Genomic DNA, 56,112 nt, shown 5'->3' with positions numbered 1-56,112 from the left:
TCGTCATACAGATGTGATATTGATCCTAACAATGGAACGATCAAGAAAAGGGAATTCTTAAAGTAGATTAGATGCGGCAAAGATAGCAGTGGTGGATGGTCGGTTCTATAGCGTCGCATTCGAAACCAGGCTCAACGCTGACTCTTATCCTGGCGTTAATCGATACATGCTTTTCAACGATGCGAATATAGCCGTTGAGGAGGCGCTGGCGGCGAATCTCGCTTGGCGGAAAGCTGGACATCAGTGTTCCGAAATCAGCAACGGGTTCGATCATTGGCAAGTCGCCTGGGTATAGCATCATGACAAGGCACCCGGTGTCATGCAACTTATCCCTAAGAGCCAGCATCCAAATGCTCCTGGCGGCACGTTTTGGGAGACAATGCATCCTGAGGGGTGATGGTGGGTTTTCAATCTGGGGAAGATAAATCATGAAATTAACTGATCTGGTTTCTTATTTCCGTCGTGGTGGAACATTTGAAGAATTTTGCAAGGTGCAAGTTATTAATGTCGATAAGGATACCTAGTCGCATGCAGCGGATTCAGACACAGATCTCTTCTGTAGCGCTATGAACGACCTACCTATATCCTAGGAATTGAAACAGTTTTCAATCGACCTGATTGTGAAGGTAAATTGGATTAATTCTAACCAATTGTTGTACAGCAGTTTAAAAAATTATTCAAACTAAAGAATCATGATACTCTGCATTGACGGTTCATGAAATGTAATAAATATGGCTTTGCTGCGAGTGTTCCGTTTTCACGGGATACTGCAGCCTTAAGCTCCCTTGGGCTGCGGCGAGCGTTATGATATTGGATATATTCCCCTTTCTGCGGTTCCATTTCCTTCGCCTGTTTGCCGCTCAGCCACTTGCGCTGCTTGCGCTGTCATTAGCAGCGTTTGCGGTAATTGTGACTTCGATCGTCTATTGGCACGAGGCCAGCCTGATCGCAGCGGAGAATGATGGTTTGGCAGAACTGAGGGGGCAGGCTAAACTCAATGGCGCCAACCGTAATCGGATTGCGTCGATAGCGTTCGTCGCGCCCTCTCTGCCTTGGTTCCAAGGCACGGATCTGGCCGCGCAACTGAGCCGTATTGCTGACAACGCATCGTTGCCTGTTGACGAGGTGAGTTATTCACTCGATGAGGGCGCTAATCAGCCTTATATGCGCTACCACGTAACGATGACGGTTACGGCGACTTATCCGGCAGTGCGGCGCTTCGTGCGGGATGTCACGGCGATTCTGCATAACGTCGATCTGGATGCGATCAGTTGCAAGCGCAGTGACATCAATATCGCTCCACTCAGTTGCGATTTGGCCTTCTCCGCATTCTTCCGGAAAGAGGCGCATGGATAAGGCTGCACGCTTACGCTGGGTGATTCTGTTGAGCGCGCTTGTGGCAACCGTCGTAGCCATTCTTCTCCCGGAGCAAGAAGAAGCCGAGGTGGCGGTCCGACCTGGGCATCGGTTTGCCGCAGCCGGCAACAGTCCGTTGATAACAGCTTCCGTTGCTCAGGACGATGCCGACACGCGCGATGATGGGAGTGATGCCGATCCGTTTGCACCGCGCGGCTGGCAGCCGCCTCCACCGCTTGTTGCCGCACTAGCATCCACGGCGCCGTTATCGGTCGCTCCGGTTGATATCGCACCACCCGGTCCGCCGCCGTTGCCGTTCCGCTTTGTTGGAAGCTTTGCCGATGGTAGTGAACAACTGGTATATCTGGCGCGCGGCGAGCAAGCACTGGTGGCGCATAGCGGTGACGTGCTAGACAGTATTTATAAAGTCATGAGCATCGGCCCGACCAAGATTGAATTTGAACATATCCCGACCAGCACCAAGCAAACGCTGGCCATTCCTGCGCGTGACAATTGATGACGATCCTCATTTCTCTCTCTTTTTTCTGGCGTAGAGTCAGCGCTTTGTTCTTACTCTCGCTGCTGGCCGGCTGCGCTGCAGAAATGCATCACAGCGATGGTATGCTTGCCATGGAACAGCAGGACTACTCCAAGGCGATTGCTGAGCTTGCGCAGGCTTCACAACTCAAGCCCCGTGATTTGACCTACCGCAGCGATTGGTTGCGCGCAAGGGAGACGGCCACGGGCAAGCTGCTGGCGGCCGCATCGGCCGCTGTGGCGGACGGCAAGCCGACCTTGGCCGAGCAAGCCTACCGTAAAATTCTCAAGTACGAGCACGACAATGCGCGGGCGCTGGCGGGACTGGAGACCTTGGTGCTTGTCGCACGTGCCGACGCAGATGCAACCCAAGCGCGCAAAGCATTCAAGCAGGGGGACTTGTCGCTGGCAGCGAACTTGGCCACGCGCGCGCGCGTCAACGCTCCAGATCAAGCCGAAGCCAAGGCGGTGATGCGTGATATCGAAGCGGTGAAGTCACAGGAAATGCTGGTCATGCCGAGCTTGGGCAACGTCTATAGGAAGCCGATCAACCTGGAGTTCCGTGATGCCACCATCAAGATGGTATTCGATGCGTTATCACGCACGACCGGCATCAACTTTATCTTTGACCGTGACGTAAAGGGGGATCAGCGAACCACGGTCTTTCTCAAACAGACCACGTTGGACGATGCCATCGATGTGATTCTGTCCACCGGCCAGTTGGAAAAAAAGGTGCTCAATGGCAGCAGCGTCCTGATTTATCCGAATACGCCGGCCAAACTGCGCGAGTACCAGGATCTGATTGTGAAGGCATTTTATCTTTCCAATGTCGAAGCCAAGCAGACTGCAAGCATGCTGAAGACTGTCCTGAAGATCAAGGATGTCTATGTCGACGACAAATACAATATGCTGGTGCTGCGCGAAGGCCCTGAAACCATCGGCTTGGCCGAGAAGTTGATTGCGCTGCAGGATCTGGAAGAGCCGGAGGTGATGTTAGAGGTTGAGGTACTAGAAATCAATCGGACACGTCTGCTGAACTTGGGTATTCAGTGGACTGATCAAATCAGCATTACACCACTGGGTGGCACAACGACCAGCACAGGCGGAGGCGGCAGTGGTTCAGTAGCAACCGGTACCTCGACGATGAAGTTAAGCGACCTGAAGTCGTTGAATTCATCCTCTCTTGGTATTACCGTGCCCAGTGCAACCATTAATCTGAGCAAAACGGATGGCGATGCCAACCTGCTGGCCAATCCGCGTATCCGCGTGCGCGATCACGAGAAGGCCAAGATCCTCATTGGAGACAAAGTGCCTGTGGTGACGACAACGAGTACCAATACCTTCGTGACGGAAAACATCCAGTATCTGGACGTGGGCCTGAAACTGGAGGTCGAGCCGGATATTCATTTACGCGATGAAGTGGGCTTGAAGCTGAGTATGGAAGTGAGCTCGCTCGTTTCATCGGTGAAGACCAATAACGGCTCACAAGCGTATCAGATTGGCACGCGCAATTTCAGCACTGCGCTACGCTTGAAAGACGGCGAGACCCAGGTGTTGGCCGGCCTGATCAATGACAACGAGCGTTCTTCGGGAAGCCGGATTCCGCTGCTGGGCGATGTGCCGATACTGGGGCGTTTGTTTGGCAGCCAGAGCGACAATAACCAGAAGACAGAGATTGTGTTGTCGATCACGCCGCACCTTATCCGCAATATTCAGCGTAAGGGGGCGCTGGCCGAATCGTTCTGGTCTGGTACGGAAGCACGGCTGTACAACAAGCCACTGATGCTGCGTAATTTCGACGCCGTTACGGCAGCCGCAGGTGCCCCCGGTACCGCAGGCAAGCCAGCCGTAGCGAACTCTTCCGGGGGGCTGACCCCGCCTGACACGCCCATGTCACCGCCAAGCGCTGCCAATGCGCCGAAGCTGAGTTGGGAGGGGCCTGAGCACGCTAAAGTAGGGGAGGTTATCACCTTCAATTTGAATATGAATAGTCCCGATCTGCTGCGTGCTGCTTCGCTGCAATTGGCGTTTAATCCGGCCGAGCTGGAGATTCAGTCCGTGAAAGAAGGCGATTATTTCAGCCATGCAGGCAAGAGCAATTTTAGTCACGCCATTGACAATGTGAGCGGCCGGGTATCGCTTGGTGTGGGTGGCAGCGATGACAATGGTGCCAAGGGGGCTGGGCGGTTGCTAGTGGTGACGGCGCAGATACGATCGGCCGCCAATCCGCTTGCTATTGGCCTTGTCGCGATGACGCCGATTGGGGCCGAGACCGCTGTCGGGCGACCGGGCTTGCCGCTGGTGTACAAAATGGTGGGCGAGTAATGAGAATGCCAAGCCTCCAGCGTCGTGCTGTCAAGGGTTTCAGTTTATTGGAGTTGCTGGCCTCCGCAGTCATCCTTGGCTTGCTGGCCACGGTGGCCGTGCCGTTCGTTGAAACAGCGGTCAGGCGCGAAAAAGAGCATGATCTGCGCGTTGCGTTGCGTAGCCTGCGGCAGGCGATTGACGCTTATAAAGAGGCGTCTGCCTCTGGCCGCATCCCGCTGGGAGAAGGGCAGAGTGGCTATCCGCCAGAACTGACGGCGCTGACAGAGGGCGTTACGGATCTGGCACATCCTGGTGGCCCACCGTTGTATTTTCTGAGGCGCATACCACGCGACCCGTTTTCGCCGGATAGCACGATAGCGGCGATCGACACATGGCGCAAGCGTAGCTTTGCTTCCGATGCCGAGCATCCGAAGGAAGGCGACGATGTGTTTGATGTCTACTCAGGCTCAACGCAGATGGGCTTGAACGGCGTGAGGTATAACGAATGGTAGGCAAACGTCACATGGGATTTACCCTAATTGAGCTGCTGGTGGCGCTGGCAATCGTCTCGCTTATCGTCGCGGTGGCTGCGCCGCGCTATTTCGGTAATATCGACCGTGCCCGGGAAGATGTTTTGCGCGAGGATTTGTACGTGCTGCGTAATGCGATCGATCACTATTATTCGGATAAAAATCTGTATCCAAACGCATTGGCAGATTTGGTGAAGGAAAGGTATCTGCGCAAGATTCCGGTCGACCCATTTACCCAAAGCGCCAACAGTTGGATTGTCGTACCGCCAGCCGATACCTCGCTGGCCGGTGTGGCGGACGTGAAAAGCGGTGCGCCGAACACAGCCCGTGACGGCACTTGGCTGAAAGATTGGTAATGCAGACGCAAGGTGGCTTCAGCTATGCGATCGTGATGTTTCTCGTGGCTGTGCTGAGCCTGGTGTCGACGCGCGCCTTGGAGAATAGTTTGACAAGTGCGCGGCGTGACAAGGAGGCGGAGTTGTTATGGGTCGGACAGGCGTATCGCCGCGCTATACAGGAGTATTACCAAAACACACAAGGCTCGGACAAGCTCTACCCGGCCGCGCTCAAGGATCTCTTGGAGGACACCCGGCCCATTCTTCTTCACAGGCCATTGCGTCGTCTGTATCGCGATCCCATCACGGGCGGTGACATGGTTCCGATACGGCAGGGCGGTGGGGAATCCGGACCGATTATCGGCGTGCGCTCGGCATCAGCGCAAACACCGCTGAAGACTGATGGCTTCCCAACCGAGTTGGCGAACTTTACCAACGCGGCTAGTTATCAGGGATGGCAGTTTATTTATGAACCCAGTACAGGGAAATAAGGCATGAACAAGACATGGACGAAAAACCGGCAAGTGCGACAGGCGCGCGGCTTCACATTGCTGGAACTTCTTGTGGTGATTGTGATTATCGGTTTGCTGGCAGCTTTTGTGGCGCCAAGGTATTTCGGTCAGATCGGGCGTTCCAAAATTCAAATAACGCGCGCCCAGATCGAGTCGCTCGATAAGGCGCTGGACCAGTATCGGATCGATACCGGCCATTATCCTTCGACCGAAGCGGGATTGGTGGCCCTGACTGCGGCGCCTCCCAACGAACCTATGTGGCATGGCTCGTATCTGAAGAAAGGTGTTCCGCTCGATCCTTGGGGAAATCCATATAGCTATAAGATGCCGGGTTCAAACGATCGCGAGTATGAGGTCGTCTCGTTGGGGGCCGATGGCAAGCAGGGCGGCGCTGGTGACGATGCCGACATCGTCAGCTGGCAATAGGAGATTCATCCATGCGTTTTCGCGCCAAATTACTTAACAGCCAGATGGTTGTCGAGTACGCCGATATCGAGGCCTCCAGCGAGGAGGAAGCGCGACATATACTGGTCACCTCCGGTGGCCGGCTGCTGGAGCTGCGTGCCGTTGGCGCCGGCTGGAAGAGGTCTGGCGCTCAGAAGGCGTTCAATCTGTTGGTGTTTAACCAGCAGCTGCATTCACTGCTGGACGCAGGTCAGACGGTCGTAGATGCGGTCGACGTGTTGGGGCGTAATGATCGCCGCGGACGTCATCGCGGCATCTATGACACTCTGCTGTTGGGGCTCAAGCAGGGTAATCAGCTATCGGATGCTATGGCAGGCCTGCCTTCGGTTTTTCCGCCGTTGTACGTCGCCATGGTGCGCTCCAGCGAGACGACTGGCACTGTGCGGGCTGCCGTCCGTCGTTACATGCAATATCAGCGGCAGGTCGAAGAAATCCGTGGCAAGCTGAAAGCGGCAGCTACCTATCCGGCCATTCTATTGAGTGTAGGCAGTTTGGTGATCGTTTTTTTGATGCTGTATGTGCTGCCTCGCTTTAGCGAGGTGTATGACGACGCTGGGACGGCGCGCAACGCTACGGCTGGGTTCGTGCAGCTGTGGGGGAGCTTTGTTCGCCATAACACGCTGTTGGCATGGGGAGTTGTGCTTGCCGCAGCTGCTACATTGGCCGGATTGGCCGTGCATCCGGCCATGCGTGCCGTCGCGTACCGCAAATTGCTGGACATGCCTTGGGTTGGCGAAAAAATCTGGACATTGCAGTTGGCGCGGTTGTACCGTACTTTGGGGATGTTGCTGCACAGTGGAGTGAGTATTCTGACCGCGATGCGTATGACACAAGTGTCGCTGCCACAAGCCATGCAGCCCCATATGATGGCTGCGGTCAAAGCCGTCAGCGAAGGCAGGTCGATATCGACAGTGATGGTCGAGAACGAGTTGAGTACAGAAGTGGCGCAACGCCTGCTTCTGGCTGGTGAGTCTTCGGGCAACCTGGACGAAATGATGGAGCGGATTGCGGATTTCTATGACCAGGAAACCGCTATCTGGATTGATACGGCCGGCCGTTTGATTGAACCGGCACTAATGCTGGGAATCGGCCTTGTGGTGGGAGCCATTGTGTTAATGCTATATAGCCCGATTTTTGATTTGGCAAACATCGTCTAATGCCTATGGATAAATTGAACTCGTCTTTGCTAACTGACGTGACGCAGCGAGCCACGCCCCCCATTCAGTGGCTGTCGATGCTTGCCGACAGTTTGGGCGGGACGCGCGACGATGTGATGGTAGCGGTAGCGGATCTGTTGGCGATCCCGCTTGTGAGTGCGCAGACCGTGCAGGCGCTTGTACCTGCATTTGAACGCGCCGGGTATGCCGATATGGTGGCGCGCGTGCTGATAGTGGGACCGGATGAGCAGGGACGCCTGATCGCTATCATGGGACTGCCGCTCAATGCGCAAACTGGCGCATGGCTGGCGCAATTTTCTCTGCATGAGATTTATGTCGCAGATCCAGTGGCCATTCAGCTCAAACTGGAGTCGCACGAATCGATGTTCAGTGCCGTGGCGGATGCAGTAGGAGAGGAGACAATTAGCGAGTTGGAGCGTGATGGCAGCAGCGATCTGACCCTGAGCTCCATTCAGGGCGAAGCCAGCCCGGCAGTACGGCTGATCGATTCGACCATCTTTGACGCCTTGCGATTGGAGGCCAGCGACATTCACCTGGAGTCGCTGCCGCAAGGGATGGCGATCAAATTCCGCATTGATGGCGTGCTAAACCATATCGCTGCCGTAAACAATACGGGTTTAGCTGAGCAGGCTATCGCTCGCGTTAAGGTGCTTGCAGAGCTGAATATTGGCGAGAAGCGTATTCCCCAAGATGGGCGGTTCCGCGTCTCGGCCAAGCGGCGTGACATCGACATTCGTGTTTCAATCATGCCGAGCATTCACGGCGAAGATGCGGTGCTTCGGGTGCTCGACAAAAAGGCGCTGACTGACAGTGTGCAGCGCCTGACCCTTGATTCACTTGGATTTGACAGCCGGACCATTCAGTTGTTACGTAGGTTGGCGGCGGAACCGTACGGAATGATGCTGGTTACGGGGCCGACCGGGAGCGGTAAAACAACGACGCTGTATGCTGCGTTGACGGAAATTAATCATGGTGAGGACAAGTTCATCACCATTGAGGATCCGGTCGAATACCAACTGCCGGGAGTGCTGCAGATTCCTGTCAATGAAAAAAAAGGACTAACTTTTGCGGTTGGTTTGCGTTCAATCTTGCGTCATGACCCGGACAAAATCCTGGTGGGCGAGATTCGCGACCCCGAGACAGCGCAGATTGCGGTGCAGTCAGCGTTGACTGGGCACATGGTCTTTACTTCAGTCCACGCCAACAATACCTTTGATGTAATTGGGCGCTTCATGCATATGGGGGTTGACCCCTACAACTTTGTGTCCTCGCTGACTGGCGTCGTTGCGCAGCGCTTGCTGCGGCAGAATTGTATGAACTGTAATGAACCGGTCATTGTGGAGGCGCAACTGCTGGCCGAGTCCGGTATCCATGATCCTGAAAATTACCGCTTCCATGCAGGGCGTGGTTGCTCCATCTGCCGTAATACCGGATACAAGGGACGGCGTGCGATCGCGGAGGTGTTACGACTGACGGACGAGATCCGTGAAATGATTATTGCGCGGGCCTCTATCCGTGCGCTGAAAGAACAGGCCCGGCGCGAGGGCACGCGGTTCTTGCGTGATGTCGCACTGGAGTTGGTGCGTGAAGGTCAAACCACATTGCAGGAGGTAAACCGTGTCACTTTTGTGGCCTGAAACAATTACTGTTGGCCTGTTTGGCGATCGGTGCTGGCTGCGGCGTGATGGGGGCGAGGTAGGCCAGGCCGATGCGGGCAGCTCGGACCCTGCAGCGTGGTTGTGCGCGCTTGAAACCATGCTGAACGGACAGCGCCGACCGGTCAAGAAATTCAGTAGCTTGCATATGGTAGTTTCAGATAGCGCTTGCATGTTGACGCATCTGCCATGGCAGGATGAGCTGCATGGCCGCAATGAGATCCAGGCCTATGCACAGGCGTGCTTTGCGCACCAGGGGGGCGAGCCTGTTGCCGGTTGGGTGGTGAAAGCGGGGTTCCGCAAATTCCGGGCCGCTGGGCTTGCCTATGCGGTGCAGCAAGACTGGCTATCTTCCTTATTGGCGTTGACTCAAAGGCATGGATTGAGATTGCGTTCTGTACTGCCTGCATCAGCGGCGGCTTATTGGTATAGCCGTACGCCGCGCAAGGCCGTCAGCCTCGTGTTGCTGGCCGAACCGACTCGGATGACGGCTCACCTCTACGACGGTGGATGCTTGCTAGGGCTGGACGTGCAGCCCGTCACGACAGACTTGGCAACGGCTGGAACGCGTTTGCTCAGGCGTGTTGCCCTTGTTAGCCCTCGCATTGTACAAGTTCAGTATTGGCAGGCCACGCGGATGGCAACTGCCGATGACATTGGATTCATTGCCGCTTGCCTGCCCGAGGCTGAAGTGCTTTACCTCGATTTTGCATGGAGAATCCGATGAGCGACTTAGTGCGTTATCTACAACCCATATGGCCCAGCCGCGTGCCTTTTCTGATTGGGAGCGTCTTGCTGGTGGCACTGGCCTTCTGGATCGCTGAGCGTGCAATGTCGAATCACGACGAGCTGCAGGCTCTTCGGATGCAGAGCGAACAGCTCCGGCGTGCGCTAGCCGTCAAGCCGGTGCCTAAAATTGGCCGTGCTGAGCAAGAAGAGCAGAAGCGTTGGTCGGCGCTCAAGGCCGAGCGCAATTTTTTATGGACGCCAGTTTTCACTGCGCTGGAACGGGCAGGCAACCCCAGCGTCGAATTGTTGGAATTTCGGCCAGATAAACGCGGACACTACTTGACGCTGCAAGGTGAAGCGAAGGATGAAGCAAGCCTGATGGCGTTTATCGAGTCGCTGTCCGCGCAGCCCATACTGCAACACGTGCATTTGACTCATCGGAAAATCCGCCACCGTGATCGGCTTACGACGCTTGCTTTTGAAATAAAGGCTAACATGCAGCCACGCTGATTCTGGCGTGATCTCGGAGTGGCCACGGTATTTTTAATCGCGCAATTTGGATTTTGAATGTGAAAACAAGAAACGCCTACGTTGCCGCTGGCGTTTCGAGGTTCAGCTCTCGCATGCGGCTTACTGTACTGTGAGTATCACCTTCACGCTATCATCCACCGCCGACTTCTCGATGTAGCCGATGGCGCTGACATCGGCCGCCACAGCCTTCTTCACGTCAGCACTGGACCCCATCTCCTTGGGCGCCGAGGCCTTGCCGGTAAACACCAGCTTGGACCAGATGGCCTTGACCTGCGTGGCGTCCTTGTCCAGCACCTTCTTGTAAAACTCGTTGCGCAATGGCCCGTCGGTGTGTTCGATAGGCGTGAATAGTGTCGATTTCCCAAGGAAGAACTGGCCTGCCTGTTCGCTGAACATGCGCGTGGCCGGATTCTTCGGATTGACGATGACGACGATTTCCGCCGCAAAGACAGGGGCCGCGGCCAGCCAGACGCCAGCCGCCAGCAGCAGCTTGCCGATAGTCGTATTCATGGCGTTCTCCTTAGAAGACGAAATCGATGCCAGCGGCATACACGTTGACCGTACTACCGGCAAAGCCAGGCTTGGCGTTGATGAAGTAGCCTACGCCGTCCTTGGTTTTGATCCGGTCCATCTGGATCTTGAAGGCGGCCGATTTGTAGAAGTCCCAGCGCAGGCCAATGCCGTTGGTGGTCTGCAGGCCGGACTTGATCGCGCCGTTGGCGCCGGCCGTCAGCGCGGCCAGCGGGCCGGTGGTCGGCATCCCGGTGAAGTTGCGGATGCTGTCTTGCTTGACGTCGCCGTGCACATAGAACGGCACGAACTTGCCCCAGCGGTAGCCGGCCATGACGTACCACGAGCTGGTGTCCGGCACCAGGCGCGTGTCGGTCTTGCGCTTGGCGTATTCGGCCATGCCGACGATGTTGTTGTAGTCCATCGAGATGCCGACCGAGGTGAAGGTGCCCTTGACATCCTCGGTCGGCACCTGCGCCACGATGCTGGCCAGGCCGACCGCCTTCAGCGTGCCCACCAGCGAATTGATGCTGGCGTTGTCGCGCAGGCTGAATTTGGCCTGCGAACGTCCCAGGCGATAGACGAACGGGCCGTTTTCCAGCAGGACCTGGGTCGACACCACCGGCTTGAACTCGACCTGGTAATTGCCGGGCGACCGTACCGTGGCGTGGCCCACCGCCGCCTGCGCCGTGACGGTGCTGTCGCCGAAACTGTGCTGGTAGATCACGTCGCCGCCGTCGGCGCTGTCCACGGTGACCTGGCGATACACTTCGTTCGGCGGCCGCAGCATGGTGTTGGCGTAGCCGACGTTGCGCACGTCGGAGATCATGTACACCGGCAGCCCGACGCGGCCGACGCGGACCGAGAAATCATCATTCAGCTTGAACTTGGCGAAGGCCCATGCCAGCTCGGCGCCGAACTGGTCGTTGTTGCCGTTCTTGCGCACCAGGCCTTGGGCGGTAAAGGATATCGTGTCGCTCCACTTGGCCGTGGCCTGGATGCCCAGATTCGAATCCACGCCGGGGCGCGCATCCTTGCCGACGCCGGCCGCCTGGTTGACGCGGTTGAATTCCGCCTGGTCGGAGTTGGTCATCGTGAGGGCGCCGGTGCCAAAGCCGCTGACGGTGATCGGCATGCTGTCCTGGGCGTGGGTGCTGGCGGCAAAGGTGCTGAGTATCGCTAAGGTGCTAAGTGCAAGCTTGGGTTGTTTCATCGTGTACCCCTCCGGTGGTTGTAGTGGCGGCGTGTTCTAGCTGTTGTGTGCCTGTTTTCAGTGTGTACCGGAGGTGTGTGCTTGGGGAGTGTTTTGTATGGTTATGTCACAATTGCGTTGTGAGTCGGCAACGAATGACGGCTTGAAAACGCTATCACGTGATGGAAACGGCAAGCTTGCCTAAAGGATGTCTGCGATTTTCTCGCTCAGGCATGGCTGGCCGTTCTGGGCTTGCATGACACAATTCCGTCCACGTTCCTTGGCTTGGTATAGCGCCTGGTCGGCGGCGCGCACCAGCAGTTCTGCGCTCTGCCGCTCGGTCGGTGTGATCGAGGCGACACCGATGCTGACGGTGACGCAGCCGGCCGGTGACGACTCATGTGGCAGCGCCAGCGCCTGCAGGCCGGAACGGATAGTCTCCGCCAGTAGCGCCGCCTGGGCGCTGCTGTTAAGCGGCGCGATGAAGGCGAATTCCTCGCCGCCATAGCGCGCCGCCAAGTCGGTGGCGCGGTGCACGGCGGCCTGGATCACCCGCGCCACTTCGCGCAGGCAGGCGTCGCCGGCCTGGTGGCCATAGTTGTCGTTGTATAGCTTGAAGCAGTCGACATCGATCATGGCCAGCGCCAGAGGCTCGCCCGAGCGCTGCGCGCGGCCCCATTCGCGCGCCAGCGTATCGTCGAACTGGCGGCGGTTGGCGACGCCGGTCAGGGCATCGGTCGTCGAGAGAGCCGTCAGCTTGCGGTTGGACTCCAGCAGTTCCCGCGTGCGTCGCGCCACCAGCAATTCGAGCCGGTGGGCGCGCTGCGTCAGCGATCGCACGCGCAACCGGTATGCAGTCACGACGCTCAGCATCACCAGCAGCACGACGCTGGTGCGGAACCACCAGGTTTCCCAGATCGGCGGCGTCACCGTGATCGGCAGCACCACCTCTTCGCTGATCAATCCCTTGTTGGTGGTGGCGCGCAGGCGGAAGCGGTACTCTCCGGGGTACAGGTTGGTATAGGTGGCGATGGGCTGGCTGGCGTCGGCCTGCATCCATTGCCGGTCGAAGCCCTGCAGCTGGTAGGTGTAGGTGTTGCGCTTCGGCGCCGCGTAGTGCAGAGCGGCGAATTCCAGCGTCAGCACGGCAGCGTTCCATGGCATGATCAACGCGCGCGGCGCCGTTACCGCGCCGTCCAGCCGCACGCCTTCCGGCAGCTGGCCGAGGCTGAGCGAACGGTCGTAGATGCGAATGTCGCTGATGGTCGCGCGCGGTGCGGTCGGCGTGTGCAGCGGCAGCTCGGGATACACGGCGGTGATGCCGGTGGTGCCGCCGAAATACAGCCTGCCATCGGTGGCGCGCGCGGATGACGCCTGATACAGGCCGTCGGTCAGGCCGTCGTCGGCGGAGTAGTGGGTGAACTGGCTGCCACTCGGGTCGAGCCGCGACAGGCCGCGCACGGTGCTGATCCACAGGATACCGGCGCTGTCGCTCTCGATCGATTCGATCAGTATCGGGCCGGGATCGCCGGGCGCCGTGTAGCGGTGGAACTCGGGCTTGCCGTCGCGGCCCGGCACCATGCGGTTCAAGCCGCGCGCGGTGCCGATCCAGATGGTGCCGTACATGTCTTCGTAGAGGCAGGTGATCTTGTCGCTGCTGATGCTGCGCGGCCGCTGGTCGTCATGGCGGAAGTGCTGGAAGCGGCCGTCGTTGCCCGTCATCAGATCGAGGCCGCCGCCGCGGAAGAAGTCGCCGACCCACACGCGGCCCTGCGCGTCCTCCAGCACCGCGCTGGCTTCGCTGACGCTGCGGCTGGCGGGATTGGCGTCGTCGTGCACGTAGCGCTGTATGGTGCCGCTGGCGGTGTCGTAGCGTATCAGGCTGGCGCCGGTGCCCAGCCACAGCACGCCACCGCGTCCCGGCGCGATGGCGTTGACGAAGTTGTCGGCCGGCGTTTCGAAACGCACCGAGGCGAACGGGCCATCGCGCCGGTCCAGCCGGTTCAAGCCCTTCGAGGTGCCGACCCACAGCGGCCCTTCGAACTGCTGGTGCAAGCTGTAGACTGAATTGTGATTGATCGATCCCGGCTTGCCGGCGTTGGCGGTATAGCGTTCGACGATGCGCTTGCCGGCCGGGTCGAACAGCAGCAGGCCGTCGTCCACGCCCAGCCAGATATGGCCGTCCGACGCGGCGGCCATGCTGCGCACGAAATTACTGGATGGGAAACTGTCCGGCGCGATGTCGCGCGGGATGATGCGTTCCAGTCCGTAGTTGCCCAGGTTGGCGCGCGCCACACCGTCGGTGAAGGAGGCGACCCATAGCGTGCCGCTGCCGTCCTCCATGGTGGTGTTGATGGCGTTGCTGGGCAGGCTGTGGGCGTCTTCGGCGCGGTGCGCATAGGCCTGCGTGTGCTGCAGGTCGCGCGACCAGCGCATCAGCCCTTCGGTGCGGGTGCTGACCCAGACGTTGCCGCGCTTGTCGATATTGATATTGTTGATACGGCCTTTGGGTCCAGCCAGGCTGCGGCGCTGCTCCCATGGCGTCCCACCTTGCCAGACCACGACACCGGCGTCGGTGCCTATCCACAGCCGGCCGTCGGCGTCGAAGCGCATGGCGCGCACGTCGTTCAGCTTTGGATCCGGTTGTTCGGCGCTGTCGAGCCGGAAGTGCGTGAAACCGGGCGCGCCGGGCGCCAGGTAACTGAGTCCGCCCGGCCAGGTGGCAGCCCACAAGCCGCCCTTGGCATCGAGTGCGAGGGCGTTGACGTCGTTGTAGCGCAGCGCGCCATCACGCGACGGGTCGGCCTGGTGTAGCTGGAAGCGGCCGCTGGCCATGTCGAAGTGCTGCAGGCCGCCCCAGGTGGCCAGCCACAAGCCCTGGCCACCGTCGCCGATGATGCTGCGCACGATGCGGGTGTTGCGCTGCGGTGAATCGGGATGGAAGCGGGTGAAGCTGTTGCTGTCCGGGTCGAAGCGCGCCAGGCCTTCGTCGGTGCCGACCCAGATGCGGCCCTGGACGTCGCTGTGCAGCGTGGCGATGCGGCCGGCCGGCACGCTGGCCGGATTGGCGGGATCGTTGATGTAGCGGACGGCGCGCCGGCCGTCATAGCGGAACAAGCCGCCCTCGATGGTGCCGATCCAGATATAGCCCCGCCGGTCCTGCAGCAGAGACAGGACGGACTGGCTGTCCGACCCTAGCGATTCGATCGCCTCAAAGGTCAGCGGCAGCCTGGCCGGCGCCGCCGCGCGGCAAGGGGCGAGCAGGCAAGCCAGCAAAAACCAGCACAGAGAGAATCCCGGCAGTCGCATTGTTTTGGAGACATTTGGTGAGAATTTTGCTCTCCAATGAATATGGGCGTCCTGTCAGGAGGCGTCAACAAGATTTTTTAACGCTGTGGCTTGCCTGCACACTTTATGTCAGACCGCTTCGATAGCAGGATAAAATTCGCGGTCTTCGCGCTTCATGCGGTCGTACAGCGCTTTCAATACCTGGTTGGCCTCCTCGCGGAAGGCCTCCGGCTCCTCGGCCAACTGGCGCGGCGTGTTCCATTTTGCGGCGAAATTTAGGTAGCTGCCGGCGATGCTATCCATCTCCTGGCGGTATTTCTGGCCCATGCCGGCTAGTTGGCTGTTGCCGCTCGCTTCCAGCGCCGGATACAGCACGCGGTCTTCCACCGCCAGATGCAGTTTGATGATGCCACTCATGGCGACGATGCGCTGCGCGATGTCGGCCGCATGGTTGGCGATACCGCTTTGTACCAGCTTGCGCAGGTCGGTGATGGCGCTGAGGATGTCGATGTGCTGGTGCTTGAATTTGTCGATGTTCATGTGAGTCCTTGTTGGTGTTGGGGTTAGCGATGGAAGTCGACCTGGAAGCGCACGGGCCCGATGACCTGTACTTCGTGTTCGATTTGTGGTTCGACCACGCCGGGTAGCTCGGGCGTCAGCAGGATTTCTTCCGGCGTTGCGGATGGATCGGTGATGCGGTACAGCAGGCTGCCTTCGACGATGGTGATGCGCGCCCACACACCGGCTGCGGTGGTGTGGCTGCGCTGGAGCGCGGCCGGGACGGTGGCCTCGGTGAAGACGCCGGTGCTCTTGTAGTGCGTGACAGTGTCGGGGATGGTTTTCATATCGGATGCTCCAATGGTTAGGCGACCTTCACTTCGCCGAAGAAGCCGTACTGCAGGCTGGCGGCGATGCGGCGGGCGACGGTCTGGAATTCGGCGGCGTCGACCGGCGCGAACAGGCGCGCGGTCGTGGCCTCAAACAGCTGGAGCCAGCGCCGGAAGTGATCGGGCGTGACGCCGTTCAGCAGCATGTGCTTGCCGAAGACGTTGCCCTGGAAATTACGGCTGCCCAGCATCACGGTGGTCCAGAAGTCAACCATGCGGTCCAGGTGCGGCGTCCAGTGTTCGCCGATGGCGGCGTTGAAGACGGGCGCCAACTCGGGATCGGCGCGTACGCCGTCATAAAATTCGTGGACCAGCGTGGCGATCGATGTGGGGTTCAGCGGCAGGTGTGACATGGTGATGGGTTCTCAATGAGTTGGAGAAAATCGCCGGCGCCAGACGCCAGCACCAGGCTGCGGCGATCGCGATCGATACGATGACCAGCGCGATGCCGGTGGCGATCTGGTCGTCCAGCAGGTAGGCGTTGCACAGGCGTTGCGGCATGTTCTGGTACTGGATGCCGGCGATGGCCATCATCCAGCTGAAATTCCCGAGGAAGAAAAGCTGCACGATCCAGTTGGCGCGCCGCAGCGAGCCGGGTAGCGTGCCGCCCAGCGCGAGCAGGGAGATGAACTTCGCCACCTCCGCCAGCGGCGAGTTAATGCTTTGCTCCAGCGCGCGCGGGATCATCCAGTAGGCGCTGATGAAGAGCAGGGCGGTCAGGCCTGTTACGCCATGCTGGTCGAACGCCATCGTGCGCAAGGTGCGGCGTGGCGGCGCGGCTTTGGTACGTAGCCAACCGGCTCCGGCCAGCAGCCAGCCGGCGACGACCAGCAGCGGCAGTTGCAGCAGCATGTGGCGCAGCATCGAGGCTTCCAGCCAATGGCGCGGCACCGCCGCCAGCAGCAGGCAGGCCAGGGCGGCGATAGTGGCATGCCACGGCTTCATAGCCTGCCTCCGCCTGCGGGCGCCGCGCGCGCCATCGCCACAGCATGTTCCAGCGCCTGCGCTGGATTGTCGTAGTCGGTGATACGCGCCAGCCGGCCCTGGCGGTCGATCAGGTGGAAGGCGGCGTTGTGCTGGAACTCGCCCATCGGCGCCGGCAGCACGACGATGCCGAAGGCGTCCAGCAGCGCCTTGCGCTCATCGTCCTTGTCGATGCCGACCATGCGCCACACTGCCGGGTCGGCGTGCTGGCGCAGCGCGTACGAGGCCAGCACCGGCGCGGTATCGCGCGGATCGAAGCTGATGCTGATCAGGCGCACGTCTCGCTGCAGGCCGCGCTTGCGGATCTCGTCCTGCATCTGCTGGTACTCGCTGCCCAGGACCGTGCACACCGCATTACAACTGCTGTAGATGAAGTTGACGATGGCGACGCGGCCATCGTCGCGCAGCATGGCGGCCAGTGTGTCGGCTTCAGGTTGGTGAACGGCGGTGGCGGGCAGCGCCAGCGGTTGGCGGCTGATGGCCAGCCGGCGGCCGTCCTCCGTCGATACCACCTCGAATCCCATCGTGCCTTGGTACAGCGCAGCCACGCCGGCACCGCACACCAGCAGCAGGGCCGCCAGCGTCGGCAGCAGCGTGCTACTGTTTGAGTTTGTTGAGGTCTTCATCGCCGTTCCAGGGATCCTTGCGATCCTTGCCCGCTTCGCGCTCCGCCTTGACGACATCGGCGGCGATCTTGCCACCGCTGTTGCCGAAACTGCTGCGCACATAATCCAGCACCGCCGCGATCTCCGCGTCGCTCAGTTTGTCCTTGAAGGCCGGCATCTGGCCGTTGTACGCCATGTCCTTGACGGTCAGCTTGCCGGTCACGCCATGCAGCAGGATGTTGACCGGAACCTTGTCCGCCGCCAGCACCCATTCCGAACCGCCCAGCGGCGGGAACACGCCTGGCAGGCCGCCGCCATTGGCCTGGTGGCAGGCCACGCAATTGGCGGTGTAGACTTGTGCGCCATCGGCCGCACCGCCAGCTCCGGCGGGCTTGCCTTCCAGTGTGGACAGCGTGCGCTGGTCGCCCAGCTCCGGCGCGTCGTTGCGCTGGGTGAGGACGATGTAGCCGACCGCCCAGATCACTAGCGCCGATACCACCAGCAGCACCAGGCGCGGCACCGGACGGTTACGTTCATGCGGATCGGGATTCTCGCGCTCGCGCGCGTCATGCTTGGGTTGCTCGATCATTTGGCTTTCCCCTCGAATACCGGATAGGTGTGATCCAAGCCCTGCATATAGGTGACCAGGTCCAGCGCCTCCTGTGTCGCCACCACGATTTTCCCGGGCGGCTTGAAGCCCGGCGGCAGCGTCAGCACGCGGTCGCCGGGATCGGCTTTTTCCTTGATCTCAAAGAGGAAGGGATAGGATGGCATCACCGAGCCAGGCGTGTAGGCGCGCGGCTGGTATAAATGCCCAAGATGCCAGTCCTGGCTTGGCTGCCGCGCGCCGATGTTGAACAGGTCAGGCCCGGTGCGCATGGTGCCGAGCAGGTGCGGCTTGTCGTAGTGGTAGTCGGCGGCCACCGAGGCGCGGCCCCAGCCCCGCTTGTCGTCCGGCGCCTGCGCGCGGTCGCGTGGCTGTTGCGAGTGGCAGTAGATGCAGCCGTTCTTGATATAGACTTCGCGCCCGCGCAGCTGCGCCGAGGTGTAGGGTTTGAGGCCGGCCGGCGGCTCCACGGCTTTCAGCTGCAGGAATGGGACCACCACCAGCGCCGATGTGGCCAGCGCCAGCGTCACCATCGCGCCGCTCAGGAGTTTGAGTTCGTCATGCATATGCGGCTCCTGCGATTTTAGGCGTGTGCAGCAGCGCCGCGCCGGTCCGCGCAGGACCATAGCGCAGCACCATCGCCGCGAAGTGGCCGGCAAACACCAGGTGGCCCAGCGTCATGATGGCGCCGCCGATCGAGCGGCTTTGCAGGTAGGGAATGGTGACCTTGACCGAATCCATGAACGGCTTGGCGGCGTCCAGCATTGCCAGACCTTGCAGCCAGCCGCCGATGGTCAGGCCGATGAAATAGATCGAGAAACCCAGCACCACCAGCCAGAAATGGGCGGCGATCAGGCCGGGGTACGGCCACTCCCACGACATCACGCGTGGCATGACGAAGTAGATCGCGCCGAACATCACCATCGTGAAGAAGCCGTACAGCCCGAGGTGCGCGTGCGCCACCGTGAAGTGCGTGAAGTGCGCCACCGTGTTGACCGCGCGGATCGCCTCGATCGAGCCTTGTATGGAGCTGAGCGTGTACATCATGCCGCCCAGGACGATGAAGCGCAGCGTCGGCGAGTAAATCAGCTTGGAGAAGTAGCCTTTCATCGTCAGGTGCTGGTTGACCGAGAACGAGATCACCGGCACGATCATCATCATGCTTTGCACGATGGACAGGGTGATCAGCCAGCCGGGCACCGGTCCACCGATCAGGTGATGGCCGCCGACCTGGCCGTAGAAGAAGGCCAGCGTCCAGAAGCCCAGCAGCGACAGGTTGTACGACTGCACCGGGCGGCCGATAATCTTCGGCAGGAAGTAGTAGACCGAGGCCAGCGCCATCGGCGTGTAGAACAGTCCAAGTACGTTATGCCCGAACCACCAGTTCATGGTGGCCTGCTCGACGCCGAAGTGCATCGCCGGCAGGTTAGCGATCAGGAACAGGATGGGGAACCAGAACAGCGCCGCGCCCATATACCATACGGAGACGTAAAGGTGACCGACCTTGCGCGCCTGCAGCGTGTACACCAGCGGCAGTCCCATCAGGGCGCCGCCGGCCACGATCAGGATATCGACCTGCCAAGGGATCTCCAGCCACTCCATGCCGTCGCTGATGCCGGCGGCGATGCAGCCGACGCCGGCGATCAGGCCCGCGTTCCAGATCATGCAGCCGAGGACGGCGTAGCGGCCGCCGACCAGCGGGGTTTTCAGCAAACGAGGCAGCATCCAGTTGGCGATGCCGAAGGCTGCCATCGGCGCCCAGCCATAGGCGATGATGTTCAGGTGGATGGTGCGGATGCGGCCGAAGGTCAGCCAGGCCTGCTGCACCAGCCAGTCCGGCTCGTGCAGCTTGATGGAGCTGGTCAGTCCGGCCAGCGATCCGGCGACCAGCCACACCACGGCGCAGGACAGGAACACGAAGGAGACGAAGGCGGTCGAACGGTCGGCCTCGACACGCTCGGCCAGCTCCGTCTTCAGGGCGGCCTCCTGTTCGGCGGTCAGTTCTGCGTGCGTGTCGCTCGGCACCCGCAGCGCCAGCCCAGCGCGCTGGGCAGGCGTGGCGGACGGTTCTTCGCCGCGGCCGATTTCGCCGGTGGAGAAGATGACGTTGGCGGCGGCCGAGGTGGCGTCGAACAGGCGCTTGCGCAGCGACCAGATGAAGACAAACAAGCCGGTGATCGATAGCACGAACGAGGACAGAAGTATAGTGACTGTATCCATGATTTGGCTTTGATTTAAAGATGTATTTAAAATATACCTTAAATGTCGAAATAACTCAACCGCCATTCATCATAGAGCGCCGGGAAGGCGCTCGCATTCCTCCTTGGAGGTATTCCCTAGCGCCAGGCGGCGGCGCGCTGGGCGGCGGGGAGATTGCGGGCGATGACGCGAAGCATCTGCTCGACGTCGATCGGCTTGGCGATGAAGTCGTTCATGCCGGAGACGATGCATTGTTCACGTTCGGACTCCATGACGCCGGCCGTCATGGCCAATACCGGCAGCGTCAATCCCAGCTCGTTGCGGATTTTGGTGGTGGCCTCGAAACCGTCCATTTCCGGCATCTGTACGTCCATCAGCACGACGTCGTAGCGGTGGGCGTCGGTGCGCAGCCGTTCCAGCGCGGCGAGGCCGTTGTCCGCCGCTTCGACGCTGGCGCCGGCGTAGGTCAGCATGCTGGTGGCGACCAGCTGGTTGACTGGATTGTCTTCGACCAGCAGGATGCGCACGCCGTCGATGCGCTGGCCGCTGTCGGCGTCGAGGATTGCCACGCCGGCGGGCGTTCCTGCGGCATCGCGCGCGCTCGCCAATGCCTGCTGCAGCGTGTCCTCAAGGCGGGCGGCGGTGACAGGCTTGAGCAGCACCGCGTCGGCCGCATGCGCACCATCGGTATGCAGCAGCTTGCCCTGGCCGAATGCGCTGACCATCAGGATCACCCGTGCCCCGGCTAGGGCGGCATCGGCGCGGATCGCCTGCATGGTGGCGAGGCCGTTCATGCCTGGCATGTTCCAGTCGACCAGCACGGCATCGTAGCGCGCGCCTTTCGCGCGCAGCAGGGCGAGGGCCTGCTCGCCGGAGCCGGCGCAGTCGCTGCTCCACCCGCGCGCGCGGATGGTCCGGCATAGATAGTCTGCGGATATGCGATGGTCGTCCACCACCAGCAGATGCATGGACGTCGCTGCGCCACGGCCGCCGACCGCCTCGATGGCCCGCTGCAGCGGCACGGTGAGCGTGAACTCGCTGCCTTGGCCCGGCGCGCTGCGCACATCGATGTCGCCGCCCATCAGCGCGGCGATGCGGCGCGAGATCGTCAGCCCCAGGCCGGTGCCGCCGAAGCGGCGGGTCATCGAAGCATCGGCCTGGGAGAAGGGCGCGAACAACTGCGCCAGCTCCCCGGCTGCAATGCCGATGCCGCTGTCGCGCACTGTAAAGCGCAGCGTCGCCGGTTCGGCCGCCAGTTCCACCAGCATCGACACCGCGCCTTTTTCCGTGAACTTGATGGCGTTGCCGACCAGGTTGATCAGCACCTGCTGCAGGCGATGGGCGTCGCCGTTCAGTGCCTGCGGCACGTCCGGCTCGACGCCGATGGCCAGTTCGAGATCCTTCTCGCCGGAGTTGACGGTCATGATGGTGGCGACCGCCTCCAGCACGGCGCTGAGCTGGAACGGCGCCGGCGCCAGCTCCATGCGTCCGGCCTCGATCTTGGAGAAATCCAGCACGTCATTGAGAATGCTGAGCAGCGAGTTGCCGGACGACCGTATCATCTCCAGGTATTTGTGCTGCTCCGTCGACAGCGCGGTATTGTTCAGCAAGTGCGTCATGCCCAGCACCGCGTTAAGCGGCGTGCGGATCTCGTGGCTCATATTGGCCACGAATTCGCTCTTGGCGCGGCTGGCGGCTTCCGCCTGGTCGCGCGCGGCGATTAGCGAGCTTTCCGATTCGCGCAGCGCGCCCGTCATCTGCCTTGCCAGCGCCGTGGCATAGGACTGGCGCGCCGTCAGCGCGCGTACCACGCCGAAGAACAGCAGGCTGATAATCACGCCGGCCAGCAGCACGATCTGCGGCTTCTGGCGGTCGATGGCTTTCTCGAAGGCGGGCTGCGAGGTGAAGCTCAGCGTCCACCGATGGTGCAGCAAGACCAGCGGCATGATGTGGCGGTAGGGATTGGGGTACTGCTGCGTGTCGGCCGCGGCGTGGTCGCTGGCGTACAGCAGCGCGGCGGGCATGGACTGCTCGCCGTCGTAGATCTCCAGCCGCACCGTGCGGTCGGCGGGGCCGAGCAGGTCGCGCATCAATTCGTCGGCGCGGATCGGGCTGTAGGCAAAGCCCTGCAGCGCCGCCATGCGCTGTGCGGGGCCGGCCGTCGGCGCCAGCCGCGCCTCCTTGCGGTAAACCGGGAAGTACATCAGGAAGCCGGGCTGGCCGCCGCCCTGGGCATCCTGTACCAGCACCACCTTGTCCGACAGCGACGGCGCGCCGGAATAAGCCGCCTTCAGCAGCGCGTTGCGGCGGATCGGTTCGGACATCATGTCATAGCCGAAGGCGCGCAGGTTGCGGCCGGCGAACGGTTCCAGGTACATCACTACGGTCGACATGCCCGGTCCCAGCGCCGCGCCGGCGGACCAGATGCGGAACTCCGGATATCCCTGGGCGCGGATGCGCGTCTCGGTCTCCGCGCGCTGGTCGGCGCGGATGAAGGCGCCGTAGCCCAGTCCCATCACGCCGGGGAAGTTGTTGACCAGGTCCATGCCCTCGCTGAAATCGCGCCACTGCTCGCGGCTCGGTTCCTGGTGCGCCTTGAACAGCGCCTGGGCGCCGCGCAGGCCGGATTCGTACAGCGCCAAGCGGCGGGCGATGCGCTTGGCGATGTCATCGCATTCGGCGTCGAACTGCTCCTGCGCGCGGCGCTCGGCGCCCACCGCCAGCAAGTGCCAGACCACCACCGTCAAGCCGACGCCGACCAGCAGCGTGCCCCATTGCGCGGCGCTGTGGCGGACCGACTTGTCGCCCACGCGTTTGCGCTCGCTGACGTCGGCGCACAGCACCATGCCGATCAAGCTGCACAGCACGACGAAGCTTTCCAGCGCGATCAGCGCGTCGTTCAGCGTGCCGACCGCGAACGGGCCGTGGCCGTTGATGGTGCCGATCACCGCGCCGCCAGCCGCCATGATGCACACCAGGCTGGCGCCGCGCAGGCCGTAGCGGTGCGAGGCCCAGGCCACGCATAGCACGAACAGGTAGGGCAGCCATCCCAGGCCGTCGTCGTAGGCGTAACGGCGGCCGAACACGGCGACGATCAGCACCACCAGCGCCGCCAGCGAGACGGCGATTTCGAGCGCGCCGCGCCACTGCCATTTGGGGCGCCGCCGCACGCACCAGACGATGATGGCCGGCGCCACCAGCAGCACGCCGGCGATGTCGCCGACCCACCAGGTCAGCGCGACGGTGCCGTAGGCGGTGGCGGGGACCAGGCCGCTGAGTATCAGCGTGGTGCTGCCGATGCCGGCGCTGACCAGGCACATGGCCATCGCCACCAGCGCGAATTTGTAGACGTTCTGCAGTTGGCCCATCGGCTGCTTGACGTCGATGTAGCGGCGGATCAGCCACACGCCGCTCAGCGCTTCGAGCGTGTTACCGGCGGCGATCAGCGACGACGCTAGTCCCACGCCGGCGCCGAACGGCAGGCCGTTGCCGAGGAAAGTGGCGAGATTGGCGGCCAGGGCTCCTACGAAGATAGCCGGCCAGGCCCGATAGCCCATCAGCAGGACGGCGGCGAAGGCGATGCCGGAGGGCGGCCATACCGGGGTGGCGTTGGTGTGCGCGAAGGCCAGCAGCAGGCTGGCACGGGCAATCAAAGCGTAGCACAGCGTCAGCAGCATCAGCGCGCGCATGGCGGTTTCTTTGGGTTGTCAACGAGGAAATCACTATAACGTAAATATTGTGATAATGGGTTTGGCATTTCGGACGTGTAGCAGGTAATATTTTGATATCACCTTAATAGCGAGCCCGTGCGACCCATGGCGACACCATTGTCCTTGCCCTCCACCTTGCGATTCAGGCTTAGCAGCCTGGTGGTGGTGCTGGTGCTGGCCGCCACCGTGACCGTGACCGTGGTGGCGCTGGTGTTGGCGGAGCGCGACATGAAGGAGGTCATCGGCGCCCAGCAATACGCCTTGCTGTCCGGCGCGGCGGCCCACATGGATGAGCACCTGGCCGGCAAAAAAGCCGTGCTGGCGGCGCTGGCCGAGTCGCTGCCGGCGTCCACGCTGCGCGATCCGCAGGCCTTGCGCGCCTACCTGGAAGCGCGGCCGACCGCGCGCGGTGAATTCTCGTTCGTCGAAATCTATGATGCCCAAGGCACGCTGACGGGCGCCATCGGCGAAGCCATGCCGGCGCCGGGCTACAGCGAGGCGGGACAGGCATGGTTCGCGCAGACCGTGGCCATGCGGCGCGGCCTGATCTCGGCGCCGTTCTTCAGCAAGATCGCCGCCGTGCCCACGGTGCTGATCACCGCGCCGGTGCTCGACAGCCAGGGCCGCGTGGTGCTGGTGCTCGCCGGCGGCATCAACCTGCGGCGTTACGGACCGTTCGAATCGCTCAGCGCGTTCAAGCCGGGCGGCAGCGGCTTCTCCTTCATCATGACCAATGGCGGCATCCTGCTCAACCACCCGGACAAGCAGCGCATCCTGCGCCATATCAACGAGCGTCCCGGCTACAACCGCGCCACGCAGATGGCGCTCGGCGGCTTCGAGGGCTGGACCGAGGCGGAGAACAAGGACGGGGCCAAGGGGATTTATTCCTACCGGCGCCTGAAGCAGGCCGGCTGGATCATCGCCGCGCGCTTCCCGAGCGACGAGGCGCTGGCGCCGTTGCGGCAGATGCGTTACGAGGCTGCGGTGGCGGCGGCGGTGTTTGCCGGGCTGGCGGGACTGCTGTCGTGGGTCGGCATCGCACGCCTGCTGCATCCCTTGCAGCGGCTGCGGCGCAACATCGCCGATATCATGGACAGCCGCGCAGGCATCCAGGTGCTGCAATTGGAACGCAAGGATGAAATCGGCGAATTGAGCGGCGCCTTCTACCGCCTGATGGCGGAGCGTGAAGCGGCGCAGCAGCGCACCCGCGAAAGCGAACGGCGCGCCCGCATCCTGGCCGACACGCTGCCGCTGCTGATCGCCTACCTGGACCCGGACCTGCGCTACCTGTTCACCAACGCGCACTACCGCACCCAATGGGGCCTGGAGCCGCAGGCCATGCTGGGCAAGACCGTCAGCGAGATCTTCGGACCCGCCGCCGATTCATGGCTGCCGGATCTGCGCGCGGCGCTGGCCGGGCGCCGGCTGCACTACGAGCGCGAGTTCCAGTCGGACGACGGCGACATCCAGCACTTCCTGGTCGACCTGGTGCCTGACATCGGCGCCGATGGCCAGGTGCTTGGCACCTACTTGATGGCGATGAATATCACCGACCGCAAGAACAGCGAGCAGCGCGCCGACGCGGCCAGCCGCGCCAAGAGCGAGTTCGTGGCCAATATGAGCCACGAGATCCGCACGCCGATGAACGCCGTGCTGGGCGTGGCCTACCTGCTGGCGAACACGCCGCTGAACGAAACGCAGAAGGAGTACGTGGACATGATACGGTCCTCGGGCAATGTCCTGCTGCGCATCCTGAATGATGTGCTGGACTTTTCCAAGATCGAGGCGGGGCGCATGGAGCTGGCGCCGCAGGCCTTCCGCCTGGGCGATGTGCTGGACGCCGTCTCTAGCGTGATGACGATGAATGCGGAGGCACGCCACATCGGCCTGTCCATTGGCGCCGACGCCGACGTGCCGCAGGCGCTGGTGGGCGACGCCATGCGCCTGCAGCAGATCCTGGTCAACCTGGTCGGCAATGCCATCAAGTTCACCGAAGAGGGCGAGGTGTCGCTGCGGGTGGGCGTGGCATCGCCGCCGCCATCGTCTTCGACCGGGGAGCGCATCGGCCTGCGCTTCGCGGTGCGCGATACCGGCATCGGCATGGACATGGAACAGCAGAGCCGTTTGTTTTCCGCGTTTAACCAGGCCGACGCCTCGACCACGCGGCGCTTCGGCGGCACCGGACTGGGACTGGCGATCTGCCGCCGGCTGGCGGAGCTGATGGGTGGCGGCATATCGGTGCAAAGCATGCCCGGCGCCGGCAGCGAATTCGTCGTCACGCTGCCGTTTGCGCCCGGCGACGAGGAGGAGGCCCAGTCCCTGCCTGCGCCCGCGTGGCCGGACGTGGCGGAACGGATCCCGTCGGCGGCCCAGCCCGAGCTGAAACCAGGGCGGGATTCCGTCGCGGCTGATCCGCAGGCGACGCAGCTGCACGGACTGCGCCTGCTGCTGGTGGAAGACCATCCGCTGAACCAGATTGTCGCGCGCGGCATGCTGGAGCACGCGGGCGCCATGGTGGACGTGGCGGAGAACGGCCAGTTGGCGGTCGAGCGCCTGCGCGAACACGCCGCCGACTACGATATCGTCCTGATGGACGTGCAGATGCCGGTCATGGACGGCTTCGAGGCGACCCGCCACATCCGCGAGGAGCTCCGGCTCACATTGCCAATATTGGCGATGTCGGCGGGCGTGATGCAGTCGGAGCAGGAGCACTGCATCGCCGCAGGCATGAACGACTTCATCCCCAAACCGGTGGATATCGAGCAGATGCTGGACATCATTTCGCGCCATCGGGATGCACTTCGCGCCCGCTAGCGGCATTCCGTCGCATGCCGCACGCGCGTGGGGCGGTCCTGGCTAGAGTGAGCCCACCATGATAACTTTCTGGCGGCATGAATAATATAGGCGCGCAAATGAATCAAGAATGTCGAACCCCCGCACTGGCACACCCGCTGGAGCTGATCCCGTTTTTCCGGCGCTGGCCCGCGTCGATGCGCCGCAACCTGCTGTACACGGCGATCTGGAGCACCGGCATGGGCATCCTGATGACAGCCGGTGAAATGCTCGCAGTGCGCGATGGCGAACCGCTGCTCGACCATTTGCTGCCGATGCTGTTGATGTCCAACCTGATCGGCCTGATGATCCATGCGGGTTCGGTCTGGTCCAACCGTCTGCTGGATGGCTGGCCGCGCCGCGCCAAGGGGTTGCCGCGCCTGATGTTCAGCATGGCGCTGATGGCCTTCAGTGTGTTGTTCGGCGTCGGCTTCGGCAACTGGATCTGGCGCGGCGCCAATCCATTCAAGCTGCTGACCAATGCCAGCGTGCTGGCGGAGCTGCTGGTGATCTCGGTGGGCGTCGCGCTGATCCTGTACATGGCGCGCCGCGCCGCCGACCGTCGCGTCGAGGAGGCGCGGCAGAAGGAGTTCATCGCCTCCAGCGCGCGCATGCTGGCCGAGGCGCGCCTGAAGGCGCTGCAGGCGCAGATCGAGCCGCACTTCCTGTACAACACGCTGGCCAATGTGGTGAGCCTGATCGGTCCGCGGCCGGCGCAGGCCCAGCATATGCTGGAACGCTTCATCGACTATCTGCGCGCCAGCCTGGCCGCCAGCCGCAGCGAGCAGGCTACGCTGGCTTCCGAAGCGAAGCTGATCGCGGCCTACCTGGACGTGCTGGCTGTGCGCATGGGCGAGCGCCTGCGCTATCGCATCGACGTGCCGGACGCGCTCAGTCAGTTCGTCATCGCGCCCATGCTGCTGCAACCGGTAGTGGAGAACGCGATCTCGCATGGATTGGAACCGAAGGTGGAGGGCGGCGAGATCGTCGTCAGCGCGCGCGTCGAAGGCGCCCATGTGTGCGTGCAGATCAGCGATACCGGCGCCGGCTTGGACGAGGCGGCGAAGCCCAAGCCGGGCGGCGGCGTCGGCCTGAGTAACCTGCGCGAGCGCCTTCGCACTTTGTACGGCGGCGACGCTCGGGTAGAATTATTGGAAAATCAACCCTGCGGCATGACGGTGCGCCTGATGCTGCCTTTGAACGCGAGTCCGACATCAACACCATCCGCGCCCTGATCGCAGACGACGAAGCCCATCTGCGCGATTACCTGGAAAGCCAGCTGAAAACCGTCTGGCCCGAACTACGCGTCATCGCCCATGCCGCCAATGGTCTCGATGCGCTGCGCCTGATCGACGAGCAGGCGCCGGATGTGGCCTTTCTCGATATCCGCATGCCTGGCCTGAGCGGGCTGGATGTGGCGGCACGGCTGACGGCTGGCCCGAAGCCGCCGCACATCGTGTTTGTGACGGCCTATGACCAGTACGCGGTGGAGGCGTTCGAGCAATCGGCGGTGGACTATCTGCTCAAGCCCGCGAGCCTGGAGCGGCTGGAAAAAACCGTCGCCAAGCTGAAGGCGAAGGCGGTTGCTGCACCAGTGGCCTCATTGCAGGCTTTGCTGGCGCAGCTTGCCGTATCGGCGCCTGCGCCGGCCGCCGCGCCGCTGCAATGGATACGCGCGGCGCAGGGCGAGCAGGTTCGCTTGATCTCGATCGACGAGGTGATCTACTTCCAGAGCAACGACAAGTACACCAGCGTGTTCCTGGCGGATGGGGAGAGTTTGATTCGCACGCCCTTGAGCAAGCTGCGCGAGCAGCTCGACGAGAGGCAGTTCTGGCAGATACACCGCAGCGTGATCGTCGCCGCGCGCCATGTGGCGGGCACGCGGCAGGACTTTCGCGGCCGGATGATGGTGCAGCTCAAAGGCCGACCGGAGGAACTTGTGGTCAGCCGCAATTACGTGGACTTATTCCGGCAGATGTAGCTGCCCGCGCGACGGCGGGCCGCCCGGGGCGCTTTACTTGACGACGACCGGCTTGACCTTGGCCGCCGCTTCCTTGGCGAGTGCGCGCGCGGTGTCGACATCGTCGGCGGTGACCAGCGCCACGCCCATGCGGCGGCGCGCGAACGATTCCGGCTTGCCGAACAAACGGATGTCGCTGCCCGGCACGCGCAGCGCTTCGGCCACGCCTTCAAAGGCGATGCCCGCCGCTTCGTGCTGGCCGTAGATCACGGCCGATGCGCCAGGCGCCTTCAGCGCGACATTGACCGGCAGTCCGAGGATGGCCTTGGCGTGCAGTTCGAATTCGCTCTGCACCTGGGTCGCCATCGTCACCATGCCGGTATCGTGCGGACGCGGGCTCACTTCCGAGAACCAGACCATATCGTCCTTGACGAACAGCTCCACACCGAACAGGCCCAGGCCGCCCAGGTCGCCGGTGACTTTGCCGGCGATGTCGCGCGCGCGTTCCAGCGCCAGGGGATTCATGCGGCATGGCTGCCACGATTCCACGTAGTCACCTTGCACCTGCACGTGGCCGATAGGATCGCAGAACTGCGTCACGACCTGGCCATCGGCGCCGATGGAGCGCACGGTCAGCAGCGTGATTTCGTAGTCGAAGTCGATGAAGCCTTCAACGATCACGCGGCCCGAATCGACGCGGCTGCCGGCGGCGGCATAGTCCCATGCGGCCTTGACTTCGGCGGCGCTGTCGATTTTCGATTGACCCTTGCCCGACGAGGACATGACGGGCTTGATCACACAAGGGAAGCCGATGGCGGCGGTGGCCGCTTCCAGCTCGGCCAGGCTGCTGGCGAAGCGGTATGGCGAGGTCGCCAGGCCCAGCGTCTCGGCGGCCAGGCAGCGGATGCCTTCGCGGTTCATGGTCAGCTGCGCGGCGCGCGCGGTCGGGATGCAGGTGATCTTGCCGGCCTTTTCCAGTTCCGCCAGCGTGTCGGTGGCGATGGCTTCGATCTCCGGCACGATCAGGTCAGGCTTCTCTTGCTCGATCAAAGCGGCCAGCGCGGCGCCGTCGGTCATGTTGATGACGTGGGCGCGGTGCGCGACCTGATGGCCCGGCGCGTTTGGATAACGGTCGACGGCGATCACTTCCACGCCCAGGCGCTGCAGCGCGATGATGACTTCCTTGCCTAGTTCGCCGGAGCCGAGCAGCATGACTTTGGTGGCGGTTGGGGACAGGGGCGTGCCGAGGATGCGTGGAGTGTTCATGGATGCGTAGGGAAGAAAAGTAATGAAATCTGTCAGAAGGAATAGACCAGCGTGACCGAGGTCTGTGTGTCGGTGTTCTTTTTGTCCGCCGGTACGCTGGTGTCGTTGCGGACGTTGAAGGCGGCCTTCATCTGCATGGTACTGTTGATCTTGGTGCGCAATGCGGTTTCGGCCTGCGAGTGGATGTTCGAGGTGCCGCGTTCCACGGTGAGGTTCTGGCTGAACTGGGCGTTGTCGCTCAGTTTCCATTTCAGGTTGGCCGCGCCGCGTACGGTCACACCGTTCTCCGTTTCGCCGGTCGAACGCGCGCCACGGAAGTAGCCGGGACCGATTTCGACGTCCAGCGTGTGGGTGTCCGATTTATAGGTCTGGGTACCGTAACCGACGCCGATGGTGGAGTAGCGGGTGTAGGCGCCGAATCTGTCGTCGACGTGCGTGGCCAGCGCGAACAGCTTGTCCTGGTCCTGCAGCAGTTTGTACGCGGCCTTGGCGGACAGCGAATAGCGCTGCGCGGAACGTTCGCGTACTTTTTCGCCGTCGTCGTTGGTGACTTCTTCGTCCTTGAAGTAGCCGGCCAGGACGTATTCGTTGCTCCAGTCGGGCAGTTCCTGCTTGGCGTCGATCTTGCCGGTTACCGAGGTACCGACGGTGTTGCCGGAGGTGGCGATGGCGCCCAGTTCGGCGGAGTTGTTCCAACCGTAGTGCGTTTCGGTGAGACTATCGGCGCAGGCGTAGCCGTGGGCCACGGACAGCGCGAGCGCTGGGGCGATCAGGAGAAATTTCATAGGCATAGATAGCGATGCCGCGCAACGGCATCACGGTATCGTGATACGGGACAAGGCGGTATTGTACCCGACACAGCCTTATGACGTCGCACGGCCGGTTTCGCGGCTGCGTGTGACGACGCACAGAAGGCGCGCGGATCTGGAGCGATGATGGCTGCACTTATCAAAGGGACACCAATCATGAACTCCTCACTAAAATTCGCGCAGTTGCTGCTGTGCGCCGGGCTGGCCGCCATGAGCACCGTGGCGGGTGCGGTAGTGAACAAGTGCGTGGACCAGAACGGCGAGGTGCTGTACACCGATGTCGCCTGCCCGCAGGACAGCCGCCTGGTCGATCCAACGGTGAGCGATACCGCGGCCGCTGGCGTGATCATCAATAGCGGCGTGGAGCGGGTTCCTGCCGGGCCGAGGCCCGCAGCGCAGGCGCCACGCAGCCGCTGGGCCGATCTGCCGCGCCCATTGCAGCGCAAGGCCATCGGCGTGGATGCGGGCACACTGCAAACGGCGCGCATGAATCTGCAGATGCAGGATGAGATGCACAAGCAGCGCCGCGTCGCCAGCGTTCGTTAGTTTCCGTTTGCGTAGTTCGCCAGCGCGTCGCCCAGCGCGGCGTACACGGCGGCGCAGGCTGGATTGCTGCGCAGGTTCTCGTGCATGGCCAGCCAGGTATCGAGCGGGATCGTCAACAGGTCGGGGATCACGCGCACTAGCCCTGGATCCCGTTGCGCCAGCCTTGCCTGGCAGATGCCGATGCCCAGGCCGGCGCGTATCGAGGCCAGATGTACCAGGTCGCTGTCGCTGCGCAGCGCGTAAGTGTTGGCGGCCAAGCCGCCCAGCAGCGGCTGCAGCTTGCGGGTGAAAGCCGTTTCGCGGTCGATGCCAATCAGCGCGTGCTGCGCCATGTCTTCCCACGTGCGCGGCGTTCCGTGGCGCTCAAGGTAGTCGCGCCGCGCGTGAAATCCTAATTCGATATTGCCGATGCGGCGCGCGACCAGCACGTCCTGCTCCGGGCGCTGCATGCGCACGGCGATATCGGCGTCGCGCCTCAATAAATTCTCAATGCGGTTGGAGACTGCCAGCTCGATGGTGATGCCGGGATGGCTGGCGCGCAGCCCGACCAGTATCGCGGGCAGCACTTCGACGCTGATGACTTCACTGGCGGTGACGCGCACCGTGCCCTGGATTTGCGCGTCTTCGCCGCGGCCCATGCCGGAGGCGGCGCGCAGCAGCGCGGACGAGGCGGAGGCCAACGCCTCGGCGTGGCCCTGCAGTGCGCAAGCGGCGTCGGTGGCGATAAAGCCCGACTGCGAGCGCGTAAATAGCGACAGGCCCAGCGCCTGCTCCAGCGCGTCGATATGGCGGCCGACCGTCGGCTGCGTCAAACCCAGCGCCCGTGCGGCGCCCGACAGCGAGCCTTCGCGCAGCACGGCGAGGAAGGAGCGGTACAAATCCCAGTTTGGTTCGGTCAATATCATACGAAATTGTATAGCTACTATGCTGATTTCGGTAATTTTCTTTTAGGTCGGCTTGCGCGACACTGCTTCCATCGACACTGACCTGAAGGGGAACATCATGAAACAAGCATTGGTACTGGGAGCGACCGGCGGCATCGGCGGCGAGGTGGCGCGTTTGCTGGTGGCGCGCGGCTGGAAGGTCAAGGCCTTGCACCGGGCGCCGGAAAAAGTGGCGCGGAGCGGCGACGGCCTGCACTGGCTGTCCGGCGATGCGATGGAGCGCGACGATGTTGTGAGCGCGGCGCAGGGCGTGCAGCTGATCGTCCACGCGGTCAATCCGCCGGGCTACCGCAACTGGGGCGCGCTGGTGCTGCCGATGCTGGACAACACGGTGGCGGCGGCCCGCGCCAGTGGTGCCCGTATCCTGTTGCCAGGCACCGTGTACAACTACGGCCCGGACGTTTTGCCGAACTTGCACGAAGACTCGCCACAGCGTCCGGCCACGCGCAAAGGTGCGATCCGCGTCGAACTGGAATCGCGCCTGAAGGATGCCGCGCGCGATGGCGTGCGCTCGCTGGTCGTGCGGGCAGGGGACTTCTTCGGCCCCAAAGCCGGCAACAGCTGGTTCTCGCAAGGGCTGGTCAAGCCGGGACGGCCCGTGACGGCGATCAGCAATCCGTCCGCCCCCGGCGTGGGCCATCAATGGGCATATCTGCCGGATGTCGCCGAGACGATGGTGCGGCTAGTCGAGCGCGGCGATGTGCTGCCGGCGTTCGCCTGCTATCAGATGGAGGGACATTGGGACGCGGACGGCACGCACATGGCAGGCGCCATCGCGCGCGCCGCCGGCAAGCCTGGCCTGAAGCCCAGCGCGTTCCCATGGTGGCTGGTGACGTTGGCGTCGCCGTTCGTGCCGGTGTTCCGCGAACTGCGCGAGATGCGCTACCTGTGGCGCCAGCCGGTGCGCATGTCGAATGCGCGGCTGCTGGCGGCGCTCGGCAGCGAACCGCATACGCCGCTGGACGAGGCGGTGCGCAGCACGCTGGAGGGCTTGGGCTGTTTGTCGGCGGACTATTCGATCTCAGTGGCTTGAGGCCATGGGCGCGGCGGTTGCAGCGGAAAACCACCGCAACCATACGCAAGATTACAGGCGCGGTTCGCCGGTCTTGCTGCTGACCGCGATGGTCGAGCCGGGCGGCGTGTTCATCTGCACCCGATGTTCCAGGCCGCGGTAGTTATAGGTCACATCCCAGTATTCGGGCTTGGGATTGCTGACGTTTTCGCAGCGGCGCACGTCGCGCGAGTAGTTGTTGGAGCTATTATTGTTGGCGACGTTGTTACCGACCACCGCACCGGCGATGGCGCCGCCGGCCGTGGCGATATCGCGTCCCGAGCCGCCGCCGACCTGGTGCCCCAGGATGCCGCCGATCAGTGCGCCGGCGATCACCCCGCCGGCATTGGTGCCGCGCGACGGCTCGCTGACTTGCTGGCGTTCGACCCAGCAGCGCTGCTCGGGCGTGCCGACCACGGCGCGCACCGAACTGACCGGCACCTGGACAATGCGTTCGCTCGGGCGGCGGCGATAGTCATAGGTCGGCTGCGCCAGCGGTGGCGGGGCTTCGTTGTCGTAGCGGTCGCGCGCCTTGACCTGGCGCACCGACGAGATGCGGTTGTTCAGGCCCATGCCTTGCAGTGTTTCATAGCTGCCTTTGCGCAGTACGGTGCAATGGCCGCGGAAGTTGGCGTCTTCGCAGACTTCCCACTGGCCGCGATCGACCACCACCGACGAGGCGCGGTCGTTAAAGCCGTTGCGCGAAAAATCCCGCACTTGCTGCTTGGCGGTGAAGGCGCGGCCACGCCAGCCGTCGCCTTCGTAGAAGGTGATTTGGGCAAATGCTTGCGAGGTCAGGCCCAGCGCGGCGGCGGCCACGGCGATCTTGAGTGTATTGTTCATTATTCGTCTCCGTTGGTTGATGGTGCCGAGCATGGGCTGTTTCCGGTGTTCCATCTGTACGGAGGCGCACATAGTCAAGGCTCGACCGAGTAGGTGCGTTTCAGGCAGCGCAGCACGAAGGTGGAGCGGCTGTGGCGCAGGCCGGGCAGCTTATATAGTTTGCGGCGCAGGAATTCCTCGTAGCCCGCCGTGCCGGCCACGGCCACCTTGATCAGGTAGTCGTATTCGCCGGTCAGCAGGTAGGCTTCCATCACTTCCGGCAGCTCGGCCAGCGCCTGGCCGAATTTCTCGAAAATGTCGTCGTCGTGGCGGTCCAGCGTGACCTCGATGATGACGGTGTCCGGATAGCCCAGCGCCTGCTGGCTGAGCAGGGCGGTGTAGCCCTCGATCATGCCGCCTTCCTCCAGCGCGCGCACGCGGTTCCAGCACGGCGTGGTCGAGAGGCCGACTTTTTCGGCCAGCTTGGTGTTGCTCAGGCGGCCGTCGGCGCGCAATTCACGCAGGATGCGGCGGTCGAGTTCGTCGATTTCCACGTAATGGATCCTCAAAAGATGAATATTCCAGATATTCTATATTATGAGGGATGATCTGCTTAGAATGCTGGAAATCGAAGCAAATTAAGGAAGCCTATTTTGCCGATTTCTGGATATTCTGGTAGCATGAATACCACACAAAAAAGCTACCGCTTCTGCATAGAACCCGACGAACCGATCGCCACGTTGGAAGCGGTGCTGGCCATCGTGCGGCGCCTGGGCATTGAACTGCGCAGCCTGCGCACCACGAGCAGCCCACAGGGGCTGGACGTGCAAATACGGCTGGCGGCGGAAGAGGAAGATCCGCTGACGCTGTGCCGCATGCGCTTGCACAACGTCGTCGGGATATTGGCGATACGCGAGATGCCGACCCTGGTGGAGCCGGTATCGCAACAGCAGTCGGCGCTTAGCCGCTGACGTAGGCGTATTTGATCAGGAAGACGATGGCGATGATCCAGACCACCGGCTTGACCTGGCGCGCCTGGCCGGTCAGCAGTTTCAGGCCGGCGTAGGTGATGAAGCCGAAGGCGATGCCGTGGGCGATCGAGTAGGTGAACGGGATCACCAGCGCGGTGATCGCGGCCGGCACACTCTCGGTGGTGTCGCTCCAGTCGACGTCGACCAGGTCGCGCAGCATCAGGCAGGCCACGAACAGCAGCGCCGGCGCGGTCGCGTAGGCCGGCACCACGCCGGCGATCGGCGCGAAGAAGAGGGCGGCCAGGAACAGTACGGCCACCACCAGCGCGGTCAGGCCGGTGCGGCCGCCGGCCTGCACGCCGGCCGCGCTTTCCAGATAGGCGGTGGTGCTGGAGGTGCCGAGCACCGAGCCGGCGACGATGGCGCAGCTGTCGGCCAGCAGCGCCTTGTTCAAGCGCTCCATCTTGCCGTTGACCAGCAGGCCGGCGCGGCTGGCCACGCCCATCAGCGTGCCGGTGGCGTCGAACAGTTCAACCAGGAAGAACACCAGCACCACGTTGAACAATCCCATCGACAGCGCGCCGTTCAAGTCGAAGTGGAACAGCGTCGGCGAGATCGACGGCGGCAGCGACATGAAGCCGTGGAAGGTATTCCCGCCGAAGAAGAAGCTCAGCGCCGTGACCGCGACGATGCCGATCAGCAGCGCGCCCGGCACCTTGAGGCGGTCCAGCGTGACGATCAGCAGGAAGCCGAAGACCGCCATGACGGTGTGCGGATTGTGCATGTCGCCGACGCGCACCAGCGTGTCCGGATTGGCGACCACCAGGCCGGCGCTCTTCATGGCGATCAGCGCCAGGAACAAGCCCAGGCCGACCGTGATGGCGACCCGCAGCGAATGCGGGATGCCGTTGACGATCTGCTCGCGCACCTTGAACAGGCTGACGAGGATAAACAGGCAACCAGAGATGAATACCGCGCCCAGCGCGGATTGCCAGGGCACGCCCATGCCCAGCACCACGGCATAGGCGAAATAGGCGTTCAGCCCCATGCCCGGCGCCATGCCGATCGGGTAGTTGGCGTACAGGCCCATGATGATGGTGCCCAGCGCGGCGGCCAGGCAGGTGGCGACGAACACGGCGTCCTTGGGCACGCCGGCGTCGCCCAGGATGGCGGGGTTGACGAAGATGATGTAGGCCATCGTCAGGAAGGTGGTGATGCCCGCTACAACTTCGGTACGGACGTTGCTGCCGTGCTCTTTGAGCTTGAAATATTGTTTGAGTGACGGCATGCGCGTTTACCCTTCGTAATGCATTGAAGGCCAAGAATAGCACGGATGCGTTGTTTTTCCGAAGCTATCAAAAGTACAAAAAAGATGTGATAATGCAAAATGTGTTGCCAAGGCTTGCTATACTTTAGGCAAGTTGTGCCGGCAAGTTGCATCGATATCCGCATAGGTCACGAATATGGAAATAGTATGAAGGCGCGCATCTGGGGAGCGCGCGGCTCGCTGCCGGTGGCGCTCAATCACCGCCAGGTCCGCGACAAGCTGGTGACGGCGCTGGAGGGCGCGATCGGCCGAGGCCTCGACACGCCCGCCAAAGTCGCTTCCTATGTCGACAATGAGTTGAGCTTCGACGTGCGCGGCACCTACGGCGGCAATTCCAGCTGCGTCGAGGTCGAGGCGTGGGATCCCGCCACGACCACCGAACATATCATCCTGGACCTCGGTTCCGGCGTGCGCGCGCTGGCCGGCGCCAAGCTGGCGCGCTACGGCGCGGCCAATCCGCAGACCTACCATGTGTTCATGTCCCACCTGCATTGGGACCACATCATGGGCTTCCCGTTCTTTACGCCGGCTTATATCCCGGGCAACCGCATCGTCATCTACGGCTGCCATGCGGAGCTGGAGACGGCGTTCCGCCGGCAGCAGGAACCGATCAGCTTCCCGGTGGCCTTCCACCAACTGGCCGCCGACATCGAATTCGTGCAGATGGAACCGGGCGTGCCGCTGAAGATCAACGACGTGACGGTGACGGCCAAGCTGCAGCTGCATGCGGGTGATTCCTACGGCTATCGCCTGGAACAGGGTGGCAAGGCGATGGTCTACAGCACCGACTCCGAGCACAAGCTGGACAACGCCGCCGAACGCCTGGCCTTCGTCGAGTTCTTCCACAACGCGGACCTGGTGATCTTCGACGCCATGTACTCGCTGGCCGACTGCATCTCGGTCAAGGCCGACTGGGGCCATTCGAGCAGCGCGGTCGGCGTCGAGCTGTGCCAGCTGGCCGGCGTGCACACGCTTTGCCTGTTCCATCATGAGCCGATCTACGACGACGCACGCATTTCCAGCGTGCTGGCGGAGACGCGGCACTATGCCGAGATCACCGGCGAGGCGCCGCTGGAGATCGTCTCCGCCTACGACGGAATGGAGATTACCCTGTAGGCGCGGCTGGCTTTACAATATCGCCTGCAACTTCAACTACAGGACTATGCATGAGCGAGTTTTCCAGCGATCTTTTCACCGAACCATCCCCCATCGACATCAACACCCTCGACAACCTCGGGCCGCTGGCACCGATGGCGGGGATCTGGAAGGGCGAGCGCGGTCTTGACATCAAGCCCAAGGCGGACGGCCCGCGCAAGCAGGCTTACGTCGAGCGCATCGAGCTGCACCCCATCGATCCGGTGACCAACGGCCCGCAGCTGTTCTACGGCCTGCGCTACCTGATCATCGTGAACAAGCCTGACAACGTGAAGACCTATCACGAGCAGGTCGGCTACTGGCTGTGGGAGCCGAAGACCAATACCGTGATCCAGACGCTGGGCATCCCGCGCGGGCAGATCGCGATGGCGTCGGCCGTGGTGGCGCCGGACGCGAAAGAGTTCGAACTGGTTGCGCGGCTGGAGTCCGATACCTACGGCATCCGTTCCAATCCGTTCCTGGAGTACGGCTTCAAGACCGTGGAATACCGCATCAAGGTCACCATCAACGACGACGGCACCTGGGGCTACGAAGAAGATACGGTGATGATGATACGCGGCCAGGACGAGCCGTTCCACCACGTCGACCGCAACCTGCTGCACAAGGTCGCCGAGCCGCTGCCTAACCCGCTGGCCAGCGGCGTGGCCGCTTGATCCGGCTTAGCCTGATTTAATCGGCGATCGCATAACCGTCGCGGCCATCGCGCTTGGCCGCGTACAGCGCGCTGTCGGCGCGCGCCACCAGTTCGGCCGTGGTCTCGTCGTCGCCCTCGTGCAGGGCCAGGCCGATACTGGTGGTGATGGTTCGCGGCGATCCCGCCGGCTCGAACGGCGCGTGCATCGCTTCGACGATCTTGGCCGCCATCCTGCAGGCTTCTCCCGCATTCGCCACCTGTTCGAAGATGACGATGAATTCGTCGCCGGCCAGCCGCGCCACGGTGTCCGAGGCGCGCACGTTGGCCACCAGCCGCGCGGCAAACTCCTTGAGCACCGCGTCGCCGGCGCCGTGGCCCAGCGTGTCGTTGATCTCCTTGAAGCGGTCGATATCCAGGTAGGCCAGCGCCAGCGGCTTGCGGTTGCGGCGCACGCGGACGATCGCCAGTTGCAGGATCTCCTCGAACATCAGGCGGTTGGCGATGCCGGTCAGCGTGTCGATGCGTGCCAGCTGCGTCAGGCGTTCCTCGATTTCCTTCATGCGCGTGGTGTCGTGCGTCAGCGAATAGATGCCGACCACGCCGCCGTCGGCCTCCAGTTCCGGCACGAAGGTGGTTTCCAGCGTGTGCTGGCTGCCGCCGATGTCCGTCTTCGACTCGTAGGTGACGATCTGGCCGCGGTAGGCCCGGTCCAGGTGCGGCTCTGCGGTGTAGTACTGGTCGGTGCCGATGCCGTCCACCATGTGGCGGCCGATCAGCGTCGCTGGATCGAGGCCGAACCAGTGCTGGAAGGTGGCGTTCGCGAACTGGAACTTGCGCTCGTGGTCGAGGTAGGAGATCAGCACCGGCAGGTTATCGGTCAGCAGCTTGAGGCGCTTCTCGCTGGCGGCCTGCCGCAGCTCGGCGTTCTTGCGCTCGGTGATGTCGAGCGCCATCAGGTAGAAGCCGGACACGCCGCCGTCGGCGGCTATGTCGGGAATCAGGTCGCCCATGACCTGGCGCTGCCTGCCGTTATGCCAACCCTCGCGTTCGTAGTGCACGCGCTGGCCGCGCAGCGCGGCCTCATTGAGGTGGGCCACGCTTTCCTCGAACTCCTGGCCGAGCACCTCGCCGATGGTCTTGCCCAGCATGGCCTGCGGATCGACGCCCATCATGGTGCGGAAATGCTCGTTGCTGAAGCGGTAGCGCAGGTCGCGGTCGATGTAGGCGACGATCGCCGGCAGGCTGTCGGCGATCGTGCGCAGGCGCCGTTCGCTGGCGTGGATGGCCGCCTGCGCCGTTTCGCGTTCCGCGACCAGTTCATGGAAGGCGCTGCCCAATTCGCCGATCTCATCGCGGCGATGGCGCTGCAGCACGCCGATGTCGGCGGCGCCGTTGCGGATGTCGCTGATGTTGCGGCGCAGCCGGCCGAGGGGCTTGAGCAGCACCTGGATCGCGATCCACGCCAGCAGCCCGGCAACGGCGGCAAACGCGGCGGAGGCCAGCATGGCCTGGCGGCGCATGTTGATCATCGGCGCGAACGCCTCGTCGACCGGGAAGCGGGCGCCGATGATCCAGTCGGTGCTGCGCAGATGCTTGTACGAGTAGATGCCGTCGCTGCCATCCTTGTTGGTCGCCTCGGTCCAGCCCTGGAAGCCCTTGAGCGCCATTTCGGTGGCGCGGTTGTAGCCGGGGCGGACGTTGATGTGCTCCAGCAGACGCTTGGGATCCGGATGATGGACCAGGATGCCGTTGGCGGTCATGATGAAGGTGTAGCCGGTCTTGCCCGGCTTTTGCGTGGCGATCTGCTCCAGGAAGCCCGAATTGGTCAGGTCGATGCTGCCGCCGAGCAGCATGGCGGCGCGGCCGCTGGCATCCGCCACCGGGTGCAGTATCATGATCGATGGCAGGCCGGTCAACACGCTTTTGAACGGCGGCGACACCACCGCCTTGCCGGCGGCCAGCACCCGCTCAAGATAGGCGCGGCTGCGCGGATTGAGCTCCAGCGCGGCGGCGCCGTTGCCGTCGGTGTGCAGCAGCACGCCGCGCTGGTTGAAGATGTGCAGGTTGAGGAATTCCTTGCGCGCCACCGGATGCCGCATCACGAAGGCTTGCATGCTGGCGGTGTCGGCGCCGGCCTCGATGGAGATGGTTTCGGCCAGGTTGGCCAGCAAGCTCTTTTTGGCGAGTATCTGGGCGTCGACCTGCGCCGCGGCCGAGGACAGCAGCGCATATTGCTGGTCGCCGATGACGCTTTTCATGTCGCGCTCGGCCAGCATCAGCGCCACCCAGGCGACGATGATGGTGGCGACCAGCACCAGCATGACCACCACTCCGGCCATACGGAATCGAAGGCTGCGCGGCAGCAGTGAAATGACGGCCATGTCCCGGTATTTTGTCTATGTTCAGCGGAGTATTACATACACCGGGAGGCAAGGCCAGCGGGTACAATGCGCGCTGCGGCAGCGCCACAGTCGGCGGCGTGTCGTTCTTTACATGGGATGCGGATGATGCTGCGGGCGATTTTGTGGGATAACGACGGTGTGCTGGTCGATACCGAACAGCTGTTTTACGAGGCGAACCGGGATTTGTTCCGGCCGCTGGGCCTGGAGCTGACCGAACAGCACTTCTTCGACTGGTATCTGGCCGATAACTGCGGCGCGTGGCATTTGCTGGAGCCGGCGCTGACCGAGGCGCAGATCGACGACCAGCGCAGCGGCCGCAATCTGCGCTATGCGGCGCGCCTGGCGTCGGAACATATTCCCGCCATCGACGGCGTGGCCGAGGTGCTGGCCAGCCTGTCGTCGCGGCTGCGCATGGGCGTGGTGACCAGCTCCAACCGCGACCATTTCGATATCATCCACCAGCGCCTGGACCTGGTCCGCCATTTCGAGTTCGTGCTGACACATGAATCCTACACCCACAGCAAGCCGTCGCCGGAGCCGTATCTGCTCGGCCTTGAGCGGCTGGGCGTGAGCGCCGCCGAGGCGCTGGTGGTGGAGGATTCGCCGCGCGGCTTGCAAGCCGCAACGGCGGCCGGCATCCGCTGCATCGTCCTGCGCAATGCGCTCACGCGCAGCCATCCGTTCGCCGGCGCTTACCGGGTGGTCGATACCTTGCCCGAACTGCTGGCGGAAATCGAACTGCTGATCGCGACCAACGGCTGAGCGCGGCGGCGTCCGGCGCCGATCGAACTGACGCTGGCCAGGCCGGATGCGCTACCCAGCTTGAACACGCCGACCGCCGCCGCCAGGTGTCCGGCCTGTTCCTGCATGGTGGCCGCCGCCGCCGAAGCCTGTTCGACCAGCGCCGCGTTCTGCTGCGTGGTCTGGTCCATCTCCGTGATGGCGCCGTTGATATGCTCGATGCCGGACAGCTGTTCCTGGCTGGCGAAGGCGATTTCGCCCATGATGTCGGTCACCCGGCGCACGCTGGCGACGATCTCCGACATCGTGCTCCCGGCCTCGTCGACCAGGCGCGCGCCCTGATCGACTTTCTCCACCGAGTCGCCGATCAATGCCTTGATTTCCCTGGCCGCCGCCGCGGAACGTTGGGCGAGGTTGCGCACCTCGGTCGCCACCACCGCGAAGCCGCGTCCCTGTTCGCCGGCGCGCGCCGCCTCCACCGCCGCATTCAGTGCCAGGATATTGGTCTGGAAGGCGATGCCGTCGATGACCGAGATGATGTCGACGATCTTGCGCGACGAGGCATTGATCGAGGCCATCGTGTCGACCACCTGCGCCACCACGGCGCCGCCTTTGCCCGCCACGTCGGAGGCCGACATCGCCAGCTGGTTGGCCTGGTTGGCGTTGGCCGCGTTTTGCTTGACGGTGGAGGTCAGCTCCTCCATCGACGACGCGGTTTCCTCCAGCGAGCCGGCCTGGCGCTCGGTGCGCTCGGACAGGTCCATATTCCCCGCCGCGATCTCGGCCGACGCGGTGCCGATGGCGTCGGTGCCGCCGCGCACCTCGGCGACGATGCCGGTCAGGCTGGCGTTCATCTCCTTCAGCGCGGCCGACAGCTGGCCGATTTCATCGCCGGAGCGGACCTGGATGTTGGAACTGAGGTCGCCGGCAGCCACGGTGCGCGCCACCCGCACCGCGTGGCGGATCGGGCCGACGATGCCGCGCGTGATGTACCAACCGGTGAGCAGGCTCATGAGACCGCCGGCCACGCCCAAGGCGATCATTAGCTTGCTGGAAAAGCTGGCGGTATGCTCGGCGCTGTCGCCGGAGGTGCGCATCAGCTCGACCTGGAAGGCGATCAGCTTGTCCAGCGCCGTCACATAGACCGCTTGCGCGGGGCGCACCTGCTGGATCAGCTGCGCGGTGGCGGCTTCCTTGTCGCCGCTCTTGAGGGCGGCCAGCATGCGGTCGCGCAGCGGCGCGTAGGCGTCGCGCGCGGCGCCGACTTCCTTGAACAGCAGCAGCGCCTGCGGCTGGTGCAGGATGGCGCCGAGTTTTTCAAGCTGCTCGCCGATGGACTTGCCGCGCTGTTCGATCTGCGCGTATTCGCGGCCGGCGTCGGTCTCCTCGCTCAACAGCAGCAGGTCGCGCAGGCTGCCCGCCTGCTGGCCGATGTCGTCCTTGACCTGGTTGAGCATGCTGATTTTCAGGTAGCGGTCATGAACGGTGACGTCGATTTCCTTGCTGGTGGCCTGCAGGCCGATGGCGCCGACCACGACCACGACGGCCAGCAACAAGGTGGTGAGGGAAAATGCAATGGCCAGTCGTTGACCGATCTTCAGGTTTGCAATATTCATGTCTCGTTATTATTTAATTGTGAGAGCCGGTATGTCTCCGGGGGTACAGAAAGTGTAACTTGGAAATTCATGCGAATCTAGAAATATTTCTTATTAGAATCTTTACACTAATGATAAAGGCGGCAACGCGCAGCCGTGCGACATCGGCCCGGTCATTTCAGTAGCATGGGATGAACGGATCAAGTGGAAAGGAGGGCCATCATGCCGAGGGGAGCAAGCCCGAAACGCGAGCGCGAATACAAGGAACTGGAACACAAGTTTGAACAGGAAGGGCGCTACAAGGGGCGCGAGGAGGAAGTTGCGGCGCGCATCGTCAACAAGCAGCGCGCCGAAGCCGGCGAGACCAAGGAACAGACCGGCCGCACGGGGACCGGACATCGCCGCCGTAACACGGCGCGGCGCAGCAAGGCGTCATGACCGCTGAATATTTTTGCTTGTGGCACCGGCTTGATGTATAATGATTACTATAGTTGTCGCAGTTGAAATAATAAGCATAGCCTCTGGTAGGGCTGGATGTTTGAGAGGGCTGGAACCTTAACGGGTTCCAGCCCTTTTTGTTTTCAAACCTGGCTTGCGCTCAGGATCGCGGTGGCGATCAGCAGCAGGCCCATGATGCGGGCGGCCACCGTCGATGCGGCCGGATGCGCGGCGAACCAGCCGCTGGCGCCGCTCGCGGCATACGCCAGCGCGCCGTAGACGCCCAGCTGGGTCAGCGCCGTGATACCGCCCAGCACGCCGGACTGCACCCACAGCGGTCCCTGTCCAGGCCGAAGGAATTGCGGAAAGATCGCCAGCATGAAGATGTAGGCCTTGGGGTTGAGCAGGCTGGTGGTCAGCGCGCGGCGGAAGATGACGCCGTCGGCCATCGCTTCGGCGCCCGGCGTCGGGTGGAAAATGCTGTCGCTGCGCAGCAGGGTGTAGCCCATCCATGCGATATAGACGGCGCCGCCCAGCAGCATGAGCTTGAACAGCGGCGGCCAGACCTGCAGCACCACCGCCACGCCCAGCGCGCCCATGCACAAATGGCAGAAGCCGCCGACGACGATGCCGCTGACCGCCGCCATGCCGGCGCGCCGCCCGCCCAGCATCGAGCTGCCCATGACGAACGCCATGTCCAGTCCGGGCAGGGCGACCACGCCGAATACCACGATGAAATACAGCCAGAGATTGGCGGCCTGTGTCATGTCTCGCTCCTGAAAATGTTCGTTTGGAACAGCATAAAGAGTAAATAGGACGGATTTGGCCCTGTTTTCCTGATATCTTTGCGGCATGTACCATCCAACTACCCGGGTTTTGGCCGTGCTGGAGCTGTTGCAGACGCATGGCCGCATGAGCGGCGCCGACATGGCCAGGCGACTGGAGGTCGACGGCCGCACGCTGCGCCGCTACATCGTCATGCTGGAGCAGATCGGCATCCCGATCACGGCGGAGCGCGGCCGCCACGGCGGCTACGCGCTGATGCCGGGATTCAAGCTGCCGCCGATGATGTTCACCGACGACGAGGCGCTGGCCTTGTCCCTGGGCCTGCTCGCGGCGCGCGGGCTGGGACTGGCGGAAGCGGCGCCGGCGGTGGCCAGCGCGCACGCCAAGCTGGAGCGCATCATGCCGGATGGCCTGCGGCGCCGTGTCAGCGCCATCGATGACACGGTGCGGCTGGATCTGCGCGCGCCGTCGTATCGCGATGCGCCGCCATCCGACAATGCGGCGCTGAGCGCGCTCAGCATGGCGGCCAAGGAGGGCAGGCGCGTACACCTGCACTACCGCGCCGGCGGTGTGGACAGCGAGCGCGATTTCGACACCTACGGCCTGGCTTACTACGGCGGCTACTGGTATGCGGTCGGCCACTGCTACCTGCGGCAGGACATGCGCACCTTTCGGCTGGACCGCGTGCGGCAGGTGTTGCCGGCGCGCGGCCTGGTGCGGCGTCCGCCGGGATTCGACGCGCTGGAACACTTGCGGCTGGCGGTGGCGACGGTGCCGCGCAGGTTCGCCGCCAGGATATTGATGCAGACCGACCTGGAAAGCGCGCGCCGCGCCTTCATCGACACCATAGGCCTGTTCGAGCAGACCGCCGAAGGCGTGCTGCTGCACAACCAGTCGGATGAACTGGGCTGGCTGGCGCGCCAGCTGGCCGCCGCGCCGTTCGAGATCCGCGTGCTGGAACCGGAAGCCCTGCGCGACGAACTGCGCACGGTAGGCGAGCGCTTGTTGCGGGCGGCTCTTTAGAAACCAACCATTTCAAATCAGATATGCTTAAGAAGATTCTTCGCCAGTTTTTCTGTCTTTGGATTTTTGTCTCGGGCTGTGCATTTTCCGAGGTCCATGACCATGAGTTCGATGACGGCTCGCAGATCAGGCTTGGGGCGCTGACGCCGGTGCAGACCGACAATCTGGTTTTGCTGGGCAAGGTATGGGGATTCATCAAATATCATCATCCGGTGGTGACCACAGGCCAGAAGCAGTGGGACTTTGAGTTGCTGCGCATCTTGCCTCAGGTGCTCGCCGCGCCTGACCGCGCGGCAGCCGAAACCGTCATGCATCAGTGGATAGAGAAGCTGGGACCGATCGCCGATTGCAAGCCTTGCTCCACCCTCGATGCCAAGGAACTCCAGCTGGCGCCGAAGCTTGAGTGGCTGAATGACACTGGATTGCTCAAGGAGGACCTGAACCGCATTTATGCCAGGCGCAGCGCCGCCGCCGAGCAGTTTTACGTAACCCAGGTTCCGAATATCGGCAATCCCCAATTCGCCAACGAGCTGCCCTACAAGGACATCCAGTTTCCGGATGCCGGGTTCCAGCTACTCTCGCTTTTCCGCTTTTGGAATATCATCGAGTATTGGGCGCCGTACCGCGATCAGATCGGCGAGGACTGGGACGGCGTGCTGCGGCAATCCATCGCCAGGGTCACCTTGGCCAGGAGTCGCCAGAGCTATGAGCTGGAAATGATCGCGGTGATCGCACGCATACACGACACGCATGCCAATTTATGGAGCTCGCTCGCCGTGCGGCCGCCGGTCGGCGACTGCAGCCTTCCCGTCGTCGTGCGTTTCGTTGAAGGCCGCGCCGTCGTCACCGCCTATGCGGACGAGGAGGCAGGCAAGGCCAGCGGTCTTCAGGTCGGCGACATGATCGAAGCGATGGATGGCAGTCCTGTGGACAAGCTGATCCAGGCGTGGCGCCCTTACTACGCCGCCTCCAATGAACCGACACGGCTGCGCGACATGGCCAGGGGCTTCGGCGCGGGTGCTTGCGGGCCGCTTGCCGTCCGGGTGCGGCGCGCCAGCGGCCCGCAGGAGTTGACCGCCACCCGCGTGTCGAGAACGCTGTTGAGACGGCCGACCACGCACGACCGGGCGGGCGATACCTTCCAACTGCTGCCCGACAACATCGCGTATATCAAGTTGTCCTCCATCAAGCGGACCGACATTCCCACGTATATGAAACTGGCTGCGGCAAGCAAGGGCTTGATCATCGATATTCGAAACTATCCATCTGATTTTGTTCCTTTTGCCCTCGGCCAGCATCTGCTCGACCGGCCGACGGACTTTGTGCGCTTTACCGTGGGCGACCTCAGCAATCCAGGCGCATTTCATTGGGGGGCCCAGTTGAAAATTGAGCCGCAGCAGCCGCACTACGCCGGCAAGGTCATGATACTGCTCGACGAGACCTCCCAGAGCCAGTCCGAATTCACGGCGATGGCCTTGCGCATCGGTGTGCGCGCGAAAGTGATCGGCAGCACCACCGCAGGCGCCGACGGCAACATCTCGCCGTTTTCCTTGCCGGGCGGCTTGAGTTCCATGATCAGCGGCATCGGCGTTTTTTATCCGGGCAAGCAGCCGACGCAAGGTGTAGGCATCCTCCCCGACATCGAAGTCAAACCGACCATCCGTGGCATCCGGGCGGGCCTGGACGAGGTGCTGGATGCGGCCATTGCTGAAATACGCCGGGACTGATGGGCTGCGCACGGTAGGCGAGTGCTTGTTGCGGGCGGCACGCGTCCGCTAGAATGCCGCCACGAAAAACTTCCTTAAGGAACCATGCATCTCTTACAGCGATCCGTGACCGCTGCCGCGCTCCTGTGCGGCCTGTTTTCCTCCGGCCTGGCCCTGGCCGGCAACTGCCCCTCCTTTTATGTCGATGGCCGCCTGCCGGAGATCCGCAACACCAAGATGAATGCCGCCACCACCGAGTTGTGCTACGGCGTGTTCGGCGTCATGCACTCCGCGATCACGCGCACGCCGCTGTGGTCGGCCGAGCATCTGACGGCGGAAAATATCGAAGCCGCGAAAAACCTGTCGCGCGAAAATTCCTTCCATACAGAATCGCGCCTGCCGCCGTTTGCGCGCGCCGAACTGTCCGACTATGCGCGCAGCGGCTACGATCGCGGCCACATGGCGCCCAACGGCGACATGCCGGACCGCCGCAGCCAGCATGAAAGCTTCACGCTGGCCAACATGGTGCCGCAGGACGCCGACAACAACCGCCATGTCTGGGCCGGCATCGAGGGCGCGGTGCGCAAGCTGGCGCGGAAGGAGGGCAACCTGTATGTGATCACCGGCCCGGCCTTCATCGGCGGCAATCTGCAAAAGGTCGGCAACGTGCTGGTGCCCACGCACTTGTACAAGCTGGTGTACAGCCCGCGCCAGCGCGCCGGCGCCGCCTTCTTCATCGAGAACCGCGCCGACGCCGAATATGCGATGCTGAGCATCGCCCAACTGGAGAGCAGGGTGGGCATCGACCTGTTGCCGACATTGTCGGCGAACGAGAAAAATGCCATGCTGCGCCTGCCCAAGGTGAAACCACGCAAAGACCGGAGCTGATGATGCATCAATTTGTACCCTACAAGAACGAGTCCGATGTGCTGAACATCGGCGGCCTGCAGATCGAGAACCGCCTGGACCGCGTCACCCTCAGCGGCGATGTCGACCTGACCGCCGACCAGGCCGGGCTGGCCGACGCCCGCGCGCTGCACCAGTTGCTGGGCGCGGTGGTGGCGGCGCTCGAAGGGCGGGACTTGCCGCCCACCTTGCCGGCGGCCGCCAGCGTGACCGTGGCCAATCCGTTTGAGTGACGCCATGGCGATCCATTTCAACTCGGACGCCGAGATCGCCGCCATCGGCCAGGGCTTGCTCGAACGCACGCTGCCCAAGGCCGAGTGGACCCACGCCGCCCACCTGGCCGCCGCCGCGTGGCTGATCGCCGCTTGCCCGCAACTGGATCCGGCGCGCGACATGCCCGGCATCATCCGTGCCTACAACGAGACGAGCGGCGTGGCCAACACCGACACCGGCGGCTATCACGACACGATTACCCAGGCCTCGCTGCTGGCGGTGCGCGATTTCCTGTCGCGCCAGCCGCCCGGCACGCCGCTGCATGTCGCATGCGAGCGACTGATCGCCTCGCCCTACGGCAGCAAGACATGGTTGTTGGAATATTGGACGCCCGAGATGCTATTCTCCAAGGAGGCGCGGCGCAGCTGGCTGGCGCCCGATCGCGCACCATTGCCTTTTTAGAAGGCAATGTTAATATGGCTTACCTTTAAAATTTCCATATGGCAACGTCATGACCTTTGTTACCGGCAATAATTCGATCGATTCACTGCTGTACAGCAGCTGGAATCCGGTCGCGGGTCAGGCGGTTTCGCTGACCTACAGCTTTTTGACCAGGGTGCCGGCCGACGCCACGTCCGACGACGCCAATGGTTTCAAGGCCATGACGGCCGGGCAGCAGCAGGGCGTGCGCGAGGCGTTGGCGACCTGGGCGGCGGTGGCCAACATCAGCTTCACCGAGGCGGCGTCGGGCGGCGACATCCAGATCGGCACCAACGACCAGGGTACGCAGAGCAGCGGCTACGCCTACCTGCCCGGCAGCGGGTCGGTCTCCTTGTTCACCAACAACAAGAACACTTACAACTTCAGCTTTGCCGACGGCGATTTCGGCATCGCGGTGCTGATCCATGAGCTGGGCCATACGCTGGGCCTCAAGCATCCGGGCGACTACGATTCGACCGGCACCTCGATCGAAGGCCCGTTCCTGCCAGCGGCGACGGACAATGTCGACTACACCCAGATGTCCTACAACACCGGCGCCGGTTTCAAGCTGAACGGCAACTACGGCATCACACCGATGCTGTACGACATACAGGCGATGCAGTATCTATATGGCGCCAACATGAGCTACCACACCGGCGCCGACACCTACAGCTTCGGCAGGGACGCCGCGCTGCAGTGCATCTGGGACGCCGGCGGCACGGACACGCTCGACTTTTCCAGTTGCAGCACCGCGACCATCATCAACCTGAACGCGGGCAGCTTCAGCGAGACCGCGCCGGGCTACAACAATATCTCGATCGCCTACAACGTGACCATCGAACGCGCCATCGCCGGCAGCGGCGGCTCGACGATTTATGCCAACGCGGGCGGCAATGTGATCATCGGCGGCGCCGGCAGCGACATCATCCACGAGGGCGCCGGCAACGACCAGATCACCGGCGGCGGCGGCCGCGATACGGTGATTTTCGACAAAGGCTTCTCGGCTTTCACGGTCGGCGGCAGCCTGGCGGCGCTGACGGTATCCGGCGACGGCGTCGATACGTTGAACGGCATCGCCACGCTGAAGTTCAGCGACCGCACCATTGAGCTGGCCAACTTCGACGCCGTGCAGGGCGGCACCGCCAATGCCGATGTGCTCGTTGCCGGCGCCGGCAACGAACTGATTACCGGCGGCGCCGGCATCGACGTGCTCAAGTTCAGCGGTGCCCGCAGCGGGTACCAGGTGGGCGCGAACGGCGCCGGCTTCATTGTCGCCGACCAGCTGGGCAGCGGCGGCACCGACTTGCTCAGCGGCATCGAACGCTTGCAGTTCGCCGACGGCAGCGGCGTGGCGCTCGATATCGGCGGCGCGGCGGGGCAGACCTACCGCCTGTACCAGGCCGCGTTCAACCGCACGCCGGACGCCGGCGGCGTCGGCTTCTGGCTGGACCAGCTCGACCATGGCCTGACCCTGTTAAAAATGTCGCAATTCTTTCTCGACAGCCCGGAGAGCGTGCGCACCTATGGCGCGCTGGACAACACGGCCTTCGTCAACCTGATCTACGCCAATGTGCTGCACCGCGCGCCAGACGCCAGCGGCCTGGATTTCTACCTTCACGGTTTCGACGCCGGCCAGTTCACCCGGGCGCAGGTGCTGCAAGGGTTCTCCGAGTCGCCCGAAAACCAGGCGGCCGTCATCGGCTCGATCACCAACGGCGTGACCTACACCATTGTCTAGTTAATAAATAGTTGCCTTGATGTAATTACGTGTTAAGATTGCCATCTTTTATATTTTTTGGTGGCAACAACATGAGTCTTGAAAGCGGCGACATTTACATCGATGCCCTGGTGGGCGGCAGCTGGAAAACCAAGCCGGGCACGGGCGCGGTACTGACCTACAATTTCATGACCACGGCACCGACGGATGTGCCGGACGGCGATGTCACCGGGTTCGCGGTGCTGACCGCCGTGCAACAGGACGGCGTCAAGAAGGCATTGGCGACCTGGGCCGCCGTCGCCAACGTCAGTTTCTTCGGCTTCAGCGGCAGCGGCGATATCCAGTTCGGCACCAGCAACCAAGGCACCGACAGCGGCGGGTTCGCCTATATGTCCCGCGGTCCCGGCGATCCCGCCTATGTCTTCACGAATAACGTGTCGGACGTGAATTTCAGCTTCGGGGACGGCGGCTACGGCCTGATGACCATCATCCACGAAATCGGCCATGCGCTGGGGCTGAAGCATCCGGGCGACTACAACGCCGGCGGCGCCGTCGCCAAAGGCCCGTTCCTGCCGGAAGACTACGACAACACCGACTACACGCTGATGTCGTATAACGACGGCTACGCCTTCTATGCGCTCGGCAAGTACGCCGCGACGCCGATGATGCTGGACATCCAGGCCGTGCAGTATCTGTACGGCGCCAACATGACGTATCACGCCTTCGCCGACACCTATCGCGTCACCACCAGCACCGCGCCGATGTGCATCTGGGACGCCGGCGGCACCGATACGCTGGACTTCTCGGGCTGCAGCGGCAAGACGGTGATCGACCTGAACGAGGCATCCTTCAGCTCGACGGGGGGCGATAACTACAATGTGTCGATCGCCTACAACGTGGTGATCGAGCGCGCCATCGCCGGCAACGGCGGCTCGGTCATCATCACCAACGAAGAGGGCAACACCATCATCGGCGGCACCGGCGACGACCTGGTCTACCTCGGCGGCGGCGACGATGTCGTCACCGGCGGCGGCGGCAAGGACACCGCGGTGTTCTATAGCGACTACTCGGACTACCTGCTGAGCGGCACCACCGCCAGCCTCAAGGTGGTCGGCGACGGCACCGATATGCTGAACGGCATCAAGGAACTGAAATTCGACGACCGCACCATCGACCTGAGCGGCTACGTCGCCGTGCGCGCCGGCACCAACCTCAAGGACGTCATCACGGCCGGCGCGGGCAATGAACTGGTCACCGGCGGCGCCGGCCTGGACGTGGAAAAGTTCGGCGGCGCGCGCGCCAATTACACCGTCAAGGCGGACGGCGGCGCATTCACCGTCACCGACCTGGCCGGCAATGGCGGCAAGGATCTGCTGGGCGGTATCGAGCGCCTGCAGTTCGCCGACGGCAGCGGCGTGGCGCTGGACATCGACGGCGCCGCCGGCCAGACCTATCGCCTGTACCAGGCCGCGTTCAACCGCAAGCCGGATGCCGGCGGCGTCGGCTTCTGGCTGGACCAGCTCGACCATGGCCTGACGCTGTTGAAAATGGCGCAGTTCTTCCTCGACAGCCCGGAGAGCGTGCGCACCTATGGCGCGCTGGACAACACCGCCTTCGTCAAGGTGATGTACCAGAACGTGCTGCACCGCGCGCCCGATGCCGAAGGCCTGAAGTTCTATCTGGATGGCTTCGACGCCGGTGCGTTCACGCGGGCGCAGGCGCTGCAGGGCTTCTCGGAATCGGCGGAAAACCAGGCCGCCGTCATCGGTTCCATCACCAACGGCGTGGAGTACACGATCGTCTAGCCGCTTGGTTGCCTTTTCGTTAAACGTCGTGCTAGGATTGCCATCTTTTCACATTTCTCGATGGCAATATGAGTTTAACAACTGGCGACAACACAATCGATGCCTTGGTGGGCAGCAGCTGGAATACCAAGGCGGGCAAATCCGTGGCGCTGACCTACAGCTTCATGTCCCAGTTGCCCGACGTGGCCAAGCTGGCCAGCAAGACCGGCTTCCTGCCGATGACCGCGACGCAGGAAGCGGGCGCCGAGAAGGCGATGGCGCTGTGGGCGGCGGTCGCCAACGTGACCTTCACCGAGGTGGCCAGCGGCGGCCAGATCCAGTTCGGGACCAATAACCAGGGCACCGCCAGCTCCGGGTCCGCCTATCTTCCCGATGGGCGCGGGAATCCGGTTTACCTGTTCATCAACAACGTCGCCAGCGCCAACAGCAGCTTCGCCGATGGCGGCTACGGGCTGGAAACCATGTTGCATGAGATCGGCCACACACTGGGACTGAAGCACCCCGGCGATTACGATGCCACCGGCGCCACCACCAATGGCCCGTTCCTGCCGAAAGACAGCGACGTGCGCTCCAATACGATCATGTCGTATAACAACGACGCCAGTTTCGACCTGCTCAGGAAGTACGGCGACACGCCGATGCTGTACGACATCCAGGCGATGCAATATCTGTACGGCGCCAATATGACGTATCACACCGGCGACGACGTCTACAAGTTCACCGACAAGTCGGCGCCGCAGTGCATCTGGGACGCCGGCGGCAGCGACACCCTCGATTTCTCGGCCTGCACCGGTTTCACCCGCATCGACCTCAATTCCGGCTACCTCAGCACCACGGCACCCGGCTACGACAATGTCAGCATCGCCTATCACGCGACGATCGAGCGCGCCGTCGCCGGCAACGGCGGCTCGGCCATCTATGCCAACGACGCCGGCAACATGCTGCAGGGCGGCATCGGCGCCGACAGTTTCCATCAGGGCGCGGGCAACGATACCGTGATTGGCGGCGGCGGCAGCGATACCGTGTTCTTCACCCACAATTATGCCGACTACCTGTTCACTGGCAACCTCAACACGCTGACGGTGACAGGCGAGGGCACCGATCTGCTGACCGGCATCAGCAAGCTGCAGTTCGCGGACCGGGCCATCACGCTGGGTATTTACGCCGCAGTGCAAACCGGCACCGGCGGCAATGATGTGCTGACCGCCGTGGCGGGCAGCGAACTGGTGACGGGTGGGGCAGGCCTCGACGTCGAGAAGTTCGGCGGCACCCGCGCCAATTACAGCGTCAAGGCCAATGGCGCCGAGTTCAGCGTACTCGACATGTCGGGCAATGGCGGCACCGATTTGCTCAGCGGCGTGGAGCGCTTGCAGTTTGCCGACGGCAGCGCCGTCGCGCTGGATATCGGCGGCGCGGCCGGCCAGACCTACCGCCTGTACCAGGCCGCCTTCAACCGCAAGCCGGACGCCGGCGGCGTCGGCTTTTGGCTGGACCAGCTCGATCACGGCCTGTCGCTGTTGAAAATGGCGCAATTCTTCCTCGACAGCCCGGAAAGCGTCAGCAACTACGGCAAGCTGGACAACACGGCCTTCGTCGACCTGATGTACCAGAACGTGCTGCACCGGGCGCCGGACGCTTCGGGCCTGAAGTTCTACCTCGACGGTTTCGACGCCGGCACATTCACCCGCGCGCAAGTGCTGCAAGGTTTCTCGGAGTCGTCGGAAAACCAGGCCGCCGTCATCGGTTCGATCACCAATGGCGTCGAATACACGATCGTCTAAGCCACCGGGCATGCGATGAAAGCAACTTATGTTGCTTTTTGATTAGCACATGCTAGAATTACCATCTTTTCTATTTCATGGTGGCAATTTTATGAGTTTGACGAACGGCAGCGTTTATATCGATTCCCTGGTATCGACCAGCTGGAACAGCACGGCGGGCAAGCCGGTCGTCCTGACCTACAGTTTCCTGACTGCGGCGCCGACCGACTATGCGGCCAAGGACGTCAGCGGCTTCGCCGCCATGAACGCTGCCCAGGCGGCCGGCGTCAAGGCGGCGTTGGCCAGCTGGTCGGCTGTGGCCAATATCACCTTCGTTCCTGTGGCCAGCGGCGGCCAGATCGAATTCGGCACCAGTGACCAGGGCCACGACAGCGGGGCCTTCTCCTACCGCCCGGACGGGCACGGCTCCACGCTGTACGTGCTGTCCAACAATACGTTGAATGTGAATTTCGACATGACAGCCGGCAATTACGGCCTGTCGACGCTGATCCACGAGGTCGGCCACACGCTCGGCTTCAAGCACCCGGGCGACTATGGCGCGGGTACCGGCACCACCGTCGGCCCGTTCCTGCCTGCAGACTATGAGAACCGCGATTATTCGATCATGTCGTACAACGACGGCGCCGGTTTCGAATGGTCGAATTCCTATGACGCCACGCCGATGGTGTTGGATATCCAGGCGATACAATACCTGTACGGCGTCAACAAGTCCTACCATGCGTCCGACGACACCTACCGCTTCACCGACACGTCGGCGGCGCAATGCGTCTGGGACGCGGGCGGCAACGACACCTTCGATTTCTCGCAGTGCACCCAGCGCACGCTGATCAATCTGCGCGAGGGCGGTTTCAGCTCGACCGAGCCGGCCTACTCCAATATCAGCATCGCGTTTAACGTGAATATCGAGAAGGCGATCGCCGGCAGCGGCGGCTCGTACATGTTCGCCAACAACAATGGCAACACGCTCGTGGGCGGCGCCGGCACCGATATCATTTACGAAGGCGGCGGCAACGACACCATCAGCGGCGACGGCGGCGACACGGTGGTCTTCCAAGGCAATACCGACGCCTTCACGCTCAGCGGCAGCAAGCTGGCACTGACGGTGATCGGCCACGGCAGCGACACCGTGAGCAACATCGGCACGCTGGAGTTCAACGACCGCACCATCAGACTGAGCAACTACGCCACGCTGCAAGGGGGCACGGCCGATAACAACGTCTTTACCGCGGTGGCCGGTAACGAGCTGGTGACCGGCGGCGCCGGCCTCGACACCGAACAATTCGGCGGCAAGCGCGCCGACTACAAGATCACGGCCGACGGCCGGGACTTTACCGTGACCGACAGCGCCGGCAACGGCGGTGCCGATTTGCTGGCCGGCGTCGAACGCCTCAGGTTCGCCGACGGCAAGGCGGTGGCGCTGGATATTGACGGCGCGGCCGGCCAGACCTACCGCCTGTACCAGGCCGCGTTCAACCGCAAGCCGGACGCCGGCGGCGTCGGCTTCTGGCTGGACCAGCTCGATCACGGCCTGTCGCTGTTGAAAATGGCGCAGTTCTTCCTCGACAGCCCGGAAAGCGTCAGCAACTACGGCAAGCTGGACAACACGGCCTTCGTCGACCTGATGTACCAGAACGTGCTGCACCGCGCGCCGGACGCTTCGGGCCTGAAGTTCTACCTCGACGGTTTTGACGCCGGCACTTTCACCCGCGCGCAAGTGCTGCAGGGCTTCTCGGAATCGTCGGAAAACCAGGCCGCCGTCATCGGTTCGATCACCAATGGCGTCGATTACATCCCGGTGGCCTGACCGCCGGGCAGGCTGATGCGGTTGCGGCCCATGTGCTTGGCGCGGTAGAGCGCCGAGTCGGCGGTCGCCACCAGCTGGCTGGGATCGTTTTCCGGCGCCGCCAGCGCGGTCGCCGCGCCGATGCTGACCGTCACCACGTGCTGCTTGCTGCCCAGGTTGGGCAGGTGCAGCTGCTCCACGCGGCAGCGGATGCGCTCGGCGACGATGGCCGCGCCTTTCAGGGACTGGTTGGGCAGGATGACCGCGAATTCCTCGCCGCCGTAGCGCGCCACCAGGTCGTT

General features: G+C 62.8%; 54 protein-coding genes (2 of these 54 running past the window's edge). 31 read left to right on the top strand and 23 right to left on the bottom strand.

Annotation, left to right across the window (positions count from 1 at the left end):
- On the top strand, positions 1 to 66 hold the end of the coding sequence (locus ACEN9F_RS03440; protein WP_413417847.1) for a hypothetical protein. It extends 294 nt beyond the left edge of the window; 66 of the gene's 360 nt are visible here — the last part of the coding sequence; the start codon falls outside the window, past its left edge; its stop codon occupies positions 64 to 66.
- Position 67: 1 nt separating this feature from the next.
- On the opposite strand, the gene ACEN9F_RS03435 is transcribed toward ACEN9F_RS03440, so the two are convergent.
- Positions 68 to 274: a hypothetical protein gene (locus ACEN9F_RS03435; RefSeq protein WP_413417845.1), complete on the bottom strand. Its 207-nt coding sequence runs from the start codon at positions 272 to 274 to the stop codon at positions 68 to 70.
- Between the two features lie 530 nt (positions 275 to 804).
- Here ACEN9F_RS03435 and ACEN9F_RS03430 point away from each other — a divergent pair.
- From ACEN9F_RS03430 to ACEN9F_RS03380, 11 genes are read left to right on the top strand one after another with little or no spacing between them, the layout of a single operon-like run.
- A complete protein-coding gene (locus ACEN9F_RS03430; RefSeq protein ID WP_413417843.1) occupies positions 805 to 1,356 on the top strand; it encodes a hypothetical protein in 552 nt (183 codons plus the stop codon).
- Entirely contained in the window at positions 1,349 to 1,873 is a 525-nt protein-coding gene (locus tag ACEN9F_RS03425; RefSeq protein ID WP_413417841.1) for a hypothetical protein, read from the top strand. The genes ACEN9F_RS03430 and ACEN9F_RS03425 overlap by 8 nt, the downstream gene beginning before the upstream one ends.
- Entirely contained in the window at positions 1,873 to 4,218 is a 2,346-nt protein-coding gene (locus ACEN9F_RS03420; protein ID WP_413417839.1) for a cohesin domain-containing protein, read from the top strand. Before ACEN9F_RS03425 ends, ACEN9F_RS03420 begins: the two co-directional genes overlap by 1 nt.
- Complete coding sequence (locus tag ACEN9F_RS03415) at positions 4,218 to 4,712, top strand: type II secretion system protein (protein WP_413417838.1); 495 nt, start codon at positions 4,218 to 4,220, stop codon at positions 4,710 to 4,712. Before ACEN9F_RS03420 ends, ACEN9F_RS03415 begins: the two co-directional genes overlap by 1 nt.
- 11 nt (positions 4,713 to 4,723) lie before the next feature.
- Positions 4,724 to 5,086, top strand: coding sequence for a type II secretion system protein (locus ACEN9F_RS03410; protein WP_413417836.1), 363 nt, complete (start codon positions 4,724 to 4,726; stop codon positions 5,084 to 5,086).
- Positions 5,086 to 5,556 carry a type II secretion system protein gene (locus ACEN9F_RS03405; protein ID WP_413417834.1) on the top strand — a complete coding sequence of 157 codons (471 nt, stop codon included), beginning with the start codon at positions 5,086 to 5,088 and terminating at the stop codon, positions 5,554 to 5,556. Before ACEN9F_RS03410 ends, ACEN9F_RS03405 begins: the two co-directional genes overlap by 1 nt.
- A gap of 3 nt (positions 5,557 to 5,559) precedes the next feature.
- Positions 5,560 to 6,003 carry a type II secretion system major pseudopilin GspG gene (gspG, locus tag ACEN9F_RS03400; protein WP_413417832.1) on the top strand — a complete coding sequence of 148 codons (444 nt, stop codon included), beginning with the start codon at positions 5,560 to 5,562 and terminating at the stop codon, positions 6,001 to 6,003.
- Between the two features lie 11 nt (positions 6,004 to 6,014).
- Positions 6,015 to 7,199 carry a type II secretion system F family protein gene (locus ACEN9F_RS03395; protein ID WP_413417830.1) on the top strand — a complete coding sequence of 395 codons (1,185 nt, stop codon included), beginning with the start codon at positions 6,015 to 6,017 and terminating at the stop codon, positions 7,197 to 7,199.
- A complete protein-coding gene (locus tag ACEN9F_RS03390; RefSeq protein WP_413417828.1) occupies positions 7,199 to 8,857 on the top strand; it encodes a GspE/PulE family protein in 1,659 nt (552 codons plus the stop codon). The genes ACEN9F_RS03395 and ACEN9F_RS03390 overlap by 1 nt, the downstream gene beginning before the upstream one ends.
- Positions 8,838 to 9,602 carry a hypothetical protein gene (locus ACEN9F_RS03385; RefSeq protein ID WP_413417826.1) on the top strand — a complete coding sequence of 255 codons (765 nt, stop codon included), beginning with the start codon at positions 8,838 to 8,840 and terminating at the stop codon, positions 9,600 to 9,602. Before ACEN9F_RS03390 ends, ACEN9F_RS03385 begins: the two co-directional genes overlap by 20 nt.
- Complete coding sequence (locus ACEN9F_RS03380) at positions 9,599 to 10,114, top strand: PilN domain-containing protein (RefSeq protein WP_413417824.1); 516 nt, start codon at positions 9,599 to 9,601, stop codon at positions 10,112 to 10,114. Before ACEN9F_RS03385 ends, ACEN9F_RS03380 begins: the two co-directional genes overlap by 4 nt.
- Before the next feature lie 120 nt (positions 10,115 to 10,234).
- Here ACEN9F_RS03380 and ACEN9F_RS03375 read toward each other — a convergent pair whose 3' ends face one another.
- From ACEN9F_RS03375 to ACEN9F_RS03320, 12 genes are all read right to left on the bottom strand, one after another.
- A complete protein-coding gene (locus ACEN9F_RS03375) occupies positions 10,235 to 10,645 on the bottom strand; it encodes a hypothetical protein (protein WP_413417822.1) in 411 nt (136 codons plus the stop codon).
- A 10-nt stretch (positions 10,646 to 10,655) separates the two neighbouring features.
- Positions 10,656 to 11,858, bottom strand: coding sequence for a porin (locus ACEN9F_RS03370; RefSeq protein ID WP_413417820.1), 1,203 nt, complete (start codon positions 11,856 to 11,858; stop codon positions 10,656 to 10,658).
- Between the two features lie 180 nt (positions 11,859 to 12,038).
- Positions 12,039 to 15,113: a diguanylate cyclase gene (locus tag ACEN9F_RS03365; protein ID WP_413417818.1), complete on the bottom strand. Its 3,075-nt coding sequence runs from the start codon at positions 15,111 to 15,113 to the stop codon at positions 12,039 to 12,041.
- A 141-nt stretch (positions 15,114 to 15,254) separates the two neighbouring features.
- Entirely contained in the window at positions 15,255 to 15,665 is a 411-nt protein-coding gene (locus tag ACEN9F_RS03360; protein WP_413417816.1) for a hemerythrin domain-containing protein, read from the bottom strand.
- Positions 15,666 to 15,688: 23 nt separating this feature from the next.
- Positions 15,689 to 15,970: a DUF1971 domain-containing protein gene (locus ACEN9F_RS03355; protein WP_413417814.1), complete on the bottom strand. Its 282-nt coding sequence runs from the start codon at positions 15,968 to 15,970 to the stop codon at positions 15,689 to 15,691.
- 17 nt (positions 15,971 to 15,987) lie between these two features.
- Positions 15,988 to 16,365 carry a group III truncated hemoglobin gene (locus ACEN9F_RS03350; RefSeq protein ID WP_413417812.1) on the bottom strand — a complete coding sequence of 126 codons (378 nt, stop codon included), beginning with the start codon at positions 16,363 to 16,365 and terminating at the stop codon, positions 15,988 to 15,990.
- Positions 16,307 to 16,957: a hypothetical protein gene (locus ACEN9F_RS03345; protein ID WP_413417810.1), complete on the bottom strand. Its 651-nt coding sequence runs from the start codon at positions 16,955 to 16,957 to the stop codon at positions 16,307 to 16,309. The genes ACEN9F_RS03350 and ACEN9F_RS03345 overlap by 59 nt, the downstream gene beginning before the upstream one ends.
- Entirely contained in the window at positions 16,954 to 17,622 is a 669-nt protein-coding gene (locus tag ACEN9F_RS03340) for an SCO family protein (RefSeq protein ID WP_413417808.1), read from the bottom strand. Before ACEN9F_RS03340 ends, ACEN9F_RS03345 begins: the two co-directional genes overlap by 4 nt.
- Positions 17,594 to 18,190 (bottom strand): c-type cytochrome, encoded by a 597-nt coding sequence (locus tag ACEN9F_RS03335; protein ID WP_413417806.1) that lies wholly within the window; start codon positions 18,188 to 18,190, stop codon positions 17,594 to 17,596. Before ACEN9F_RS03335 ends, ACEN9F_RS03340 begins: the two co-directional genes overlap by 29 nt.
- Positions 18,187 to 18,774 carry a cbb3-type cytochrome c oxidase subunit II gene (locus ACEN9F_RS03330; RefSeq protein ID WP_413417804.1) on the bottom strand — a complete coding sequence of 196 codons (588 nt, stop codon included), beginning with the start codon at positions 18,772 to 18,774 and terminating at the stop codon, positions 18,187 to 18,189. Before ACEN9F_RS03330 ends, ACEN9F_RS03335 begins: the two co-directional genes overlap by 4 nt.
- A complete protein-coding gene (locus tag ACEN9F_RS03325) occupies positions 18,767 to 20,428 on the bottom strand; it encodes a cbb3-type cytochrome c oxidase subunit I (RefSeq protein ID WP_413417802.1) in 1,662 nt (553 codons plus the stop codon). The genes ACEN9F_RS03330 and ACEN9F_RS03325 overlap by 8 nt, the downstream gene beginning before the upstream one ends.
- A gap of 116 nt (positions 20,429 to 20,544) precedes the next feature.
- Complete coding sequence (locus tag ACEN9F_RS03320) at positions 20,545 to 24,096, bottom strand: CHASE domain-containing protein (protein WP_413417800.1); 3,552 nt, start codon at positions 24,094 to 24,096, stop codon at positions 20,545 to 20,547.
- Between the two features lie 126 nt (positions 24,097 to 24,222).
- Here ACEN9F_RS03320 and ACEN9F_RS03315 point away from each other — a divergent pair, with 126 nt between their 5' ends.
- The 3 genes from ACEN9F_RS03315 to ACEN9F_RS03305 all read left to right on the top strand — a co-directional run bounded on the left by ACEN9F_RS03315 (position 24,223) and on the right by ACEN9F_RS03305 (position 28,930).
- Positions 24,223 to 26,931: an ATP-binding protein gene (locus ACEN9F_RS03315; RefSeq protein ID WP_413417798.1), complete on the top strand. Its 2,709-nt coding sequence runs from the start codon at positions 24,223 to 24,225 to the stop codon at positions 26,929 to 26,931.
- 98 nt (positions 26,932 to 27,029) lie between these two features.
- A complete protein-coding gene (locus ACEN9F_RS03310) occupies positions 27,030 to 28,184 on the top strand; it encodes a sensor histidine kinase (RefSeq protein ID WP_413417796.1) in 1,155 nt (384 codons plus the stop codon).
- A 20-nt stretch (positions 28,185 to 28,204) separates the two neighbouring features.
- Positions 28,205 to 28,930: a LytR/AlgR family response regulator transcription factor gene (locus tag ACEN9F_RS03305; protein WP_413426954.1), complete on the top strand. Its 726-nt coding sequence runs from the start codon at positions 28,205 to 28,207 to the stop codon at positions 28,928 to 28,930.
- 33 nt (positions 28,931 to 28,963) lie between these two features.
- Here the strand turns inward: ACEN9F_RS03305 and purT are convergent, their stop codons facing one another.
- Together purT and ACEN9F_RS03295 are read right to left on the bottom strand one after the other, a co-directional pair.
- Positions 28,964 to 30,175 carry a formate-dependent phosphoribosylglycinamide formyltransferase gene (purT, locus tag ACEN9F_RS03300; protein WP_413417794.1) on the bottom strand — a complete coding sequence of 404 codons (1,212 nt, stop codon included), beginning with the start codon at positions 30,173 to 30,175 and terminating at the stop codon, positions 28,964 to 28,966.
- Positions 30,176 to 30,207: 32 nt separating this feature from the next.
- Positions 30,208 to 30,966, bottom strand: a complete 759-nt coding sequence (locus ACEN9F_RS03295) for a YdiY family protein (RefSeq protein WP_413417792.1) — start codon at positions 30,964 to 30,966, stop codon at positions 30,208 to 30,210.
- Between the two features lie 174 nt (positions 30,967 to 31,140).
- Between ACEN9F_RS03295 and ACEN9F_RS03290 the strand changes: the two genes are divergently transcribed.
- Positions 31,141 to 31,530: a DUF4124 domain-containing protein gene (locus ACEN9F_RS03290; RefSeq protein ID WP_413417790.1), complete on the top strand. Its 390-nt coding sequence runs from the start codon at positions 31,141 to 31,143 to the stop codon at positions 31,528 to 31,530.
- Here the strand turns inward: ACEN9F_RS03290 and ACEN9F_RS03285 are convergent.
- Positions 31,527 to 32,435: a LysR family transcriptional regulator gene (locus tag ACEN9F_RS03285; RefSeq protein ID WP_413417788.1), complete on the bottom strand. Its 909-nt coding sequence runs from the start codon at positions 32,433 to 32,435 to the stop codon at positions 31,527 to 31,529. The genes ACEN9F_RS03290 and ACEN9F_RS03285 overlap by 4 nt on opposite strands.
- Before the next feature lie 97 nt (positions 32,436 to 32,532).
- Between ACEN9F_RS03285 and ACEN9F_RS03280 the strand changes: the two genes are divergently transcribed.
- Positions 32,533 to 33,507, top strand: coding sequence for an NAD(P)H-binding protein (locus ACEN9F_RS03280; protein WP_413417786.1), 975 nt, complete (start codon positions 32,533 to 32,535; stop codon positions 33,505 to 33,507).
- A 51-nt stretch (positions 33,508 to 33,558) separates the two neighbouring features.
- Here the strand turns inward: ACEN9F_RS03280 and ACEN9F_RS03275 are convergent, their stop codons facing one another.
- Together ACEN9F_RS03275 and ACEN9F_RS03270 are read right to left on the bottom strand one after the other, a co-directional pair.
- Entirely contained in the window at positions 33,559 to 34,368 is an 810-nt protein-coding gene (locus ACEN9F_RS03275) for a beta/gamma crystallin-related protein (protein ID WP_413417784.1), read from the bottom strand.
- Positions 34,369 to 34,442: 74 nt separating this feature from the next.
- The gene (locus ACEN9F_RS03270; protein WP_413417782.1) at positions 34,443 to 34,901 is read right to left on the bottom strand and encodes an Lrp/AsnC family transcriptional regulator; all 459 of its coding nucleotides are present in this window, start codon (positions 34,899 to 34,901) and stop codon (positions 34,443 to 34,445) included.
- 126 nt (positions 34,902 to 35,027) lie between these two features.
- Here ACEN9F_RS03270 and ACEN9F_RS03265 point away from each other — a divergent pair, with 126 nt between their 5' ends.
- Positions 35,028 to 35,318 (top strand): hypothetical protein, encoded by a 291-nt coding sequence (locus tag ACEN9F_RS03265; protein WP_413417780.1) that lies wholly within the window; start codon positions 35,028 to 35,030, stop codon positions 35,316 to 35,318.
- On the opposite strand, the gene ACEN9F_RS03260 is transcribed toward ACEN9F_RS03265, so the two are convergent.
- Complete coding sequence (locus ACEN9F_RS03260) at positions 35,308 to 36,606, bottom strand: NCS2 family permease (protein ID WP_413417778.1); 1,299 nt, start codon at positions 36,604 to 36,606, stop codon at positions 35,308 to 35,310. The genes ACEN9F_RS03265 and ACEN9F_RS03260 overlap by 11 nt on opposite strands.
- 186 nt (positions 36,607 to 36,792) lie before the next feature.
- Here ACEN9F_RS03260 and ACEN9F_RS03255 point away from each other — a divergent pair, with 186 nt between their 5' ends.
- Together ACEN9F_RS03255 and ACEN9F_RS03250 are read left to right on the top strand one after the other, a co-directional pair.
- On the top strand, positions 36,793 to 37,761 hold the full coding sequence (locus ACEN9F_RS03255) for an MBL fold metallo-hydrolase (RefSeq protein WP_413417776.1): 969 nt from the start codon (positions 36,793 to 36,795) through the stop codon (positions 37,759 to 37,761).
- Between the two features lie 50 nt (positions 37,762 to 37,811).
- Entirely contained in the window at positions 37,812 to 38,453 is a 642-nt protein-coding gene (locus tag ACEN9F_RS03250) for an FABP family protein (RefSeq protein ID WP_413417774.1), read from the top strand.
- 16 nt (positions 38,454 to 38,469) lie between these two features.
- Here ACEN9F_RS03250 and ACEN9F_RS03245 read toward each other — a convergent pair whose 3' ends face one another.
- On the bottom strand, positions 38,470 to 40,815 hold the full coding sequence (locus tag ACEN9F_RS03245) for a diguanylate cyclase domain-containing protein (protein WP_413417772.1): 2,346 nt from the start codon (positions 40,813 to 40,815) through the stop codon (positions 38,470 to 38,472).
- Positions 40,816 to 40,938: 123 nt separating this feature from the next.
- Here ACEN9F_RS03245 and ACEN9F_RS03240 point away from each other — a divergent pair, with 123 nt between their 5' ends.
- Positions 40,939 to 41,598: an HAD family hydrolase gene (locus ACEN9F_RS03240; protein WP_413417770.1), complete on the top strand. Its 660-nt coding sequence runs from the start codon at positions 40,939 to 40,941 to the stop codon at positions 41,596 to 41,598.
- Here the strand turns inward: ACEN9F_RS03240 and ACEN9F_RS03235 are convergent.
- Positions 41,529 to 43,193: a methyl-accepting chemotaxis protein gene (locus ACEN9F_RS03235; RefSeq protein ID WP_413417768.1), complete on the bottom strand. Its 1,665-nt coding sequence runs from the start codon at positions 43,191 to 43,193 to the stop codon at positions 41,529 to 41,531. The genes ACEN9F_RS03240 and ACEN9F_RS03235 overlap by 70 nt on opposite strands.
- A 201-nt stretch (positions 43,194 to 43,394) precedes the next feature.
- On the opposite strand from ACEN9F_RS03235, the gene ACEN9F_RS03230 reads away from it, so the two are divergent.
- Positions 43,395 to 43,610 (top strand): hypothetical protein, encoded by a 216-nt coding sequence (locus ACEN9F_RS03230; RefSeq protein ID WP_413417766.1) that lies wholly within the window; start codon positions 43,395 to 43,397, stop codon positions 43,608 to 43,610.
- Positions 43,611 to 43,753: 143 nt separating this feature from the next.
- Here ACEN9F_RS03230 and ACEN9F_RS03225 read toward each other — a convergent pair whose 3' ends face one another.
- Positions 43,754 to 44,377, bottom strand: a complete 624-nt coding sequence (locus ACEN9F_RS03225; RefSeq protein ID WP_413417764.1) for a LysE family translocator — start codon at positions 44,375 to 44,377, stop codon at positions 43,754 to 43,756.
- Between the two features lie 85 nt (positions 44,378 to 44,462).
- On the opposite strand from ACEN9F_RS03225, the gene ACEN9F_RS03220 reads away from it, so the two are divergent.
- The 9 genes from ACEN9F_RS03220 (at position 44,463) to ACEN9F_RS03180 (ending at position 55,831) form a co-directional block, all read left to right on the top strand.
- The gene (locus ACEN9F_RS03220) at positions 44,463 to 45,419 is read left to right on the top strand and encodes a helix-turn-helix transcriptional regulator (protein ID WP_413417762.1); all 957 of its coding nucleotides are present in this window, start codon (positions 44,463 to 44,465) and stop codon (positions 45,417 to 45,419) included.
- Positions 45,420 to 45,442: 23 nt separating this feature from the next.
- Positions 45,443 to 47,146, top strand: coding sequence for a S41 family peptidase (locus tag ACEN9F_RS03215; protein ID WP_413417760.1), 1,704 nt, complete (start codon positions 45,443 to 45,445; stop codon positions 47,144 to 47,146).
- A gap of 84 nt (positions 47,147 to 47,230) precedes the next feature.
- Complete coding sequence (locus ACEN9F_RS03210) at positions 47,231 to 48,013, top strand: DNA/RNA non-specific endonuclease (protein ID WP_413417758.1); 783 nt, start codon at positions 47,231 to 47,233, stop codon at positions 48,011 to 48,013.
- A 2-nt stretch (positions 48,014 to 48,015) separates the two neighbouring features.
- Positions 48,016 to 48,264: a hypothetical protein gene (locus tag ACEN9F_RS03205; protein WP_413426952.1), complete on the top strand. Its 249-nt coding sequence runs from the start codon at positions 48,016 to 48,018 to the stop codon at positions 48,262 to 48,264.
- A gap of 4 nt (positions 48,265 to 48,268) precedes the next feature.
- Positions 48,269 to 48,706 (top strand): hypothetical protein, encoded by a 438-nt coding sequence (locus ACEN9F_RS03200; RefSeq protein WP_413417756.1) that lies wholly within the window; start codon positions 48,269 to 48,271, stop codon positions 48,704 to 48,706.
- Positions 48,707 to 48,755: 49 nt separating this feature from the next.
- Complete coding sequence (locus ACEN9F_RS03195) at positions 48,756 to 50,462, top strand: DUF4214 domain-containing protein (protein WP_413417754.1); 1,707 nt, start codon at positions 48,756 to 48,758, stop codon at positions 50,460 to 50,462.
- Between the two features lie 71 nt (positions 50,463 to 50,533).
- Entirely contained in the window at positions 50,534 to 52,246 is a 1,713-nt protein-coding gene (locus ACEN9F_RS03190) for a DUF4214 domain-containing protein (RefSeq protein ID WP_413417752.1), read from the top strand.
- A 68-nt stretch (positions 52,247 to 52,314) separates the two neighbouring features.
- Positions 52,315 to 54,027 carry a DUF4214 domain-containing protein gene (locus tag ACEN9F_RS03185; RefSeq protein WP_413417750.1) on the top strand — a complete coding sequence of 571 codons (1,713 nt, stop codon included), beginning with the start codon at positions 52,315 to 52,317 and terminating at the stop codon, positions 54,025 to 54,027.
- Between the two features lie 91 nt (positions 54,028 to 54,118).
- Positions 54,119 to 55,831 carry a DUF4214 domain-containing protein gene (locus tag ACEN9F_RS03180; protein ID WP_413417748.1) on the top strand — a complete coding sequence of 571 codons (1,713 nt, stop codon included), beginning with the start codon at positions 54,119 to 54,121 and terminating at the stop codon, positions 55,829 to 55,831.
- On the opposite strand, the gene ACEN9F_RS03175 is transcribed toward ACEN9F_RS03180, so the two are convergent.
- Positions 55,813 to 56,112 carry the end of a diguanylate cyclase gene (locus ACEN9F_RS03175; RefSeq protein WP_413417747.1) on the bottom strand. Its footprint extends 702 nt past the window's final position, so the window shows 300 of its 1,002 coding nt (coding positions 703-1,002); its start codon lies beyond the right edge, outside the window; it ends in the stop codon at positions 55,813 to 55,815. The two genes, ACEN9F_RS03180 and ACEN9F_RS03175, sit on opposite strands and share 19 nt — an antisense overlap.

Origin of the sequence: Duganella sp. CT11-25 (assembly GCF_047302815.1) — a bacterium.
In the GTDB taxonomy this organism is placed as follows: domain Bacteria; phylum Pseudomonadota; class Gammaproteobacteria; order Burkholderiales; family Burkholderiaceae_D; genus Rugamonas.
This window is presented reverse-complemented; position numbering and strand designations above follow the sequence as displayed.

Coding starts and splice junctions, on each gene's coding strand:
- ACEN9F_RS03290 (WP_413417790.1), top strand. CDS start 31,141: ATGAACTCCTCACTAAAATTCGCGCAGTTGCTGCTGTGCGCCGGGCTG.
- ACEN9F_RS03380 (WP_413417824.1), top strand. CDS start 9,599: ATGAGCGACTTAGTGCGTTATCTACAACCCATATGGCCCAGCCGCGTG.
- ACEN9F_RS03225 (WP_413417764.1), bottom strand. CDS start 44,377: ATGACACAGGCCGCCAATCTCTGGCTGTATTTCATCGTGGTATTCGGC.
- ACEN9F_RS03405 (WP_413417834.1), top strand. CDS start 5,086: ATGCAGACGCAAGGTGGCTTCAGCTATGCGATCGTGATGTTTCTCGTG.
- ACEN9F_RS03180 (WP_413417748.1), top strand. CDS start 54,119: ATGAGTTTGACGAACGGCAGCGTTTATATCGATTCCCTGGTATCGACC.
- ACEN9F_RS03220 (WP_413417762.1), top strand. CDS start 44,463: ATGTACCATCCAACTACCCGGGTTTTGGCCGTGCTGGAGCTGTTGCAG.
- ACEN9F_RS03295 (WP_413417792.1), bottom strand. CDS start 30,966: ATGCCTATGAAATTTCTCCTGATCGCCCCAGCGCTCGCGCTGTCCGTG.
- ACEN9F_RS03185 (WP_413417750.1), top strand. CDS start 52,315: ATGAGTTTAACAACTGGCGACAACACAATCGATGCCTTGGTGGGCAGC.
- gspG (WP_413417832.1), top strand. CDS start 5,560: ATGAACAAGACATGGACGAAAAACCGGCAAGTGCGACAGGCGCGCGGC.
- ACEN9F_RS03325 (WP_413417802.1), bottom strand. CDS start 20,428: ATGGATACAGTCACTATACTTCTGTCCTCGTTCGTGCTATCGATCACC.
- ACEN9F_RS03235 (WP_413417768.1), bottom strand. CDS start 43,193: ATGAATATTGCAAACCTGAAGATCGGTCAACGACTGGCCATTGCATTT.
- ACEN9F_RS03255 (WP_413417776.1), top strand. CDS start 36,793: ATGAAGGCGCGCATCTGGGGAGCGCGCGGCTCGCTGCCGGTGGCGCTC.
- ACEN9F_RS03190 (WP_413417752.1), top strand. CDS start 50,534: ATGAGTCTTGAAAGCGGCGACATTTACATCGATGCCCTGGTGGGCGGC.
- purT (WP_413417794.1), bottom strand. CDS start 30,175: ATGAACACTCCACGCATCCTCGGCACGCCCCTGTCCCCAACCGCCACC.
- ACEN9F_RS03200 (WP_413417756.1), top strand. CDS start 48,269: ATGGCGATCCATTTCAACTCGGACGCCGAGATCGCCGCCATCGGCCAG.
- ACEN9F_RS03335 (WP_413417806.1), bottom strand. CDS start 18,190: ATGATCGAGCAACCCAAGCATGACGCGCGCGAGCGCGAGAATCCCGAT.
- ACEN9F_RS03275 (WP_413417784.1), bottom strand. CDS start 34,368: ATGAACAATACACTCAAGATCGCCGTGGCCGCCGCCGCGCTGGGCCTG.
- ACEN9F_RS03360 (WP_413417816.1), bottom strand. CDS start 15,665: ATGAACATCGACAAATTCAAGCACCAGCACATCGACATCCTCAGCGCC.
- ACEN9F_RS03415 (WP_413417838.1), top strand. CDS start 4,218: ATGAGAATGCCAAGCCTCCAGCGTCGTGCTGTCAAGGGTTTCAGTTTA.
- ACEN9F_RS03330 (WP_413417804.1), bottom strand. CDS start 18,774: ATGCATGACGAACTCAAACTCCTGAGCGGCGCGATGGTGACGCTGGCG.
- ACEN9F_RS03245 (WP_413417772.1), bottom strand. CDS start 40,815: ATGGCCGTCATTTCACTGCTGCCGCGCAGCCTTCGATTCCGTATGGCC.
- ACEN9F_RS03280 (WP_413417786.1), top strand. CDS start 32,533: ATGAAACAAGCATTGGTACTGGGAGCGACCGGCGGCATCGGCGGCGAG.
- ACEN9F_RS03375 (WP_413417822.1), bottom strand. CDS start 10,645: ATGAATACGACTATCGGCAAGCTGCTGCTGGCGGCTGGCGTCTGGCTG.
- ACEN9F_RS03430 (WP_413417843.1), top strand. CDS start 805: ATGATATTGGATATATTCCCCTTTCTGCGGTTCCATTTCCTTCGCCTG.
- ACEN9F_RS03355 (WP_413417814.1), bottom strand. CDS start 15,970: ATGAAAACCATCCCCGACACTGTCACGCACTACAAGAGCACCGGCGTC.
- ACEN9F_RS03250 (WP_413417774.1), top strand. CDS start 37,812: ATGAGCGAGTTTTCCAGCGATCTTTTCACCGAACCATCCCCCATCGAC.
- ACEN9F_RS03395 (WP_413417830.1), top strand. CDS start 6,015: ATGCGTTTTCGCGCCAAATTACTTAACAGCCAGATGGTTGTCGAGTAC.
- ACEN9F_RS03350 (WP_413417812.1), bottom strand. CDS start 16,365: ATGTCACACCTGCCGCTGAACCCCACATCGATCGCCACGCTGGTCCAC.
- ACEN9F_RS03195 (WP_413417754.1), top strand. CDS start 48,756: ATGACCTTTGTTACCGGCAATAATTCGATCGATTCACTGCTGTACAGC.
- ACEN9F_RS03390 (WP_413417828.1), top strand. CDS start 7,199: ATGCCTATGGATAAATTGAACTCGTCTTTGCTAACTGACGTGACGCAG.
- ACEN9F_RS03425 (WP_413417841.1), top strand. CDS start 1,349: ATGGATAAGGCTGCACGCTTACGCTGGGTGATTCTGTTGAGCGCGCTT.
- ACEN9F_RS03315 (WP_413417798.1), top strand. CDS start 24,223: ATGGCGACACCATTGTCCTTGCCCTCCACCTTGCGATTCAGGCTTAGC.
- ACEN9F_RS03345 (WP_413417810.1), bottom strand. CDS start 16,957: ATGAAGCCGTGGCATGCCACTATCGCCGCCCTGGCCTGCCTGCTGCTG.
- ACEN9F_RS03320 (WP_413417800.1), bottom strand. CDS start 24,096: ATGCGCGCGCTGATGCTGCTGACGCTGTGCTACGCTTTGATTGCCCGT.
- ACEN9F_RS03370 (WP_413417820.1), bottom strand. CDS start 11,858: ATGAAACAACCCAAGCTTGCACTTAGCACCTTAGCGATACTCAGCACC.
- ACEN9F_RS03285 (WP_413417788.1), bottom strand. CDS start 32,435: ATGATATTGACCGAACCAAACTGGGATTTGTACCGCTCCTTCCTCGCC.
- ACEN9F_RS03230 (WP_413417766.1), top strand. CDS start 43,395: ATGCCGAGGGGAGCAAGCCCGAAACGCGAGCGCGAATACAAGGAACTG.
- ACEN9F_RS03260 (WP_413417778.1), bottom strand. CDS start 36,606: ATGCCGTCACTCAAACAATATTTCAAGCTCAAAGAGCACGGCAGCAAC.
- ACEN9F_RS03215 (WP_413417760.1), top strand. CDS start 45,443: ATGCTTAAGAAGATTCTTCGCCAGTTTTTCTGTCTTTGGATTTTTGTC.
- ACEN9F_RS03240 (WP_413417770.1), top strand. CDS start 40,939: ATGATGCTGCGGGCGATTTTGTGGGATAACGACGGTGTGCTGGTCGAT.
- ACEN9F_RS03420 (WP_413417839.1), top strand. CDS start 1,873: ATGACGATCCTCATTTCTCTCTCTTTTTTCTGGCGTAGAGTCAGCGCT.
- ACEN9F_RS03340 (WP_413417808.1), bottom strand. CDS start 17,622: ATGAAGACCTCAACAAACTCAAACAGTAGCACGCTGCTGCCGACGCTG.
- ACEN9F_RS03265 (WP_413417780.1), top strand. CDS start 35,028: ATGAATACCACACAAAAAAGCTACCGCTTCTGCATAGAACCCGACGAA.
- ACEN9F_RS03310 (WP_413417796.1), top strand. CDS start 27,030: ATGAATCAAGAATGTCGAACCCCCGCACTGGCACACCCGCTGGAGCTG.
- ACEN9F_RS03205 (WP_413426952.1), top strand. CDS start 48,016: ATGCATCAATTTGTACCCTACAAGAACGAGTCCGATGTGCTGAACATC.
- ACEN9F_RS03410 (WP_413417836.1), top strand. CDS start 4,724: ATGGGATTTACCCTAATTGAGCTGCTGGTGGCGCTGGCAATCGTCTCG.
- ACEN9F_RS03210 (WP_413417758.1), top strand. CDS start 47,231: ATGCATCTCTTACAGCGATCCGTGACCGCTGCCGCGCTCCTGTGCGGC.
- ACEN9F_RS03435 (WP_413417845.1), bottom strand. CDS start 274: ATGATCGAACCCGTTGCTGATTTCGGAACACTGATGTCCAGCTTTCCG.